Source organism: Collinsella aerofaciens, assembly GCF_028209625.1.
Taxonomy (GTDB): domain Bacteria; phylum Actinomycetota; class Coriobacteriia; order Coriobacteriales; family Coriobacteriaceae; genus Collinsella; species Collinsella aerofaciens_AM.
Map to the genome: position 1 here is coordinate 1 of NZ_JAQLDU010000011.1, position 57671 is coordinate 57671.

48 protein-coding genes (1 of these 48 running past the window's edge) are annotated in these 57671 nt (G+C 60.8%); 20 read left to right on the forward strand and 28 right to left on the reverse strand.

What is annotated here, in order from left to right:
* Positions 1–206: 206 nt before the first annotated feature.
* From PMW70_RS06340 to recJ, 3 genes are all read right to left on the reverse strand, one after another.
* Complete coding sequence (locus PMW70_RS06340) at positions 207–890, reverse strand: MBL fold metallo-hydrolase (RefSeq protein ID WP_271744248.1); 684 nt, start codon at positions 888–890, stop codon at positions 207–209.
* 84 nt (positions 891–974) lie between these two features.
* Positions 975–3335, reverse strand: coding sequence for a RelA/SpoT family protein (locus PMW70_RS06345; RefSeq protein ID WP_271744251.1), 2361 nt, complete (start codon positions 3333–3335; stop codon positions 975–977).
* A gap of 15 nt (positions 3336–3350) precedes the next feature.
* Entirely contained in the window at positions 3351–6638 is a 3288-nt protein-coding gene (gene recJ, locus PMW70_RS06350; protein ID WP_271744252.1) for a single-stranded-DNA-specific exonuclease RecJ, read from the reverse strand.
* 276 nt (positions 6639–6914) lie between these two features.
* Here recJ and PMW70_RS06355 point away from each other — a divergent pair, with 276 nt between their 5' ends.
* Complete coding sequence (locus tag PMW70_RS06355; protein WP_271744254.1) at positions 6915–7913, forward strand: bile acid:sodium symporter family protein; 999 nt, start codon at positions 6915–6917, stop codon at positions 7911–7913.
* 30 nt (positions 7914–7943) lie between these two features.
* Here PMW70_RS06355 and PMW70_RS06360 read toward each other — a convergent pair whose 3' ends face one another.
* Positions 7944–8741: a DUF4931 domain-containing protein gene (locus PMW70_RS06360; RefSeq protein ID WP_271744256.1), complete on the reverse strand. Its 798-nt coding sequence runs from the start codon at positions 8739–8741 to the stop codon at positions 7944–7946.
* 3 nt (positions 8742–8744) lie between these two features.
* A complete protein-coding gene (locus PMW70_RS06365; protein WP_271744258.1) occupies positions 8745–9422 on the reverse strand; it encodes a copper homeostasis protein CutC in 678 nt (225 codons plus the stop codon).
* Positions 9423–9682: 260 nt separating this feature from the next.
* Here PMW70_RS06365 and PMW70_RS06370 point away from each other — a divergent pair, with 260 nt between their 5' ends.
* Positions 9683–11263, forward strand: a complete 1581-nt coding sequence (locus PMW70_RS06370; RefSeq protein ID WP_271744260.1) for a zinc ribbon domain-containing protein — start codon at positions 9683–9685, stop codon at positions 11261–11263.
* 234 nt (positions 11264–11497) lie between these two features.
* Here PMW70_RS06370 and PMW70_RS06375 read toward each other — a convergent pair whose 3' ends face one another.
* The 7 genes from PMW70_RS06375 to PMW70_RS09715 all read right to left on the reverse strand — a co-directional run bounded on the left by PMW70_RS06375 (position 11498) and on the right by PMW70_RS09715 (position 17618).
* A complete protein-coding gene (locus tag PMW70_RS06375) occupies positions 11498–12211 on the reverse strand; it encodes an ABC transporter ATP-binding protein (protein WP_271744262.1) in 714 nt (237 codons plus the stop codon).
* A complete protein-coding gene (locus PMW70_RS06380; RefSeq protein WP_089573307.1) occupies positions 12212–13072 on the reverse strand; it encodes an ABC transporter ATP-binding protein in 861 nt (286 codons plus the stop codon). It abuts the gene before it with no gap.
* The gene (locus tag PMW70_RS06385; protein ID WP_271744320.1) at positions 13062–14141 is read right to left on the reverse strand and encodes a branched-chain amino acid ABC transporter permease; all 1080 of its coding nucleotides are present in this window, start codon (positions 14139–14141) and stop codon (positions 13062–13064) included. Before PMW70_RS06385 ends, PMW70_RS06380 begins: the two co-directional genes overlap by 11 nt.
* Before the next feature lie 9 nt (positions 14142–14150).
* Positions 14151–15032: a branched-chain amino acid ABC transporter permease gene (locus PMW70_RS06390; RefSeq protein ID WP_271744264.1), complete on the reverse strand. Its 882-nt coding sequence runs from the start codon at positions 15030–15032 to the stop codon at positions 14151–14153.
* Positions 15033–15171: 139 nt separating this feature from the next.
* A complete protein-coding gene (locus PMW70_RS06395; RefSeq protein WP_271744265.1) occupies positions 15172–16359 on the reverse strand; it encodes an ABC transporter substrate-binding protein in 1188 nt (395 codons plus the stop codon).
* A 271-nt stretch (positions 16360–16630) separates the two neighbouring features.
* Positions 16631–17407: an ABC transporter substrate-binding protein gene (locus PMW70_RS06400; protein WP_334203971.1), complete on the reverse strand. Its 777-nt coding sequence runs from the start codon at positions 17405–17407 to the stop codon at positions 16631–16633.
* Positions 17358–17618 (reverse strand): twin-arginine translocation signal domain-containing protein, encoded by a 261-nt coding sequence (locus tag PMW70_RS09715; protein WP_334203913.1) that lies wholly within the window; start codon positions 17616–17618, stop codon positions 17358–17360. The genes PMW70_RS06400 and PMW70_RS09715 overlap by 50 nt, the downstream gene beginning before the upstream one ends.
* A gap of 251 nt (positions 17619–17869) precedes the next feature.
* Here PMW70_RS09715 and PMW70_RS06405 point away from each other — a divergent pair, with 251 nt between their 5' ends.
* The gene (locus PMW70_RS06405; RefSeq protein ID WP_117806625.1) at positions 17870–19213 is read left to right on the forward strand and encodes a homoserine dehydrogenase; all 1344 of its coding nucleotides are present in this window, start codon (positions 17870–17872) and stop codon (positions 19211–19213) included.
* 214 nt (positions 19214–19427) lie between these two features.
* Positions 19428–20177: an SDR family NAD(P)-dependent oxidoreductase gene (locus tag PMW70_RS06410; RefSeq protein ID WP_089573313.1), complete on the forward strand. Its 750-nt coding sequence runs from the start codon at positions 19428–19430 to the stop codon at positions 20175–20177.
* A gap of 284 nt (positions 20178–20461) precedes the next feature.
* On the opposite strand, the gene PMW70_RS06415 is transcribed toward PMW70_RS06410, so the two are convergent.
* Entirely contained in the window at positions 20462–22024 is a 1563-nt protein-coding gene (locus PMW70_RS06415) for a cation:proton antiporter domain-containing protein (RefSeq protein ID WP_271744267.1), read from the reverse strand.
* 184 nt (positions 22025–22208) lie between these two features.
* On the opposite strand from PMW70_RS06415, the gene PMW70_RS06420 reads away from it, so the two are divergent.
* Positions 22209–25955, forward strand: a complete 3747-nt coding sequence (locus tag PMW70_RS06420) for a phosphoribosylformylglycinamidine synthase (RefSeq protein WP_271744268.1) — start codon at positions 22209–22211, stop codon at positions 25953–25955.
* A 99-nt stretch (positions 25956–26054) separates the two neighbouring features.
* The gene (locus PMW70_RS06425; RefSeq protein WP_271744270.1) at positions 26055–26990 is read left to right on the forward strand and encodes a DMT family transporter; all 936 of its coding nucleotides are present in this window, start codon (positions 26055–26057) and stop codon (positions 26988–26990) included.
* 61 nt (positions 26991–27051) lie between these two features.
* Here PMW70_RS06425 and PMW70_RS06430 read toward each other — a convergent pair whose 3' ends face one another.
* The 4 genes from PMW70_RS06430 to PMW70_RS06445 form a co-directional block, all read right to left on the reverse strand.
* Positions 27052–28194 carry a GGDEF domain-containing protein gene (locus PMW70_RS06430; protein ID WP_158566189.1) on the reverse strand — a complete coding sequence of 381 codons (1143 nt, stop codon included), beginning with the start codon at positions 28192–28194 and terminating at the stop codon, positions 27052–27054.
* 190 nt (positions 28195–28384) lie between these two features.
* Positions 28385–29407, reverse strand: a complete 1023-nt coding sequence (locus tag PMW70_RS06435) for a 2-keto-3-deoxygluconate permease (RefSeq protein ID WP_271744272.1) — start codon at positions 29405–29407, stop codon at positions 28385–28387.
* Between the two features lie 150 nt (positions 29408–29557).
* Entirely contained in the window at positions 29558–29881 is a 324-nt protein-coding gene (locus PMW70_RS06440; RefSeq protein WP_035137063.1) for an AzlD domain-containing protein, read from the reverse strand.
* Positions 29871–30563, reverse strand: coding sequence for an AzlC family ABC transporter permease (locus tag PMW70_RS06445; protein WP_334203972.1), 693 nt, complete (start codon positions 30561–30563; stop codon positions 29871–29873). The genes PMW70_RS06440 and PMW70_RS06445 overlap by 11 nt, the downstream gene beginning before the upstream one ends.
* A 126-nt stretch (positions 30564–30689) precedes the next feature.
* Here PMW70_RS06445 and PMW70_RS06450 point away from each other — a divergent pair, with 126 nt between their 5' ends.
* Positions 30690–31502 carry an HD domain-containing protein gene (locus tag PMW70_RS06450; protein ID WP_117842910.1) on the forward strand — a complete coding sequence of 271 codons (813 nt, stop codon included), beginning with the start codon at positions 30690–30692 and terminating at the stop codon, positions 31500–31502.
* Here PMW70_RS06450 and PMW70_RS06455 read toward each other — a convergent pair.
* The 3 genes from PMW70_RS06455 to PMW70_RS06465 are packed head-to-tail and all read right to left on the reverse strand — an operon-like array spanning position 31499 to position 35124.
* Positions 31499–32704, reverse strand: a complete 1206-nt coding sequence (locus tag PMW70_RS06455; protein ID WP_271744274.1) for an electron transfer flavoprotein subunit alpha — start codon at positions 32702–32704, stop codon at positions 31499–31501. The genes PMW70_RS06450 and PMW70_RS06455 overlap by 4 nt on opposite strands.
* Positions 32705–33520: an electron transfer flavoprotein subunit beta/FixA family protein gene (locus PMW70_RS06460; protein WP_117848252.1), complete on the reverse strand. Its 816-nt coding sequence runs from the start codon at positions 33518–33520 to the stop codon at positions 32705–32707.
* 2 nt (positions 33521–33522) lie between these two features.
* Positions 33523–35124 (reverse strand): FAD-binding oxidoreductase, encoded by a 1602-nt coding sequence (locus PMW70_RS06465; protein WP_271744276.1) that lies wholly within the window; start codon positions 35122–35124, stop codon positions 33523–33525.
* 346 nt (positions 35125–35470) lie between these two features.
* Between PMW70_RS06465 and PMW70_RS06470 the strand changes: the two genes are divergently transcribed.
* The 9 genes from PMW70_RS06470 (at position 35471) to PMW70_RS06510 (ending at position 45212) form a co-directional block, all read left to right on the forward strand.
* Positions 35471–35767, forward strand: coding sequence for a hypothetical protein (locus PMW70_RS06470; RefSeq protein WP_089573322.1), 297 nt, complete (start codon positions 35471–35473; stop codon positions 35765–35767).
* A complete protein-coding gene (locus PMW70_RS06475; protein ID WP_271744277.1) occupies positions 35764–36273 on the forward strand; it encodes a cell division protein FtsQ/DivIB in 510 nt (169 codons plus the stop codon). Before PMW70_RS06470 ends, PMW70_RS06475 begins: the two co-directional genes overlap by 4 nt.
* 90 nt (positions 36274–36363) lie before the next feature.
* Positions 36364–36963 carry a hypothetical protein gene (locus PMW70_RS06480; RefSeq protein ID WP_089573324.1) on the forward strand — a complete coding sequence of 200 codons (600 nt, stop codon included), beginning with the start codon at positions 36364–36366 and terminating at the stop codon, positions 36961–36963.
* Positions 36947–37228 (forward strand): hypothetical protein, encoded by a 282-nt coding sequence (locus PMW70_RS06485; RefSeq protein ID WP_117640550.1) that lies wholly within the window; start codon positions 36947–36949, stop codon positions 37226–37228. Before PMW70_RS06480 ends, PMW70_RS06485 begins: the two co-directional genes overlap by 17 nt.
* Positions 37229–37246: 18 nt before the next feature.
* Positions 37247–38677, forward strand: a complete 1431-nt coding sequence (locus tag PMW70_RS06490) for a hypothetical protein (RefSeq protein ID WP_271744278.1) — start codon at positions 37247–37249, stop codon at positions 38675–38677.
* Positions 38678–38795: 118 nt separating this feature from the next.
* Positions 38796–39512, forward strand: coding sequence for a DUF554 domain-containing protein (locus PMW70_RS06495; protein ID WP_172622415.1), 717 nt, complete (start codon positions 38796–38798; stop codon positions 39510–39512).
* Positions 39513–39599: 87 nt separating this feature from the next.
* Positions 39600–41354 carry a TerB N-terminal domain-containing protein gene (locus PMW70_RS06500; RefSeq protein WP_271744280.1) on the forward strand — a complete coding sequence of 585 codons (1755 nt, stop codon included), beginning with the start codon at positions 39600–39602 and terminating at the stop codon, positions 41352–41354.
* The gene (locus tag PMW70_RS06505; protein ID WP_271744281.1) at positions 41347–42651 is read left to right on the forward strand and encodes an ATP-binding protein; all 1305 of its coding nucleotides are present in this window, start codon (positions 41347–41349) and stop codon (positions 42649–42651) included. Before PMW70_RS06500 ends, PMW70_RS06505 begins: the two co-directional genes overlap by 8 nt.
* Positions 42652–42767: 116 nt before the next feature.
* Positions 42768–45212, forward strand: coding sequence for a DEAD/DEAH box helicase (locus PMW70_RS06510; RefSeq protein WP_271744282.1), 2445 nt, complete (start codon positions 42768–42770; stop codon positions 45210–45212).
* Positions 45213–45239: 27 nt separating this feature from the next.
* On the opposite strand, the gene PMW70_RS06515 is transcribed toward PMW70_RS06510, so the two are convergent.
* The 4 genes from PMW70_RS06515 to PMW70_RS06530 all read right to left on the reverse strand — a co-directional run bounded on the left by PMW70_RS06515 (position 45240) and on the right by PMW70_RS06530 (position 49734).
* Positions 45240–46118, reverse strand: a complete 879-nt coding sequence (locus PMW70_RS06515; protein ID WP_271744284.1) for a spermidine synthase — start codon at positions 46116–46118, stop codon at positions 45240–45242.
* A complete protein-coding gene (locus PMW70_RS06520) occupies positions 46119–48026 on the reverse strand; it encodes an elongator complex protein 3 (RefSeq protein WP_271744286.1) in 1908 nt (635 codons plus the stop codon).
* Positions 48027–48124: 98 nt separating this feature from the next.
* Positions 48125–49024 (reverse strand): DUF4097 family beta strand repeat-containing protein, encoded by a 900-nt coding sequence (locus PMW70_RS06525; protein WP_117647470.1) that lies wholly within the window; start codon positions 49022–49024, stop codon positions 48125–48127.
* Entirely contained in the window at positions 49021–49734 is a 714-nt protein-coding gene (locus PMW70_RS06530; protein WP_117640543.1) for a helix-turn-helix domain-containing protein, read from the reverse strand. The genes PMW70_RS06525 and PMW70_RS06530 overlap by 4 nt, the downstream gene beginning before the upstream one ends.
* A 267-nt stretch (positions 49735–50001) precedes the next feature.
* On the opposite strand from PMW70_RS06530, the gene PMW70_RS06535 reads away from it, so the two are divergent.
* The 4 genes from PMW70_RS06535 to PMW70_RS06545 all read left to right on the forward strand — a co-directional run bounded on the left by PMW70_RS06535 (position 50002) and on the right by PMW70_RS06545 (position 54806).
* Positions 50002–50874, forward strand: coding sequence for a methyltransferase domain-containing protein (locus PMW70_RS06535; RefSeq protein WP_117563514.1), 873 nt, complete (start codon positions 50002–50004; stop codon positions 50872–50874).
* A gap of 118 nt (positions 50875–50992) precedes the next feature.
* Positions 50993–51349, forward strand: coding sequence for a class I SAM-dependent methyltransferase (locus tag PMW70_RS09720; RefSeq protein ID WP_334203912.1), 357 nt, complete (start codon positions 50993–50995; stop codon positions 51347–51349).
* Positions 51252–51815, forward strand: a complete 564-nt coding sequence (locus tag PMW70_RS06540; protein ID WP_334203911.1) for a class I SAM-dependent methyltransferase — start codon at positions 51252–51254, stop codon at positions 51813–51815. The genes PMW70_RS09720 and PMW70_RS06540 overlap by 98 nt, the downstream gene beginning before the upstream one ends.
* A gap of 309 nt (positions 51816–52124) precedes the next feature.
* Positions 52125–54806, forward strand: coding sequence for a DEAD/DEAH box helicase (locus PMW70_RS06545; protein WP_271744288.1), 2682 nt, complete (start codon positions 52125–52127; stop codon positions 54804–54806).
* An 80-nt stretch (positions 54807–54886) separates the two neighbouring features.
* Here the strand turns inward: PMW70_RS06545 and PMW70_RS06550 are convergent, their stop codons facing one another.
* The 4 genes from PMW70_RS06550 to PMW70_RS06565 form a co-directional block, all read right to left on the reverse strand.
* Positions 54887–56644, reverse strand: coding sequence for a DUF2130 domain-containing protein (locus PMW70_RS06550; protein ID WP_117563516.1), 1758 nt, complete (start codon positions 56642–56644; stop codon positions 54887–54889).
* A gap of 140 nt (positions 56645–56784) precedes the next feature.
* Positions 56785–57330, reverse strand: a complete 546-nt coding sequence (locus tag PMW70_RS06555) for a metallophosphoesterase (RefSeq protein ID WP_271744289.1) — start codon at positions 57328–57330, stop codon at positions 56785–56787.
* Positions 57331–57396: 66 nt separating this feature from the next.
* Entirely contained in the window at positions 57397–57576 is a 180-nt protein-coding gene (locus PMW70_RS06560; RefSeq protein ID WP_118266819.1) for a hypothetical protein, read from the reverse strand.
* Positions 57577–57594: 18 nt separating this feature from the next.
* On the reverse strand, positions 57595–57671 hold the end of the coding sequence (locus tag PMW70_RS06565) for an HIRAN domain-containing protein (protein ID WP_117647459.1). The gene runs 250 nt beyond the window's last position; only the last 77 of its 327 coding nucleotides appear in the window; its start codon lies off the right edge, out of view; it ends in the stop codon at positions 57595–57597.

Below are 57671 nucleotides of genomic sequence, written 5' to 3' on the forward strand. Positions count from 1 at the left end.
GCGGAAACGAGGCGATAGCCAGGTGCCGGGGGCTATTTCCGCGTTGCGCTAGCTGCGGAAACGCGGGGTCCGTTCAGGCTGTTGCGTTGAGATTGAAAATCAACCCAAACAGACTTTTTTGACCGTTTGCCCTACGGAATCGACCCGTTGGGGAAAAATAGCTTGACGTTTGGACGCTTCTCGTGCTTCAAAAGCCGACTATTAAGCTACATCTGCATGAAAGGGTTCTGCATGAGCTCGCGTGCCATGGTGGTCGAATCGCCATGGCCGGTTAGGCAAACGGTATCGGGCGGGAGAAGCCGGGCGAGCTTGGAGAGCGAGCGCAGGATCGCTGCCTCGTCGCCACCGGCAAGATCGGTGCGGCCGTGGCTGCCTGGGAATAGCGTGTCGCCCACAAAGGCAATGTTCCCCTGCTCGGTGGCAGCAAACAAGGCGATCCCGCCCGGCGTATGCCCTGGCGTCTCGATCACCTGCAGGCAGGTATCGCCCACCTCGATAGCATCGCCCTCGGCGAGCAGGCGCGTCGGCTCCCCGGGATCGGGCGTCTCAATGCCCCACATAGCTCGCTGTTCCTCGATATTCGCATGCGGCACAGCTGCGTCCTTGCCGCACAACTCGTACTGGCAGCCCTCGCCAACGGTGGTTCGCACGCCGGCAACGCCGCCAACATGATCGGCATGGCCATGAGTGCATACGGCGCCAAGCACGCGTACGCCGGGATGCTCGGCTCGAATATGCTCCACCAAGCGCTCGCCTTCCCATGCGGGGTCGACAATCACGCACTCGTTGTCCGAAATAACAGCATAGCTATTGGTCTGAATGGGACCGTTTACGAGCGTCTCGATCTCGACCGTTCCCTTGGGAGTTACATCCAAGGACACAGCACTCATGTCCCTCTCCTCTCTATAGGACTCGAGGCATCAAACGATGCCTCGAGTGTAGCGAATATCAATAATGTGACACGTTCGTCGCGACTAAACGCGGCGCTTAAGCTGGGCTCCACCCTCGCCGGGCATCAGGCGGCGCGCGTCGTAGACCGAGTCGACGCTGCTGATAGAGGCCAGCAGCGGATCCAGACCACTCGCGTCCGAGATCTCGACCATAAAGCGCAGGGTTGCAATACCCTCGCGGTTGGTCGACGTGGCGGCAGAAAGGATATTGCCGCCCGCATCGCCAATGGCAATGGTGACATCCTTGAGCAGGCCCATGCGGTCCAGGCACTCGACCACGATCTCGACCTGGAAAAGCGTATCGGCGGCGCCATCCCACTCTACGTCAATCATGCGCTCGGGATGCTCCATAAGACCCTTGACGTTGGGGCAGTTGGCGCGATGCACCGAAACGCCACGACCGCGCGTGATGAAGCCGACGATGTCGTCGCCCGTCACGGGGTTGCAGCAATGGGCCAGACGGACCAGCAGACCGCTGTTGCTCTCGCCCTTGACGATAATGCCGTTGCTTGCACTCTTGCCACGCTTTTGCGGCTTGCGGTTGGAGCCGCGGGCAGGCTGCTTGACGACCTCGGCAATGGCTTCGGTCTTGGTGAGCTGCTCCGCGGGCTTGGGGTCCAAGATCTGCTCGACCTTGTTGCCCACAGCGCGCGGGGCAACCTTGCCGGCGCCGACGGCGGCAAACAGGTCCTCGAGCTGCTTGTAGTTAAACTGCTCCGCCACGGCGTTGAGCGCACGCGTGGATCGCGGCGTAGAGATGCCATACCCGCGCTTGCGCAGGTCCTTGGCCAGTATATCGCGGCCGGCAGCAGCGTCATCGTCTTTGGTCGCGGCGGCGAAGTAACGGCGGATCTTTGACTTGGCGGAAGGTGTCTTAACGATCTTGAGCCAATCGCGCGACGGCTTGGAGCTCTTGTTAGTCAGAATCTCGACACGGTCGCCCGTTTTGATTTCGTGCGTGAGCGGCGCCACCGCACCGTTGATCTTGGCACCAACGCAGTGGTTTCCCACCTCGGTATGGACTGCGTAGGCAAAGTCGAGCGGCGTAGAGCCGGCACGAAGCGCCATGACCTCGCCCTTGGGCGTAAAGACAAAAATCTCCTGATCGAACAGGTCAACCTTCAGTGAGTGCAGGTATTCCTTGGCGTCGGTGATTTCGTCGGAGGCCGCCCAATCGAGCGAATGCTTAAGCCAGTTAATCTGGTCGTCCAGACGCTGGGCGTCGTTGGTCTTGGAGGCAGACGATCCGCCCGATTTCTTGTACAGCCAGTGGGCGGCGATGCCGTACTCGGCCTGCTCGTGCATCTCGTAGGTTCGAATCTGAATCTCGAGCGGGCGGGCCGTGGGGCCGATAACCGTCGTGTGGAGCGACTGGTAGTTGTTGACCTTGGGCATCGCGATATAGTCTTTAAAGCGACCAGGCATGGGGTGCCACAGGGTATGCACGGCGCCAAGCGTGGAGTAGCAATCGCGCACCGAATGGGTGATGACGCGCAGCGCCACCAGGTCGTAAATCTCGGAGAATTCCTTGCCCTTGCGCTTCATCTTTTGGTAGATGGACCAATAGTGCTTGGAACGGCCGTTGATCTGGAAGTCCTCCAGGCCAATGCGGTTGAGCTCGTCGGTGAGCGTCTTGATGGTCTCGGCCAGATAGCGCTCGCGAACCTCGCGCGACTCAGCCACCATACGCGCGATGCGCTGGTAGGCATCGGGCTCCAGGTAGAAGAAGGACAGGTCCTCGAGCTCCCATTTAATGGAGCTCATGCCCAGACGGTCGGCCAGGGGCGCATACACGTCCATGGTCTCGCGGGCCTTAAACAGGCGACGGTCCTCACGCAGGGCCGCAAGGGTGCGCATGTTGTGCAGACGGTCGGCAAGCTTAACGATGATGACGCGGATGTCCTTGGACATGGCGAGGAACATCTTTCGCAGCGTGAGCGCCTGTTTCTCGTCCATGCTGTCGACCTCGATGTTGGTGAGCTTGGTTACGCCATCGACGAGCTCGGCCACCGTATCGCCAAACAGGCCGGAGACATCGGCAAGCGAGGTCTCGGTATCCTCGACGGTATCGTGCAGCAGCGCGGCGCATACCACGTCACAGTCCATCTTGAGGTCGGCCAAAATGATGGCCACCTCGACGGGATGGTTAATGTACATCTCGCCCGAGCGGCGCTTTTGGTTGCAGTGCTTCTCGGCGGCAAAGCAGTAGGCCTGTTCAACCTTAGAGAAGTCGTCCTCATTCATATATTTGAGGCACAGGCGCTCCAGCTTGTCGTAGCTGTCCGCCATAATCTCGGGCGGCAGCTCATCAGCATGCTTATAGTGCTCCATCTCCGAGAACGGCTGGAGGGTGGAATCATGGGCGGTACGGGCTGCGGCATCCATCGAGGTCCCCTTCCCCTAGGCCCGCGGTACGATCGGGCGGTTAACTTTGGCTAGCATATCAGAAGCGCACGAATCGAGCGCCCAACTCCGGAAAGCCGAGAACTCCATGCGCGAGCGCAAGCCCTCCAAATAGCGAATTGACCTGCTCAATTGCACGCGGCCGGGGTTTTCGGCCATCACGATGCGGCGCGTGTCGCCAAGCCCCGAAACGCGGCAGAAACCAAGCTCTTCGAAGATTCCCAGGCCGCTTGTCACCGAACGCTCGTCGACCGGGGTGCGGGCATCGATGGCAAGGCACATCTGCGCGATGTCGATATCGCTTGCACAGAATGAATCATCCCCGGTCTTACCGCGGTTGGAGCGCCACATGGTCTGCAGCGCACGATAGAGTGTGACAAGCTCGTCGCGCTCGGGCGCATAGCAGTCGAGCAGGCGCTCGTTGATGCGGGCGTCGCGCGACGAATAGAGCAGGTGGATCACGGCGGGCCGGCCATCGCGACCGGCGCGGCCGCTCATCTGGTTGAACTCAATGGCGCCAAACGGCATGTGGTACAGCACGACATGGCGGATATCGGGCAGATTGACACCCTCGCCAAAGGCGGAGGTCGAAACGATGCAGCTGAGGCTTCCGTCTCGGAATGCTTCCTCCACGCGGCGGCGATCGGAGCGCGCAAGCCCCGCGTTATAGAACGCGATATGGGTTGCGCAATCGGGCACACGCTTGCGCAACGTCTTGGCGAGCGCCACGGACTGGTCGCGCGAATTGACGTAAATGACGGTCTTCTCCCCCGTCGCCACGATCGACACCAAACGGTTCTCGCGGCTCGCAAGGTCGCGGTCGTCCTCGAGCTGCAGGTTCTCGCGCACCGTCTCGTCGACCACCGTGCGAGTAATCGGCAGCATGCGGGCAAGCTCGGCCACGACCGGAGCCGTCGCGGTGGCCGTCGCAGCCATAACAACCGGGTCGCCCAGGGCTTTGAGGATATCGGGCATGTCGAGATAGGCGCTGCGATCGCCGCCCTTGGCAAGGCCGGCGTGGTGCGCCTCATCGATAACGACAAAGCCGATGCGGCCCGAACGCGCAAAGCGGTCGCGGTGAATGGACAGGAATTCGGGCGTCGTGAGCACGATGCCGGTGCGGCCCGAAGCCAAGCCGGCGAACACGTCATCGCGCGCCGCCTCCACGGTCTCGCCGGTCAGCACGCCAACGCCAATGCCGAGCGCAGCCATCGTCGACGAGAGGTGATAGGCCTGGTCGGCAACAAGCGCGCGCAGCGGATAGACAAAGATGCTCGCACGTCCGCGAAGGACAGCCTCGCGCGCAGCATGTACATGGAAGATGAGAGACTTGCCGCGGCCCGTTCCCATAACGGCCAAGACGCTCTGGTGCTCGGCCAAGGCATCGAGCGCCTCAACCTGCGCGCGGTGCGGCTGGTTCGATCCGATAAAGCTATGGATAAGCGAGCGCGTGAGCTCGGTATAGGAAAGCTGGGCGAGCGTCTCGCGCTTACGCGACTCCAGGCGCAGGCCGGAATCCGCCGGCTGCACGCCACGACGAAGCTCGCATGCCGGATCGTCGACGCTGGGCAGCGTGGTATCGCGGACCAGAACATCCTTGATCATGAGCTTGGGCTTCACACGCCCCTGCCAATGCTCGGCAACGGCCTCGAACACCAAGTCGACAGCGCTATCGCAGTTGATGAGCTTATCGATTTGCGGCACGCGGAACATAATGGCCGGCACACTCGCGGCGCCATCGGTCGCCACAAAGCGCATGTGCTCGCCGGTTTTGCCCACCACGGCGCGGTCGCACATCGTCACGCCCTCGGCAGCCAGCAGCGGCACCTTGTTGCCCTGGCCAAACGGCTCAAGACGGGAGATCTGCTCGATGGTCTCGATATTTAGCTCGGAAAGGTCGACGGTGGCGGCGACCTCGTCGGTGTCTTCAAAGTCCTCGGCGGGAAGCTCCGATAGCACGGCGGAAAGGCGGCGGCGGAACTCATCGAGCTTGGATGCCTCGATGGTCACACCCACCGCACCGGCATGTCCGCCGCGACGGATCAGCAGGTCGGAACAACGCTCGACGGCGTCAAACAGGTTAACTTTGCCCACCGAGCGACCAGAGCCGCGCGCGATACCGTCCTCGATCGAGAACAGCAGCGCCGGCACGTGATAGCGATTGGTCAAGCGGCTCGCCACGATGCCTTTGACGCCCTCGTGCCAGCCCTCGCCGCCCACGACGATTGCGCGCCCGCCGTCATAAGTCTCCTCGACCTTCGCCATGGCATCGCGCGTAAGCTCGGCCTCGATCTCACGGCGTTGGCGATTGATTTCCTCGAGCTCGGCTGCCAGTGCACTTGCTTCGATAGGATCACGGGCAAGCAGCAGGTCGAGCGCCAGCTTGGGATCAGCCATGCGGCCGGCGGCGTTCAAGCGGGGAATAAGCGAAAACGACAGGCCATCGGCCGTAATGCTAGAGAGGTCGGCCTTGGCAAGTGCGGCAAGCGCGATATAGCCGGGGCGGGCCGTCACGCGCATCTGCTGGATGCCCTCGGCGACCAGCGCGCGATTCTCGGGCGTGAGCGGCATCATGTCGGACACGGTGCCCAGCGCTGCGACCTCTATCAGCGAACGCCAATACGACGGCTTGCCCAAACGTTCGCCCAGGACCTGCACCAGCTTGAGCGCCACGCCGGCACCGGCAAGCTCACGCGAGGGGCCCTCGTCCTCGAGCTTAGGGTCGGTCAGGGGCACGCCCTGCGGCACCTGATCGGAGGGCTCGTGATGGTCCGTGACCACCAAATCGATCCCCAGGCTCTCCAGATAGGAGACCTCCTCCTTGGCGGCAATGCCGTTATCGACGGTCACGATCAGGTTGGGTTGGGCGAGCTCGTTAACGCGGTCGAGCGCCGCGCGCGAAAGACCGTAGCCCTCGTCAAAGCGATGCGGGATAAACGGCGTGACATCGGCACCAAACGCGCGCAGTGCCTCGGTCAACAGGCAGGTCGACGTAATACCGTCAACGTCAAAATCGCCAAAGACCGCGATGTGCTCGTGGTTGCGAATGGCACGCTCGACGCGGTCGGCAACGACCGACATGCCCGGAATAACGAGCGGGTCCGCCCAGTCGCGATCGAGCGAAGGCGTCAAAAACAGCTGGCCTTCTTCGATGGATGTAATGCCGTGCGCAACCATAATGCGCGCCACCAACCCGGGTATGCCCAGGCCAGCCGAAAGCTCCTTTTCGAGCTCGGGGTTTTGCCGAGCGACCGCCCAGCGATGCGTCGTCTTAAGCGATGACATAGGCGCCCACCCCCGATAGGGGCAGGTCGCCGCGATACCTCTCACGGTTCATAGCGATGAGTCCTCTGTGTATGCCCGCTTCGGCAGGCAGATCTGTTGAACGGATTTATTATACCGTGCGGCACGGACGCAGAACCTCGCGGCACGCCGCGGTTTCGGTAAACGATGCCGGTAATAGCCTCGAAATATTCAAGCGTTTCGGCCGCACGGACGCATGCGAGCGTCTAGCATATCCATTCAAAACGGATTCACGAGCAAAGGGAGTCACAAGGGCACATGAAACAATGGGTTGGGCTGGGAAAGTTCCTCGCGGGGCACATGCAGGTCATCGTTCCGATTTGTGTGACGCTCGGCGTGCTCTTTCCCCAGCAGATCGGCGTACTCAAGCCCATCGTTCCCGCTCTGTTTGCCTTTATGACGTTCCAAGGTGCGCTCAGCAACACCTTTCACCAGGTGGCTGAGGTGTTTCGCCGTCCCTTGCATTTGATTTTGGCGTTATTTGTCTCGGCCGTGCTCATCCCCATCGCGGCGTATGCCATGAGCTCACTGTTCTTTGGTTCCAACCCAAACCTTGTCTGCGGCATCGTGCTCGAGTACAGCGTACCCGTGGCAGTCACTGCCTTTATGTGGATTAGCATGTTCGGCGGCAACGGCCCGCTCGCGCTCACCATTATCCTGACGTCCTCGGTTATCTCGCCTGTGACGATTCCGCTCACGCTCAAGCTCCTGCTGGGTGCCACCGTCTCGATTGACGTGCCGAGCATGATGCGGAACATGGCCTTTATGATCGCCATCCCCGCCGTGCTCGGCATCGTGATCAACGAACTCACACGCGGATGGGGACACGAGAAACTCTCCCCCGCGCTCTCGCCCGCCTGCAAGTTCATGATGATGGGCATTATCGCCTCCAACTCCACCGCCATGAGCGAGTACGTGCTGCACATGAACGCGGTGCGCCTGGAAGTCGCCCTCTTTATTTTGATCTTCGCCATCAGCGGCTTTGTCGTCGGTTTTCTGGTTGCCCGTGCGCTGCATCTGCCGTATAGCGAGACGACTACCATGTGCTTTACCTGCGGCATGCGCAATATCTCTTCGGGCGCCGTCATCGCCACGCAATACTTTCCGGGCGAAGTCGTGTTTCCCGTCATGTGCGGCACGCTGTTTCAGCAGGTGCTCGCCTCGGTTATCGGACATCTCTTTGAGCGACTGACCGGCGAGGAGCGCGCCAAACAGCGCAAGCGAGTCAAGGCCGGGCGCGACGCGATGGCACGCTAGACTGTCCGCATTGCGCGAGCGTTAGCCTTGCTATACGAGCGTTTCCAGATGCGCGCGTAGACACTCAGCATCGACATCGAGCGTTGTCTCGGCATTGACCTGAGCCAAACGATAGCCCACAAAGTAGGGCGAAACCACCCAACGTGGCAGCGCCTTGGCAATGGTCCGGCCGTCCATGTGGTAGAAGAACAAGTTGTACGACTCTGCGCGACCACCGTGATGCTCGTTCAGGATATAGCGCAGGGCCACCTGAATCGCATCGGCAAACAGGTCCGCTTCGGCTTGGTCTCTCGTGTCATCACTGGCGGCGATTCCCTGCGGGGCTGAAACATTGACCTCAAAGAACCCCATGATCGGTTCGGTTGAGATGTTGACCGAGATTCTCCCCTGCCGCCAGACATTGATGCCTTCAAAGTTAGCTGAGGTCAGCGCCGCATAGCCGTCCTCCTGTTCCAAGCCCACAATCTGCATGTGCGGATGGACGAGGCTGCCGCCCGAAAGCGGGCCTTTGTTCTTGTACATGAGCACACTGCGGTACTGTTGGGAATCGATCATCCGCTGCCAACAGCCCAGGGCAAACCGCATCACATGATGCAGCTCATCCGGTTCATAGGTCACCAGGTCGGCGTCGTGATTGGCCGATTCGATCAATACGGTCTGACGGGTGGCCCGCAAGGTCTTGAACTTATTTTCGAGCCAGATGCAGTCACCATCGCGCTGGATGATGTTGGCGAGCCCCTCCGTGTCGCAAAAGGGGCACGCGGTGCCAGGGCGACGGTTGTCGTCGGGCTTACCGCTCGCCTGCTGAACGTCAAATACCAGCGCCACGGGTTATACCTCCAGCGGCACGATCTTGGTGCCATGGAGCTCGGAGACGCCTAGCGCCGCCGCGACCGCGTCGCGATTTGCCGTAGTGATGCCGCCGCCAGGAAGGATGGTCAGGCGGTCGCCCGCATACTCGATTAAACGAGCCAGGTGATCGAAATTATCCTCGATGGACGTACCGGCCGCGCCGCCATGCGTGAGGATGCGCGTAACACCGCAGTCGGCAAGTGTATCAATCGCATCGAGCTGAGCCTCGGGCGAGAGCTGGTCAAATGCCATGTGGAAGGTGATGTCAAGGGACTCGCGCTTGCACTCCTCGGTCGCGCAGCCCGTAGCCATAACGAGGGCGCCGAGGGTGAGCTCGTCGAGCGCCCAGCCGCCGGCACAGGGCTTGCAGCAGCCAAAGACCAGGCCGTCAACGCCGGCGCTCACAGCAAGGCCCAGGTCCATCTCCATCATGCGCAGCTCGTCCTGGTTGTAATGAAAGTCGCCACCACGCGGACGAATCATGCACATCACTCGTGCGCCATGCTCGTGAGCGTAACTGACTGAAGCGCTAATAACGCCGGCGGAAGGCGTAGTGCCACCGACGGCGAGGTTGTCACACAGCTCAATGCGCCTCGCACCGGCCTCGATGGCCGCCGGCACTCGCTCAAAGTTCTCGGCACAAAACTCGTACAGCATAGATAGGCCCCCAAAGACAGCAGATGTTTTCCGACGGGCATTGTCACACATCCCCATGAAGTTGCGGTGGAATAGGGGCTGTTGTTTTGGCGTCTAGAGCCCCCATTTAGTCCCTATTTCACCGCAACTTAAAAGAACCCTAGGGAGATCAGTGCGACTGGCCGAAAAATGTTGCCGATGGTGAATGTTGCGCAACATGATTCGCGAATCTTAGGCAACCATGGCAGTATCGACATTCGTATCCAGAGGAAAGGATTGCCATGTTTAAGAGCATCCAAAAGAGCGGAAGGATCGCAGCAGTCGCCATCGGCCTCCTCGCGGCACTGTCCCCGCTCGCAGCCCCTCCCGCAGCATTAGCCGGCGGCAGCGTACCGACGCCTGAGCTCGAGAAGTCGTACAGCTTTAAGACCAGCAGCGACCACTCGTATGTCAGCCACTTAGATTTAGACTCAGGGTATTGTTACCTGTTTGACCGTGAAGACAAAAACAGCGTGAAAAAAGTATCCCTCATCAATTTGGACGACGGCAGCACAACCCCCGTTGACGTCCCAAAGAAAAGCCTCGATTCGATGAACGTGTCGTGGGATGGTCAGCTGCTTTGGATAGAAGGCTCCAACCTGGTCGTCTTCTCTCCTGAAAAGAAAAGACAGTCGGTCCATTCGCTCGAACCAGGAAAATACACTCAGGACTATGCTTTTATTAGTGAAAACGGAGAAACGGCATGTGTTATTCAGCACGATTCCGATGATAACCATTCGTATGCACTTTATGATCTTAAGACTGATAACAAGATGCAGGTGGACCACACAGAAAGCGATTGGTCGTGGGTAGCACTTTCGAAAGATGGAAACTACTTTTACATCGTGTCGACCAATGCGGATAAATCCACCGTCACTCTGAAAGTGTTCGACATTAAAACAGGCTCGACCAAATCAAACACCACTAAAGTAAATAAAATAACAGACAGCGTCGAAATATACTCAATATTGCAACTCCCGGACTCAGAAGACCTTATTCTTCAAGGTGACTCCTTTTTGATTAAAGCCGACCGCGACGCCAACCTGAGTACCATATTCAATGACGAGGATCACGCTTTTGCCAATGGATATTCATCTTCCGGATCATGCAATTACTACCCCGTTTATCTTAGCAATGGCTCCGGCGACCTTTTCGACGACAGCTATTACCTGAATTTACAGAAGGCAAACCTCGGCGTCATCGATTTGCAAAATGGGAACACTATCAGCTCGATTGCCTTCCCCTTTGGCGATGGTGACCTCTGCGACATTTCGCATAATGGCGGTGTCTTACTTGGAAGATACACAGACGATGACAGGTCCTCAGCATGCCTAGTCGATGCTCAAACCGGAGCAAAGAGCGAGTTTGATTCTCATTGGTGCAGCCCTTATTTCATGAACGGCGATCGCGAGATTTGGACTGATTATTACGACGACGATGACCCCACCACGCTTCACGTGAACATCTACAAGTCGAACATTCCCCATTCACTACCCGATGATGTTCTCTACTTTGTCCAGACTCACCTGCCGTTTGTCATTGGCGGTGGCGTGGCGATCATCCTCATCATCGGTGGCACGATTGTTGTCCTTTGCATCCGCAAGAAGCGTGCGAAGGCCGCGAACGGCGCGGTAGCTGCAGCGCCTAAACCCCAGCGCAAGCAGCGTCGCCGCCAGAAGCGCGCCCAGCTCAACGTCGCAGTGCCCACAGCACCGGGAATGCCAGTAAACCCGACCGAGCCCGCCCGCTTCTGCCGTCACTGCGGAACCCAGCTTGTGCCCGAAGCTCAGTTCTGCCCCACATGCGGACAAAAGGTAGACTAGCGAACAAAACCCGATAGACCTCAACCGCCAAGGCCCCGTTCCGAAACGCTCCAGAACGGGGCATTGGCTTGATGCAAGGGTAGCTAATCTGGGACGGGCATTGTCACACACCCCCATGAAGTTGCGGTGGAATAGGGGCTGTTTTGGCGTCTAGAGCCCCCATTTAGTCCCTATTTCACCGCAACTTAAAAAGGGGCGCTGACCGGGATAGTCAGCGCCCCTTTGTTGAATGGATTAACCACCAAGATAGGCTTTGCGGACGTTATCGTCGTGCAGGAGCTCTTGGCCGGTGCCGGTCATGGTGATCTTGCCGGTCTCGAGCACGTAGCCGCGCGTGGCGATCGAGAGCGCCATCTGGGCGTTTTGCTCGACCAGAAGCACCGTGGTGCCGGCCTTGTGCAGGTCCTCGACAATCTGGAAGATCTGCTCAATCAGAATCGGCGCCAGGCCCATGGAAGGCTCGTCGAGCATGAGCAGCTTGGGGTTGCTCATAAGGGCGCGGCCCATGACGAGCATCTGCTGCTCGCCGCCCGAAAGGGTGCCGGCGACCTGGCGACGGCGCTCCTTAAGGCGCGGGAACTGCTCGTAGACGCGCTCAAGACCCGGAGCAACCGTGGACTTGGGCTGTGTATAGGCACCCATCTCCAGGTTCTCCTCGACCGTCATCTGCAAAAAGGCGCGACGGCCCTCGGGAACCTGGGCCAGGCCCTTGCCCACCAACTTGTCGGCAGGCGAATGGGTAATGTCCTCGCCCATAAACTTGATGGAGCCGGTCTTGGAACGCAACAGGCCCGAGACGGTTTTAAGCGTTGTAGACTTGCCGGCACCGTTCGCGCCAATCAAGGCCACGATCTCGCCCTCGTTGACGTTAAAGGAGATGTCCTTGATGGCGTGGATGGCGCCGTACCAGACGTTGATGTTGTAGACGGAAAGCATCGGCTCTGCCATTTAGTTCTCCCCCTTATCCTGCTTGCCCAGATACGCCTCGATAACGGCGTCGTTGTTCTGGATTTCCTCGGCCGTGCCCTTGGCGATGACCTTACCAAAGTTGAGCACGCAGATGCCCTCGCAGATGTTCATGACGAGCGACATATCATGTTCGATAAGCATGATGGCGATGCCAAAGGTGTCGCGGATCTTGACGATGTTCTCCATGAGCTCGGCAGTCTCGGACGGGTTCATGCCGGCGGCAGGCTCGTCGAGCAGCAGCAGCTTGGGGTTGGTAGCAAGCGCGCGGACGATCTCCAGACGACGCTGGGCGCCGTAAGGCAGCGAGCCGGCCTGCTCGTTTGCCAGATGCTCCATATCAAAGATGGACAGCAGCTCCATGGCGCGCTCGTGAGCAGCCTTCTCGTGCTTCCAATACGTCGGCAGGCGCAGCACGCCCTCAAAACCGGAATAGCGCTCCTGGTTGTGCAGACCGACCTTGACGTTGTCCTCCACCGTCATGGTGTTGAACAGGCGGATGTTCTGGAAGGTACGAGCAATACCCATGCGGTTGACCTGATAGACCGACTTGCCCGAGGTGTCCTCACCGTCGAGCAGGATGGTACCGTGCGTGGGCTGGTACACCTTGGTGAGCAGGTTGAAGACCGTGGTCTTACCGGCGCCGTTGGGGCCAATCAGACCGGCAATCTCGGTCTTGCCGATGGTCAGGCTAAAGTCGTCGACCGCCTTGAGGCCGCCGAATTCAATGCCCAGGTGGATGCACTCGAGTGCCGGGCGCTGGCCCAGGTCGCGATCGGGAACGATGGCGCCAGAAGGATACGGGACCATCTTGCCCTTGTTGAACTCAAACTTACTGGGCATCGGCTGCCACCTCCTTCTTGGAAGCAAAGCGGTCCTTAATGCGTGCGAAGAACGCCTTGAGCTGCGGGTTGTTGGTAAAGATCATGACCAGAATCAGCACAATGGCATAGATGAGCATGCGGTAGTCCGAGAACTGACGGAGCAGCTCGGGAAGCACCGTGAGCAACGCCGCCGCGATGACGGAGCCGCGCATATTGCCCAGACCGCCCAGGACCACGAACACCAGGATGAGGATGGACGTGTTGAAGTCGAACTTGGTGGCGGAGAGCTGCGAGAAGTTACCGCCGAAGAGAGCTCCGGCAGCACCGGCGAGGGCAGCGGAAACCACGAAGGCGATCATGCGGTACTCGGTGACGGAGATGCCTACGGACTCGGCCGCAATCTTGTTATCGCGCACGGCCATAATGGCACGGCCGGTACGGCTGCGAACCAGGTTGAGCACGATCACGAGCGCGACCATGACCAGGATGGCGCCGGCAAGGAAGGTCGAATAGGTCGACACGCCCGATGCGCCCTGCGCGCCCTTGATGATGGCGGTGCCGTCCTCGAGCAGGTGCAGGTCGTCGATCGTGGAGTTACCCGTGATGTTAAAGATCACATGCAGGCCGCGGGAGTCGACGCCCACGATAAGGCAGGTGACGATCTCTTTGATGATCTCGCCAAAAGCTAGGGTCACAATGGCCAGATAGTCGCCGCTCAGGCGCAGGACCGGGATGCCGATCAGGAAGCCCAGAATGGCGGCAGCGATGGCGCCGACCACGATACTGACGATCAGGCGCACCGGATCGGAAGGAACGGCGCTCTCGAGGGCGACCGCGGTGACGATGCCCGTGTAGGCACCGACGCTCATAAAGCCCGCATGGCCCAGCGACAAGTCGCCCGCGATGCCGACGACGAGGTTGAGCGAGATGGCCATGACGATGTAGGCCGTGATGGGGACCAGCTGACCGGCGATCATGCGCGGAATCATGTGGTTGGACTGCATAAAGAACACGATGGCGAACGCCACAAGGCACATGGCGTACGTAACAAAGTCGTGACGCGTCTGCTTATCTTTAAGAAACTTCATAACGCTCACCTACACCTTCTCGGGGACGTACTTGCCCAAGAGGCCGGCAGGCTTGACGAGCAGGACGATGATCAAAACACCAAAGACGATGGAGTTGGCAAGGCTCGTGGAAATGTATGCCTGCGCCATCGCCTCGATGATGCCGATGAGAATGCCGCCGACAAAGGCACCGGGGATGGAGCCGATGCCGCCGAAAACGGCGGCGTCGAAGGCCTTGATGCCAGGCATGGCGCCCGTGGTGGGCTGCAGGACCGGCGAGTAGGAGCACAGGAGCACACCGGCGATGGCGGCAAGGGCGGAGCCGATGGCAAAGGTCATCGAAATAGTGCGATTGACGTTGATGCCCATGAGCTGAGCGGCGGCCTTGTCCTCGGACACGGCGCGCATGGCCTTGCCCATCTTGGTCTTACCTGTAAAGAACATCAGACCGGCCATGATAACCAGACAGGCGACGATGGTGACGAGCGAAACGGCGCTTACGTTGAACTTGGCCAAGAACTCCGGCACCGGGAAGGTGACGAGCGAAGTGAAATTCTTGGGCGTGGCGCCCCACAGAAGCTGCGCGGCGTTCTGCAGGAAGTAGGACACGCCGATGGCCGTGATCAGAACGGCCAGCGGGCCTGCTTGGCGCAGCGGCTTATAGGCCAGACCCTCAATGAGAACACCGAGAACCGTGCAGACCACGCAAGAGAGAATTACAGATGTCCAGCCCGGGAGGCCGAGATACGACGTGGCGCAGAACGAGACATAGGCACCGACCATGATGACGTCGCCGTGAGCGAAGTTCAGCATCTTGGCGATACCGTAGACCATGGTGTAGCCCAACGCGATGATGGCGTAGACGCTGCCCATGGACAGGCCGTTGACCAGGTATTGGATAAAGACCGTCATGTTCCACATCCCCCTTTCGAATAGGTTTCCAGTTGATGTATGAAACAGGGACGTTACATCGTCCCTAGATACCAAGCAAGCAGGGAAGGCCAAAACCTCCCCTGCTTGGGATCAAAACCGCTCTATGTAAGGCGGTCTATTAGGCCTGTACGTACTTACCGTCGGTGATAACGTACGCCGTGGGGTCCTTCTGGACCTGGCCCTTATCGTTCCAGGTGAGCTTGCCGGTCAGACCGTCAACGGTAATGTTGCGCATGGCCTCGGGCAGTTTCTCGGCGACTTCGGTCGGATCGGCGTCGACGCCAAGGCCGGCCTCCTTGAGGGCCTCGGCCACCGCGTGCACGCCGTCGTAGGCGTCGGCGGCAAACTGGTCGGGGGTATCGCCGTACTTATCCTTGTAAGCGTTGACAAAGTCGGCGTTCTTCTCGTCGTCGGCGGAGAACGGGGTCATGAGCAGCAGACCCTCGGCAAGAGAGGTGTCGAAGCCCTCAACGCCCAGGATGCCGTCCATGCCGTCGCAGCCCATCATCTTGACGTCGTAGCCCATGTCCTTGGCGTTCTTGAGCAGGACCGAGGCCGGGGTGTAGTAGATCGGCGCGAAGATCATCGTCGCGCCGGCCTGCTTGGCCTTGGTCAGCTGGTTGGTAAAGCTCGTGGCGGAGTCGTCCTTAAAGGTCTCCTCGTCGACGATCTCGAGCTTGGACTCAGCGGCCTGAGCCTTAAAGGCGTCTGCGACACCCGAAGAATAGGCATCGCCGGAGTTGTAGAACAGCACGAACTTCTCGTCTGCATACTTCTGCGCCAGGAACTTGGCAGCGTTGACGCCCTGGTTGGGGTCGGTAAAGCAAACCTGGAAGACACAGTCCTTGCCGTCGGTGACGTCCTCGGAGGACGCAGACGGGGTAATCATGAACGTCTTGGGGTCGTTACCGCACTCGGCGGCAACGGCAACCGAAGAGCCCGTGGTGGTCGGGCCGACGAGGGCCTGCATGCCCCAGTCGAGCAGGGTGTTGAAGGCGTTGACGGCCTTCTCGCCGTCGGCCTGGTCGTCCTCGGCCTTGCTGGCAAGCGGCAGGTCCTTGGTCGAGAAGTCCTTGCAGCCAAGCTCGACGGCCTGGGTAACGGACTTACCGTAGGACGCATTGGCACCGGTCAGCGGGCCGATGGTGCCGATCTTAAACGAAGCATCGCTCGCAGCGGAACCGCTGTCGCCGCCGTTGGAGGAGCAGCCAGCTAGAATGGACATCGCCCCCAGACCTGCTGCGCTCGCGATAACGCTCCTGCGATTCATAACAGGGTTCAATGACTTACCGGTGAGGCTCGACATGCGGCTCTCCTCTCAAATCTCGTCGGGTTTCGGTTGCCCGACAGGCCATCCTTCGCCGTGTTCGGCGTTCGCAAAATAGTAGACGCTTTAGTTGAGAAAAGTGGCGATTATTTCAACTTTTCTTTTGTTTTGTCCGTTTATCCATAATTATGCGTATTTCTATTGGTTTATGCAGTTTAGCCACTTTATTGTGTGAAAGTAATGTTTCCATTCCGTTACAAGCGCCCTTGCCCTGATTAAAACAGCCTCACCGGTCGCGTTTTGTACGCACCTAGGCGGCGATGTACTTGCCGTCCTGAATCACATAGGCCGTAGCGGGCTTTTCAACCTGCCCTTTGTCGTTCCACGTCAGCTCGCCCGTCAGGCCCTCGATTTTGATCTTGCGCATGGCCTTGGCAAGGTCGCCGGCAATGTCGGCGCCGTCGGCCGTAATGTCGATGTCTGCCTTATCGATAGCCTCGACAATCGCATGGACGCAGTCATAGGCATCGGCGGCGAACTGGTTGGGCGTCTCGTCGTAGGCGTCCTTATAGGCCTTGACGAAGTCGGCGTTCTTCTCATCGTCGGCAGAGAACGGGGTCATGAGCAGCACGCCCTCGGCAAGAGAGGTATCGAAGCCCTCAACGGAGAGCAGACCGTCCATGCCGTCGGTGCCCATGAGGGTCATGTCGCAGCCCATGTCCTTGGCGTTCTTGAGCAGGACGGACGCCGGCGTGTAGTAGATCGGCGCAAAGATAAGCGTGGCGCCGGCCTCCTTGGCCTTGGTGAGCTGGTTGGTAAAGCTCGTGGAAGAGTCGTCCTTAAAGGTCTCGGTATCGACGATGTCGAGCTTGGATGCCTTGGCCTGCTCGGCAAAAGCGTCGGCAACGCCCGAGCTATACGTATCGCCGGAGTTGTAGAACAGGGCGATCTTGGCGTCTGCATACTTCTCGGCCAAGAACTTCGCGGCGCTGGCACCCATGGTGGGATCGGTGAAGCAAACCTGAAAGACCGTTGTCTTATCCTTGGTCACGTCGAGCGACGAGGCCGAAGGCGTGACCATGAGCATATCGTCGGCAATCTCGCCCGAGACGGCGACGGCAGCACCGGTGGTGACGGGTCAGAGGGCCGATAACGCCAATCTTGAAGGTCTTGCCGTCATCGGCGGAGCCGCCGTCCGAGCCACCCGACGAACAACCAGCGAGTGCCGCGGTGCTGCCGAGCGCCGCGGCGCCGGCGAGAAAGTTCCTTCGGCTGAGCGTGCTGTTGATGTTGAACATGGTGTCCCCCTTTTTCGCTGGCCGCAGTGCGGCCGTCTTGCGGTACGGGGCAAACCTTATGGCGCAAACGTTGACAGTTTGTTACGGAGTTCCGTTTGTAGCGAGCATGTTTCCAATGTTTCCGCAGCGTTTCGGGGGTGCCGTTTTGTGCGACTCCTGTTGCCTGGCGAGCACGCGCCCTCGGTTCACGCTAGAATGCACTCAACCTTTAAGCGGTTAATCCATCCATAAGATGCACGAAGGAGCTATCTATGAGCGAATCCCTGCGCACCGTGAACGTCGGTCTGATCGGTCTGGGAACCGTCGGCGGCGGCGTGGCCCGTCTGATCAAGAGCCACCACGATGAGTACCTGGCAGCCTACGGCATCGACCTTAAGCTGACCCGCGCCTGCGCGCTTGCCTGGGAGCAGGCCGAGGCAGCCGGTATTGAGCACGAGGCCTTTACGAGTGACTGGCATGACGTCGTCACCGACCCCGCCGTCGACATCGTCGTCGAGCTGATTGGCGGCGAGCACCCCGCGACCGAGATCTTCACCACCGCCTTTGAGCACGGCAAGCACGTCGTCTCTGCCAACAAGGCCCTGCTGGGCCGTCATGTCGAGACGCTCGCCGAGAAGGCGCGCGCGTGCGGCGTGCAGATTAAGTGCGAGGCCAGCTGCGGCGGCGGCATCCCCATCGTGAGCACGCTCGAGCACGACCTGGTGGGCAACAAGATCCTGACCATCGCCGGCATTCTCAACGGTACCACCAACTATATCCTGTCCCGCATGGACGCCGAGGGCGCCGATTACGCCGACGTACTTGCCGACGCGCAGGCCAAGGGCTATGCCGAGGCCGACCCGTCCGCCGACGTCGACGGCTTCGATGCCGCCAGCAAGACGGCCATCCTCGCCTCCATCGGCTTTGGCACCCGCGTTACCACCGATGATGTGTACCAGCAGGGTATCCGCACCATCGGCGCCGAGGACATCGCCCAGGCCCGCGAGCTCGGCTACACCATCAAGCTGCTCGGCATCGCCCGCAACACCGACGCCGGCGTCGACGTTCGCGTGCATCCCACGCTCATCCCGGCAGACCATATGCTTGCCAAGGTCAACGGCGCCATGAACGCCGTCTACGTGGTAGGCGACGCCGTGGGCGAGACCATGTTCTACGGCGCGGGCGCAGGCTCCTTCCCCACCGCGAGCGCCGTCGTGGGCGATATCCTGTCGCTCTCCGAGCAGATCAGCCGCGGCGTGGCTCCGCTGCCCGAGATTGAGCCCTATGGCCACAACCTCACCTTTAAGCCCATGGACGAGCTCCAGACCAAGTACTATGTGCGTCTGAAAGTCGCCGACCGCGTGGGCGCCCTGTCCGAGACGGTCGACATCTTTGCCAAGCACAACATCTCGATCTCGCTCATCAACCAGGTCGAGGACGGCAAATCGGGCGTCAGCGATGCCTGCTCGGTCATCTTCCTGACGCACCGCGCGCTCGAGAAGGACGTCCAGGCTGCCGCCGCCGAGCTTGCCAGCGTCGGCTGCGTGGCCGAGGTCGCCAACGTCCTGCGCATCGAGGACGTTGAGGCTTGGACCGAAGGCGTCATGGCGAACTAGCCCAACGCTCGCCTAGCAATACGCGCCTTGAGGGCTCCCGTCCGATGTGGGATGGGAGCCCTTTTGTCACCTGCCCTAAGCACAACGGCAAAGCACATTTGCGCGAGCCGCTCATCGGTAACGCGGGCTACCGTTCACCGATATGCAAACGCGGCCGATTCCGACTACCGCTACGCTGTGCTGCGAATGTCCGCCCGCGATGAGAGGAAGCACCATGTTGCTCGAGGGCAAGAAAGCAATCATCACCGGAGGCACACGCGGTATCGGCTATGCCATCGCCTGCCGTTTTATCGAGGAAGGCGCTGCCGTCACCGTCTTTGGCTCGCGCCAGGAGACTGCCGACACGGCCGTTGAGAAGCTGACAGCCGCCTATCCCGACGCCAAGGTCTGGGGTCGCTCCTGCGATCTCACCTCGCTCGAAGCCGTGACCGAGGCCTTTACCCAGGCTGCCGCTGACATGGGCGGCTTGGACACGGTCGTCAACAATGCCGGCATCTCCCAGCGCTCGCCGCTCCTTAACTACACGGCCGAGGAGTTCGCAAAGGTCATGGACCTTAACGTCGTCGCCGTCTTTAATGGCCACCAGGCTGCCGCCAAGATCATGACCGAGGCCGGCCACGGCGGCACCATCACTACCACAAGCTCGATGGTCGCCAAGTACGGCCAGCCCTCCGGCGTCGGTTACCCCACGTCCAAGTTTGCCGTCAACGGTATGGTCCAGTCGCTCTCGCGCGAGCTCGCCCCCATGGGCATCCGCGTCAACGCCGTCGCCCCCGGCGTGACTAAGACCGACATGGTCGCCAACCTGCCCGAAGAGGTCATCAAGCCCATCATCGCCACCATTCCGCTGGGTCGCATGGGCGAGCCCGAGGATGTCGCCAACGCCTTTGTTTTCCTGGCGAGCGACATGTCCTCCTATGTCACGGGCGCCGTGCTCCCCGTCGACGGAGCCGCCCGCTCCTAAGGAGCCACAAGCTTTGGCTTCAAGCTTCAACATAGCTCAACCAAAAAGGCGCGCCGTCTGAATCAACTGCAGACAGCGCGCCTTCTCCTGTTATGAAAGGGAAACTATGTCCCAGTATTTCGGATCAGAACGGGGCACGGTTTCCCCCAGGACTTCCTTGCGGAAACCGCATCCCACTCTGAGCGCCCATTCCGGGACACAGTTTCCCAACGGCCCCCGTTTCGGAAACCACATCCCGTTCCGAGCCTTCAAAGCGGGACGCGGCTTCCCCGAGAAAGTATCGACTACTTACCGTCGTCGTCTTCGGCTTCTTCGCGCGCATAGAGCTCCAGCATGCGGCGGCGGTATTCGCGCACAGCGAGCTTGGCGCGCTCCAGGCGGCGGCGCTCACGCGGAGTCAGCTCGGACGGGTCGACCTCGTCTCCATAGGTCTTATCGGCAAGCAGGTGCGCCGCGTCCACGATGCGGGCATCGATGTGGCCGCTCGCTGCCTCGGCGGAAAGACGCTCGGCAATCGTATCGAGCGTAGGCAGGCCCTCGAATACGCGACCATGGCCATGCGAGGTCAGCAGCTCGTGCTCGCGCGCGAGCAAGCTCGCTAGGTCGTGGTGGGCGCGCAAGATGTCGAGCGCATCGGATGGATGCTCGGCAACCTCTGCCACGGCGGCGACCGGTGCGGCATCCACCACGCGGTAGAAGAGCTGCGCGAGCAATGGCATCAAGAACACCGTGATGGCACCGGCGGCAACCATGACCGACGCAATATCTTGCGACAGCGCGCCCGCGTTGACGGCAACGCTCGTAACGGCAACGATGATCGGCAGCGCCGTGGTGCAGTACAGGGCCACGGTAATGCGACCATACGCCGACACATCGCGCGTCGCAGGACAAATGCTCATGGAAATAAGAATGGGCACGGCACGAATAATCAACAACGCCACGATAAAGCCCACGAGCAGACCCGGGCGCGACGCCACGGCCGTCAGTTCGATCTTTGCGCCCGATACGGTAAAGAACACCGGAATCAAAAAACCGTAGGCCAGACCGTCGAGCTTGGTCTCGAGCGTATGGTTGCCCTCGGGGATGATATAGCGCAGGACAAAGCCAGCGGCAAAAGAACCCAACACGATGTCGAGATCAAAGACAGCCGAGAATGCCACGAGCGTGACCAGGATGAGCACCGTCAGGCGCACGAAGGTCTGCGACGTGGTATCGGCGCGCTCCTCAACAAATGCAAAGAAGCGGCTGCCGACGCGCTTGGAGCGGCTCGGGACCACGGCCAGCAACACGCAAACCACCGCAAACAAGCCAAGGATAACGAGCGTTTGGATACCAGTGCGGGCAGACAACAGCACCGACATGGCGAGCACGGGACCGAGCTCGCCCCAAGTGCCATACGCGAGAATCGAGTCGCCCACGCGCGTGCCGGTGAGCGAGCGCTCACGCATGATGGGCACAAGCGTACCGAGCGCCGTCGAAGTGAGGGCAAGCGTCACGGCGATACCGTCGAAATGACTGACTGAGAACCACGGGGTAAAGCGCACGGCAAGCCAGGCGATACCAAACGTGACGACCCACGTCGCCAAGCCGTAGCGCCCCTCGACGCCTGTGATGCTCTTGGGGTCGATCTCAAAGCCAGCAAGCAGGAACAAAAAGGCCAGGCCCAGCTCGGACACAAGCGAGACCTCAGCATCTACATGGATGACGCCGAGCATATGGGGTCCCAGTACCGCGCCGAGCACGAGCAAAAAGACCGTCTCGGGAACGGGTTTTCCGGGAATCGCCGAGGCGATAAAAGGACTCGCAAAGGCCACGAGTGCGATGATGGCGAGCGAAACGAATGCCATGTGATGCCTTTCTCTTGTTTGCGCTTCACTGTAGCACCCTCGCCGTCCTCAACGCGCCGCGAGCTGTCGTATCATAGTGAGGTTTACAAACATGTGGCTCAAGGCGACCGCAGGGCAGACCCCGCAAACCGACCGCTGCCGCATACCGTACCGTACGCCCAACCGATCAGGAAGGCAGGAACCAATGGTCTCTCGTATCTACGTGGAGAAGAAACCCGGGTTCGACGTCGAGGCTCAGCAGCTCAAGGGCGAGCTGACCGAAATTCTCGGCATCAAGGGCATCGAGGCCCTGAGGATTATCAACCGCTACGACGTCGAGGGCATCGACAAGGAGCTTTTCCGGTCCTGCGTGCCGACCGTCTTTAGCGAGCCCCAGGTCGATGTGACCTACGACGAGCTCCCCGCAAGCGATGGCGCCGTCTTTGCCGTCGAATTCCTGCCTGGCCAGTTTGACCAGCGCGCCGACTCCGCCAGCGAGTGCGTGCAGCTCATCAGCCAGGGCGAGCGCCCCGCCGTGCGCTCCGCCAAGGTCTATATGATCTCGGGCGCCCTGGACGAAGCCGCCATCGAGGCCATCAAGCACTACGTGGTGAACCCCGTCGAGGCGCGCATCGCCTCGCTCGACCTGCCCGAGACGCTGTACATGGAGACCCCCGAGCCTCAGCCCGTCGAAGTGCTCGACGGCTTCCGCGAGCTCGATGAGGCCGGCCTTGCCGCCTTTATTTCCGAGCGCGGTCTTGCCATGGACGAGGCGGACATCGCCTTCTGCCAGCAGTACTTCCGCGATGAGAATCGCGACCCCACCATCACCGAGATCCGCGTGATCGACACCTACTGGTCCGATCACTGCCGCCACACCACCTTCGGCACCGTCCTGGATGACGTGACGATCGACGACGCCGTGGTTCAGCAGGCCTTCGACCGCTACATGGAGATGCGCCACGAGCTCGGTCGCGACGCCAAGCCCGTCTGTCTCATGGACATGGGCACCATCGGTGCCAAGTACCTTAAGAAGACCGGCGTCATGACCGATGTCGACGAATCCGAGGAGATCAACGCCTGCACCGTCAAGGTGAAGGTCGATGTCGATGGCGAGGACCAGGACTGGCTGTTCCTGTTTAAAAACGAGACCCACAACCACCCGACCGAGATTGAGCCCTTCGGCGGTGCCGCCACCTGCGTGGGCGGCGCTATCCGTGACCCGCTCTCGGGCCGCAGCTATGTGTATCAGGCCATGCGCGTCACCGGTGCCGGCGACCCCACCGTCCCGGTTTCCGAGACGCTCGAGGGCAAGCTGCCGCAGCGCAAGCTCGTGACCACTGCCGCCGCCGGCTACTCCAGCTACGGCAATCAGATCGGCCTTGCCACCGGCCAGGTCAACGAGCTCTATCACCCCGGCTACGTGGCCAAGCGCATGGAGGTCGGCGCCGTGGTGGGCGCTACCCCGGCAAACCACGTGCGCCGCGAGTGCCCCGCCCCCACCGACAAGATCATCCTGCTGGGCGGCCGCACCGGCCGTGACGGCATCGGTGGTGCCACCGGCTCCTCCAAGACCCAGAACACCGAGTCCATCGAGACCTCGGGCGCCGAGGTCCAGAAGGGCAACGCCCCGGTCGAGCGCAAGCTGCAGCGCCTCTTCCGCCGCGGCGACGCCTGCCGTCTGATCAAGCGCTGCAACGACTTTGGCGCTGGCGGCGTCTCGGTCGCCGTGGGCGAGCTTGCCGACGGCCTGTACGTGGACCTGGACACCGTGACCAAGAAGTACGACGGTCTTGACGGCACCGAGCTCGCCATCTCCGAGTCCCAGGAGCGCATGGCCTGCGCCGTCGCCGACGGCGACGTCGAGGAGTTCATGGGCTACGCCGCCGAGGAGAACCTCGAGGCGACCGTTATCGCCGAGGTTACCGCCGAGCCGCGCATGCGCATGGCCTGGAACGGTGTCGCCATCGTCGACCTGTCCCGTGAGTTCCTCAACTCCAACGGTGCGCCCAAGCACCAGGTCGCCCACGTGTGCGCCCGCAGCGTGTGGCAGCCCAGCTGGGCCGGCACCACGCTTGCCGAGCGCATGACCTCGCTTGTCACCGACCTCAACGTTGCCTCCAACAAGGGCCTTTCCGAGCGCTTCGACTCCACCATCGGCGCCGCAACCGTGCTTATGCCTTTTGGCGGCAAGGCGCAGCTCACCCCGAGCTCGGCCATGGTCGCCAAGTTCCCCGTGGACGGCGAGACCACCACGGCAAGCGCCATGGCATGGGGCTTCAACCCCTACCTGATGGAGGCCGACCAGTTTGCGGGCGCCTACCTGTCCGTGGTCGAGTCCATCGCCAAGCTCGTGGCCGCCGGCTTTGAGCACAAGCGCGCCTACCTCTCCTTCCAGGAGTACTTCGAGCGCCTGCGCACCGAGGCCGAGCGCTGGGGCAAGCCCATGGCAGCCGTCCTGGGCGCCCTTATGGCCCAGGTCGATCTGGGTGCCGGCGCCATCGGCGGCAAGGACTCCATGAGTGGTTCGTTTGAGGACGAGGCCGGCGAGCTCAACGTTCCGCCGACTCTGATCAGCTTCGCTGTTGCCGTGGGTAAGGCCGCCCGTGCCGTCTCGCCCGAGTTCAAGGGCCTGACGCATCGCGTCGTCCGCATCGCCCCCGCCGCCTACGGCGAGGATTACCGCCCCGATGCCCAGCAGCTGCTCGCCGCCTTTGACGCCGTCGAGGCGCTCACCGCCACTGGCGACGCCCTGGCCGTCTCCACGCCCGGTTACGGCTGCGGCGCCGAGAGCCTCTTTAAGATGTGCGTCGGCAACCAGATCGGCATCGAGCTTGCCGAGGATGTGGACGTGGAGAGCCTCTTCACCCCGCTCTACGGCAGCTTTATCGTCGAGCTCGCCGAGGACGCCGAGCTGCCCGAGGTTGCCGACGGCGTTGTCGTCGAGCCCCTGGGCACCACCGTCGAGGGCTATGTCATCGACACCGGCTCCGAGGTCATCGAGCTCTCCGAGCTTCAGGAGGCCTGGGAGAGCGGTATCGAGGGCGTCTTTGCCTACCGCAGCACCGGCGAGCAGCCCGAGGTAGAGACCATCGACTTCCGCGCCAAGGATATCCACGTGTACGGCGGCGCCAAGATCGCCCGTCCGCGCGTGATCATCCCCGTGTTCCCCGGCAACAACTGCGAGTACGACAGCGCCCGCGCTTTCCGCGCCGCCGGCGCTGAGGCCGACACCTTCGTGATCAACAACCTCACGCCCGAGGCCGTCGCCGAGAGCACCCACGAGCTTGCCCGTCGCATCCGCGAGAGCCAGATCGTCATGATCCCCGGCGGCTTCTCGGGCGGCGACGAGCCCGATGGCTCCGCCAAGTTCATCACGGCGTTCTTCCGCGCTCCCGAGGTCACCGAGGCAGTCCGCGACCTGCTCCAAGCCCGCGACGGCCTGATGCTGGGCATCTGCAACGGCTTCCAGGCTCTGGTCAAGCTCGGTCTGGTGCCCTACGGCGACATCGTCGACGCCACGCCCGACGCGCCCACGCTGACGTTCAACACCATCGGTCGCCACCAGAGCCGTCTGGTGCGCACCCGCATCTCGTCCAACCTGTCCCCGTGGCTGTCACAGTGCAGCCTGGACGACCCCTATACCGTCGCCATCAGCCACGGCGAGGGCCGCTTTGTCGCCAATGACGAGGTGCTCGCCCAGCTGATCGCCAACGGCCAGGTCGCCACGCAGTACGTGGGCGAGAACGGCAAGCCCAGCATGGACCTTTCCGTCAACCCCAACGGCTCCGCACTCGCCATCGAGGGCATCACGAGCCCCGACGGCCGCGTCCTGGGCAAGATGGGCCATGCCGAGCGTCGCGGCGACAACCTGTACCGCAACGTGCCCGAGCATGTCCCCGGCGATAAGTTCATGCCGATCTTTGAGGGCGGCGTAGCCTACTTCGCCTAAATACTTCCCATCGGGTACAATCCCCTCGGGTAACAACACCCGCCACCGGCACGCCCGGTGGCGGGTTCTTTTTTGCTTCGCGCATATAGGAAGGACATCATGGAAAGCCGCAAGCCGTATCTCGCCACCCTGCCCGGGCTCATCCTGGGCTGCCTCGTCTGCTGTGCGCTTTGGGGCTCGGCTTTCCCCTGCATCAAGATCGGCTACGCGCTCTTTGGCATCCCCGCGCACGACAGCGCCTCGCAGCTGCTCTTTGCGGGTCTGCGCTTCACGCTTGCCGGCATGCTGGTCATTGTTGGCATGAGCGTGGCCCAGAGCCGTCCGCTCGTTCCGCAAGTGCGCGATATCAAGCCCATCTGCATCTTGTCGCTCTTCCAGACGATCGGGCAGTACTTCTTTTTCTACCTGGGACTCTCGCGCGCCAGCGCCATGTCGAGTTCCATCATCGAGGCCAGCGCCAACTTCCTCGCAATCCTCTTTGCCGCCCTGGCGTTTCGCACCGAAAAGCTCGATGCGGCCAAGGTACTCGGCTGTGTGCTGGGCTTTGCCGGTGTCGCGCTCGTCAACCTTTCGGGCGCGGACGGCACCTTTGGCTTTACGCTCGACGGCGAAGGCTTTATCCTGGCCTCCACCGTCGCAGGCGCCCTGTCGACCTGCCTGATCGGCATCTTCTCGCGCGAGCACGACGGCGTCTTGCTTGCCGGGTGGCAGTTCTTGGTCGGCGGCCTGGTCCTCACCGCCATCGGCTTTTTGATGGGTGGCGCGCTCTCCCCCACGGCGATTGCCCCCGCCATCGCGCTCATCATCTACATGGCGCTTATCTCCGCAGTGGCCTACTCGCTGTGGTCGCGCCTGCTTGCCGTCAACCCCGTCAGCCGCGTCTCGGTCTTTGGCTTTATGAACCCGGTCTTTGGCGTAGCTCTGAGCGCGCTGCTGCTCGGCGAGGGCGCTGGCACGAGCCCCGTTACCGTCATCGTTGCCCTGCTGTTGGTCTGCGGCGGCATCGTCATCGTCAACAGACCTCAAAGGGCCTAACAAACCAGGCCTTTGCGTATGTCGCGCTTGCAACGGGCGTCCGCGTGGTCGCGGTTATTATCTAGCGAATTTGGACGCCGGCTTTCTTCTTCTCGCGCTTTACGCGGTAGAGCTCCGCGTCGGCAGCACGAAGCAAGTCTTGCCAGGTATCGACGCCATCACCAACCCGTGCGTAGCCGATGGACATCCGCAACAGATACGGAACCTCGGCGCGCGCGAGCTCATCGTTGATTGTCGCGCACAGATGCATGATATCCTGTTCCGCCACTGCCTTTTGGAGCACCACGAACTCATCGCCACCATAACGTGCGATAAAGCCGCCAGACGCCGAGCAGACTTCTTTGAGCGCAGCGGATATGACCTGAAGAGCGTGGTCGCCCTCCACATGCCCATAGCGATCGTTAATCTGCTTAAAGCCGTCGGCGTCCATCATAAGCAGATATACATCTTCGGCCTGATCCACATTTGAGAAGAGCGACAGCATATAGGTCTCAAAACGGTTGCGATTGTTAAGTCCAGTCAACGGGTCGGTCGAGATGAGCTGCTCCTGGTAGATGATGTAGAGCAGCAACATGCTAATCATTATGCCGACACAAAGGCCGGGCACCGAGTATACGACCTGAAAGGTACCGCCCACCAGGGCCGGAATGGCGAAAAATGCCAAGGTTCGATAGATGGCCTTCGTCTGCAGGCTCTCGACCCTGCGAGATTGCACAAATGCATGCAGGGACGTATGTATAACGTAACAGTAGCTGACGATGGGCTGGATCATATAGGCAAAGCCGCGACGATACACGCCCTGCGAATCGATATAGAACAGGGCGTGCGTCCAGTAACTGGTAAACGCCAGCACGACCACCAGAGCCGTAGGCAACGCAACAAGCACCACCCTATAGCGCGAGGTCAAAAGGCGAGAACCCTGCACCGTCTCGGAATAGATAAACCAAATGAGACACGCGATAGCAAAGAGCGAAAACGAAACCGCGTTGGAAATCCAGTTGGCAGCAATGCCCAACGTGCCGTCCACACCGTCCGAAAGCGTCCAGATCATATCGAATAATATGTACGCGGCAGAGGTGTAGCCCAGCATGCTAAACAATAGCTGCTGGGTGCTCGAGAACAAGGAGCGACGACTTCGCACGGCAAGCCCGATAAGAACAATCATGCATAGCACGAATATCTCAATCTTGAGTGCCTTAACCACTAGCGCCATCCCTTCAATACCCAAGTGGTCAGAATCGCCCAATTCGAATCAGGGCAATAAACACCCCTTTACTCCGCAGGGGTAAAGGGGATAATAGCAGAGCGCCCGAACATCACTGCAAAACAGTTTCTGTTCGGGCGCCCATACGGCGCGAATTGCACACGCCGGCATCATTGATGGGTATCGATTGCTACTCGCCATCGATGTCAGCCGCGACGGCCTCCTCGATGGCCTCGACACCGACAGGCGACAGATCCTCCTTGCCTTGGCAGAACTTCTTGTCGACCCAGCCAGTCAGAATCGGAGCCATGATCGCCGTGATGATAACGGCGGTGGCGATCTGAGCGTACGCGGTGGGCGCAAGCTCGGCGTAGCGCGGTGCGACCTCGGCGAGGGCAACCGGTGTGGTCATAGCCGTGCCGGCAATGGTGGAGCAAGCCACAGCGGCCTTGCCATTGCCGCCGCACAGACGCTCGAACGCAAAGGTGATGGGACCGACGACAAACAGCGTGACAAGGCCCAGCAAGATGCCGGAAATACCGCCGGTGATAAAGCTCGACAGGCTCATGGACGCACCGAGCTGAAATCCGATGACGGCAATCGCGGGATTGGCACCGGGAACCAGCAGGTTCTTGATAAACGGGAACAGGTTGCCCAGAACCATGCCAATAACGAGTGGCAAGATGGAGCCGATAATGGTGCCAATGGGAATGTTGGCGAGGCCGGAAACACCGAGGATGATCATCGTGACGACGGGGCCGGCCGTAAAGAACAGGATACCGACGGCGCCCTGCTCAGACTCATCACCGAACTCGCCCATGATGCCCGTATAGAGCGCCATGTTGCAAAACGTGATGCCGCCGATGATAGACACGGAGCTCAGACCCAGGAAGTTGTCGTTAAAGAAATATGCCACGCCCAGGCCGAGAGCCGCTGCGACGACCAGCTTGGGAATCAGCACGACGATGCCGGTCTTGATAGCGCCCGGCGTGGACTTAAAGCTGATGCCGGCGCCCACAAACAGCAGGATCGCGGCGACGATGGTATTGGAGCCACCGCGGCAGGCAGCCGTAAAGAATCCGCCGATCTCAAAAACCTGCGGGCAGAAGGTGTTGAGCAAAAGACCGACGATCATCGGATAAATCATGATGTCGCCCGGGATGCGCGGGACCTTGAATTTCTTTTGCTCGTTGGCGGTTGCTTCCTGTGCCATGAAACCCCCATTTCCGCTGACGGGGTACAAAAGCCCACGTCACGCTTTGCTACAGTAAAGTTTGACCATGGTACCAGAAGAAATAGACCAGCTCGGTGAAAAACTCGACAAGTTGGGATGGAACGAGATTCGGCGCCCGCGACGCCACCCCTATATAAGGCTCAAGACGATATAGAGTACGATGCCCGAGACGCAGCACCACAGCATCGATTTTGTCTTGACCGCCACGACCACGACGCCGGCGGCCGCAATCCAGGGAACCAAGGCAGGCCAGAGCCCCGCGTCGAACGCGCCGGGACTCACCAAGTCGTTGGCGACCAGCGCGGCAAAGGCAGCGGGCGGGATATAGCCCAGGGCCTCGGTAATACGGGGCGACAGGGTCCGCCCGCGCAAGGCGAACGCCGGCGCGATGCGAAAGAACGCGATAGCAGCCCACGACGACAGCCACAGAACCAAGAACTCGTTAACGGGCATCGCGGGCACCTCTTCCGTCAAATACAGCATCGCACGCCAGCGCAATGGTAATGCCGACCACGACGCTTGCCGGCACGGCAATATTCACGAGGCCCAAGAACTTGCATACGGCGACGGACACCGCGCCCGAAACCGCCGCGACAACGTTGCCGCGCGACAGCCGCTGCGAAAAGAGCAGGCAGATAAAGAGCGAGGTGCAGACAAAGGCTGCAATGGCGGTGGGAACATCGACAACGGCGCCGACGATGGCGCCCGTCGTACACGATACGCCCCATGTTGCGATAAGGATCACGTTGAGCACAAAGGACTCGCGCGGGCCCCAATCCTCTCCTTCAACCAACTTGGCAAGCGAGATGCCATATGCCTCCTCGGTAAGTGTCGCGGCAACAGCCAGCGTCTGACGCTTCGAGGCACCCGTCAGATGCGACGTGATCGATGCCGAGTAAAGCGCAAAGCGCGAGGAGATGGCAGCAACGCTCGCGACGATCGACGCCGCAGGCACACCTGCCAGCCACAGATTGCAGATCATAAACTGCCCGCTGCCCGTCACGAACGTGCTGCTCAGAGCAAAGACCATCCAGGGTTCCATTCCCGTCTGCCCCATGATCATTCCGCACGGCGCGCCTATTGCAACATAGGTAAGCATCACTGGCCAGACGGTTCTAACGATTTTGAGCACCATACGCTTCTCATCCTGACAAGGTCTCCGAGCCGCATGTAGCGACACGGCAGAATCATCATCCGACAGCAACCGAGTTCACCTACAATTGCCACCGGATCGAAAGACACAACTTTTTAGGAAGTCATTATGACAGCTATCGATCGAGACCGGGCGCGCGCGGCCTTCAAAAGCTACACCGATGCCTACGACGCCACTAACCCACGCATCGCGCTCAAATTCGAGCATACGTACCACGTGGCCGAGGCATGCGATGCCGTAGCACGCGAGCAGGGCTGGTCGTCAGAAGATATTGACCTGGCATGGCTTTGCGGCCTGCTACACGATATGGGCCGCTTTGAGCAGTTGCGGCGCTGGGACACCTTTAAGGACGCCGAGAGCATGAGCCATGCAGCGCTGGGCATCGAGGTCCTCTTTGGCGAGAATCCCGCCGATGCACCCGCCGTAACGAGCATCCGCGACTTTATCGATGACCCGGCAGAAGATGAGCTCATCCGAGCGAGCATTGCCTATCACAGCGATTTTCGTCTACCCGCGCAGCTCGACGAGCGTACGCGGAGCTTCTGCGATATCGTGCGCGATGGTGACAAGATCGACATTATGCGCACCATCGCCGACAGCACCGTCGAGACCATCCTCAAGGTGGATGAGGACGCATTTCTCGCCAGCCACTTCTCGGCACCGGCGCTTACCGCCTTTGACGAGCACCGCTGCGTCGCACGCGATGAGCGCGATGAGCCCGCAGACTACCTGGTGGGACTCATCTGCTTTATGTTTGAGCTCGTCTATCCAGCGAGCCGCGCGCTGGCGCGCGAACAGGGCGATATCCACCGCCTGCTCGATGCGCCCTTTGGCATTACGCGGCCCTTTACCAACCCCGCCACGCAGGCAACCTGGAGCCGCCTAAAGGACGAGATGCGCGACTGGCTGACGCGCGCTTAGCGCTCAAGCTGAGCCAGCAGCTCCTCAACGATCTCAACGGCATCGCCGACGACCTTATACTGGGCAGCACCGAAGATGGGGGCATCCGGGTCCTCATTGATGGCGACAATGCACTCCGCCCCACCGATGCCGGCGAGATGCTGGATAGCGCCCGAGACACCGATGCTCACGAGGAGCTTGGGCGAGACCGATGCACCCGTCTGGCCAATTTGGTGGCGATACTCCAACCAGCCTGCCTCCACAATGGGACGCGTGCAACCAAGCTCGGCACCCAGGGCATCGGCGAGCTTTCGCATCAGGGGCAGATTCTTCTTGGAGCCGATGCCGCGGCCCACCACGACCAGACGCTCGGCATCGGCAATTGAGGCCTGCTGTCCCCACTCCTCGGCGGGAATCGAGATCTCGACGCGGGCCTTAACGTCATCCGCAAGCACTACCTGGGTAATCGTGCCGGAGCGGCTATAGTCAAACTCGGGCGCCTTAAAGATGCCGGGGCGCACCGTTGCCATCTGAGGACGGTGGTTGGGGCAGATAATGGTGGCCATCAGGTTGCCGCCAAACGCCGGGCGCGTCTGCTGCAGCAGACCCGTCTCCGTATCCATAGAAAGCACCGTGCAATCGGCCGTAAGACCCGTCTGCAAGCGCACGGCCACACCGGGCGCCAGCTCGCGACCAAAGGCGGTCGCGCCGTACAGGATGGCCTCGGGCTTGCGCTCGGCTACCAAATCGCAGATCAAGCGAGCGTAGACCTCCGCGTCGTTCTGACGCAGGCGCTCGTCGCGACAGGCCAGGACTTCGTCGGCGCCCGCGCAAACCAGGTGTTCGAGGTCCTCGAGCGAGCCCTCGGAACCTATGCCGATCAGCGCCACCAGGCGACAGCCGCGTGCATCGGCAAGCTCGCGCCCCTTGCCCATGAGCTCGAAGGCCACGGATGCCACGGCATCGTGCTTGTCAGTTTGCACGAAGACCCAAATGTCTCGATATGCGTCAAGGTCTACCGCGCCGGCGGCCTCGTCGCGCTCAATCGAGATGGCGTTGACGGGGCAGGCGTCGACGCACCCACCGCACAGGATACAGCCGTCGGTTACGCGGGCACAGCGATTGGGGCGCTCACCCTCCACCACAATGCCGCCCGAGGCGCAGGCGCGAACGCAGCGACCGCAGCCGATACAGGCTTCGCTATCGATAATCAGCCCGCTCATCTATGCCATCCCCTCAATAATCTTGGCAAGTTTTACCGCCTGCTCGGACGCCGTTCCCTCAACGGCCTCGCACGTTTGGTCACGGTCGGGCACAAACGAGCGCACGACCTGCGTCGGTGATCCGGCAAGACCGCAACGCGCGGGGTCGGCGTTCACGTCGGCGGCACTGACCACGCGCACGTCCGCCTCCTCCGCCGCGCGAATACCGGCAATACTCGGCATACGCAACTGGCCAATCTCCTTGGCAGTCGTCATCGCGCACGGCATCTCAAGACACACCGTCTCCTCGCCGGCATCGCATCCGTGAACGAGCGCCAGCGAGCCACACGTCGTAAAGCCCGCGCTTTGCACGCAGCTCACGTCGGTCACGCAGGGAATCTCAAAGGCACCGGCAAGCTCGGGACCAATCTGGGCCGTATCGCCATCCACCGCCATCTTGCCGCAGATGAGCAGGTCGAAGTCCTCGTCGAGTGCCTCGATGCCGCATTTGAGAGCATAGGTGGTCGCCAGGGTATCGGCACCTGCAAAGGCGCGATCGGTCAGCAGCAGCGCGTCGTCGGCGCCTCGAGCGATGCAGTCGCGCAGCAGCGACTCGGTCGCGGGGATGCCCATCGACACCACCGTCACGCGCACATCCATGCCAAAGCCGATAAAGTCGTCCTTCAGCGCCAGCGCGCATTCCAAAGCGCTCGCATCAAAGGGATTAATGACCGCCTGCTTGCCATCGCGCACGATGGTATTGGTCTTGGGGTCCATCTTGACCTCGGTGCTGCCCGGCACGGCCTTGACGCACACCACCATATGGAAATCGCTCATCTTCACGCGCCCCCTTTCTGGACGAGCTCATCCAAGAGCTTCTCCGAAAACAGGTTGCCGCGACCCAGCTGCCCGTCGGGATCGAGCTGGAGCTTGAGCCGCGCCGACTCGACCATGGCCTCGTGACCGTACATCGTCTCCAAGAAGCCCGCCTTGATCTTGCCGACGCCGTGCTCGGCAGAAACGGCACCGCCCATAGCCGTTACCTCCGCAGCCCACTGGGCAAACAGCTCGCCACCTCGACGGTAGTCCTGCGCGTCGCGCGGCAGGATGTTCACATGCAGATGGTTGTTACCGATGTGCCCCCAGGCAGCAGATTCAAGCCCACTTTCGGCTAACGTGCGGCGATAAAGGCCGATGACATCGCCCAAGCGTGCGTTGGGCACCGACATGTCCGAGCCCAGCTTGGTGATGGTGGGATCCATGCGGCGGCGCTCATCGATAAGCATGTTGACGCTCTCGGGCACCGCGTGGCGGAAGAACCGCTGGCACTCGCGATCGACCTCGGTGCGCGCGACCCATGTCGCATCGTCGCTGCCGCCCGCAAGCTCTAGTACCCACCCCAAGTGATACAGCTCCTCAGTCGCCTGAACTTCGTCGTCGCAGTCGAGCTCCACGTAGACACAGACCTTGGCCTCTTTGTCGAGCGCCGGCAGCGAGGCGAACGCGGTCGACTGCTCACGCTGACGACGCAGGATATCCAGGGCGCCCGCATCGAAATATTCGATGGCAGCCGCGTGGGACAGGACGGGACGCACAGAATCGGTGAAGGACACGGCCTTGTCTTCGCTGTCAAAGAAACAGCTCACGCCCCAAACGACCGCAGGCGCCGCCTGCAGGGCAATCTCGAGCTCGGTTATGACGCCGATTGTGCCACACGCGCCGATAAACAGATCGATGGCATCCATATCTTCAGCAACGAAATAGCCCGAAGCATTTTTGGTCTTGGGCATGGTGTAGTCGGGAAGATCGAGCTCGAGTGCACGGCCTGCTGCCGTCACGAGCGACAGGTGGCGGCCCTGGGCAAAAGCCTCGCCGCGCTGGAGCTCAAGCAAATCGCCATCAGCCAGCGCGACGTGGAGTCCCGTGATATGTGGGCGCATGGGGCCGTAGGCGTAGCTGCGGGCACCGGAGGCGTTACATGCCGCCATGCCGCCCAGACAGGCAGACGCCTCGGTGGGATCGGTGGGAAAGAACTGCTCGGGGGCCTCTTGAAACTCATCGTAGGCCTTAAGCGATGCCTGGTCCCAACCAGCGGTCGGCAGCATCTTCTTGCTCAGCTGCTTGCGCAGCTCCGAGAGCACAACGCCCGGCTCCACGCGCAGCAAAAATTGGCCTTGTTCATCGCGGCGAAGGCCCAAGTAGCGATTCATACGGGAAGTATTGAGGATATGCCCGCCGTGGGGCACGGCACCGGCGGCAAGGCCGGTTCGGGCGCCCTGAACCGTTACCGGGACACGCTCGGCATGGAGCTTTTCCAAAATGGCACGGACCTCGTTTTCCGTTGTCGGAAACGAGATGCTCGATGCTTCGCCCGATGCGCGAGATTCATCGCGGCCATACTCTTCGAACTCGTCGGTGAAGGGTTTGATGGTTGCAGACACGCGAACTCCCCCTTTAGCTAACTACAGTGTTTGCAGGGAGATGTTACCGCATCGTTTCGTCGACGTGTTCGAGACCGTCTCCATAATTGGCGATTTTTACGTTCGTGCAATTCGGCGAGCGGCTGGATTTCCTCGGCAGACGATGCTTTTGACAAATATCGCCCCGCCGTCGCCGACCGCTCGATTGTCGCTCGAAAAAAGTTGAAGTAATTTTTTCCACCTTTTACCTGCGGAGATGTCAATCCGTCAAGCATTTGGTCAGTAATTGGTCAAGTAGCGGCTGATACGGTCGGCGTCGACAGCCAAAACCGATAGAAGTTTTGGCCCCAGAAGCAGGGAGGTTCCCATGGCATATTACTGGCCCCAGTACGGCGTCGCCATCGAGGTCGACGACGATCCCTATCTCCTGCCTTTCGACGAAGAGGCGTTCCCCGATACGGCGGTCTACCACGTCACCACCGATGTTATCTGCGACCCCGAGTCGTTCTCGGCGCTCGCCCACCACATCGCGCGTATCCACGACATCGAGCTCCCTCACGACTTTGACGAGCTCATCTACTCGCGCCGCCTGATGCTTCACATGCTCTTTGGAGCGGACCCGTCCACGTTCGCACGTGTCTACACCACCAAGGACGCCGCATGAGTGCGAAGAAGCCGCCCCGCCTCGCAGGACTGGGGCGTCGCAAGAAACTCGTCGTTGTCTGCCTGGCTATCGTCTGCGCCCTCATCGCCGTAGGGCTATACGCCTGGCAGTCGCAGCCCGTGCCCGAAGCGGGCGCCTCAGTCACGACGGCAGAGGGCAAATCGCGACAAGAAATCCAAGATGAGCTCGATGCCATCGTCCGCGACAACATGATGACGATTTCGGTCGCGCCGGTCGCTCAGCTACAGGAGGACGGCAAGCTGCGCGTCAACGTGCAAAACGTCCAAGAAAATAAATTTCCCCAGCGATTCCGCGTCATCCAAAACGACGAGACCATGTACGAATCCGGTGTGGTCGAGACCGGCAAGACAATCGAGACGTGCCCCGCCGGCGACATCAAAGAAGGCGAGGCATACATCGAGATCCAGGCACTCGATGCCAAGACCCTCGACAGCCACGGCAATCCGACACGTGTCAAGGTACGGGTTGAGCAAGCCGAGAACTAGCTTTTTCGGCCGACGCGGCACCGCACGCAATTCACCAGCATTCGTCCAATCATCGCGGGGACGGCCCGCGGCGAATAGAAAGGAACGACCATGGACATCACCAGGAACATGAACGGAGCCAGAGCGCTCGTCGTGGGCGCAGGGCTCGCGCTCGCGCTCGCAATGGGCGCCGCCCCGACGCCAGCTCTGGCAGCCGGGCGCGTTGGAACCACGAAAGTAATGGTCAGGACCGAGATCGACAACGTAGAGTTCAAAGTTCCGACGGTTATTCCCTTCGTCGCCAAGGCCGACGGCACGCTTCAGGGCCCCTCAGAAGACGCGACCACCATCGACAATCATTCGGCCTACGGCATCCATGTCACCAACATGAAGATCGACGCCATGAACACCTGGACCATTGCCGCCGACGCCAAGGCCGGAACCGCGCAGAATTCCATCGACTTTAAGGTCGGCCCCGACGGTGCACTCCAGAACGCCAGCGCCGCAATGCAGGAGACGGGCCTCGATCTTTCCAAGAATGCAGCCTTCGACATGGGCTACCAGGGCATTGCCGGCGGCACGGACAAAATTAAGCTCAAGACAAGCGGAAACGTCGCCCGCGTCACGCGCGACATCTTCCGCGTAACCGGCGAAGGCGATCAGGTTGCAACGATCACCTGGACGGTCGAGCCCGGTGCGCACACGGCATAAGGCCGTCGCCCTGGCCGCCGCCGTCAGTATCCTTGCGTTTGGGCCAGCCATGGCCTTTGCCCAGCAAGAACAGGCGCAGGCCGCCACGCAAGTGACGGTCGACCTCTCGGAGCTCGACCGCGGCAACTGCAAGGAACCGTTGGCACAGACAGACGACAGACGATGGCTCTTGGCAGCAGGCGCCACGGCAGCAGGCGCGGGAACCGCCGGCCTCGGTCTGCACATCAAACGCAGCCAGAAACGAAACACGGACAGGCCGCACTAAATTAGCTAAGGAGACCCCATGGCATCGAAGAACCTTTTGCCCGTCGTCGCACTCTGCGGCGCGCTCGCAACCGGAACGCCTGTCGCCGCTTGGGCGACTCCCGTCATGGCAGACTCCTTACCAGCAGCCCTAAGCTCCGCACCAAATCCGTCGAGCGCCATTGCGTGCAAGCGTTTTTCGATCGCACAGGCCGCAATCTCAACCTCGGGATGCCTTCGTCGTAATACGGACGGCTCGATAGTCGTGGATATCAATCGTTCGAACAAGGCAAACGGCTCCCAGGCGGGGTGCGCCGTCTGCACGTGGCGCTCGATTGTGCTCGATGCAGATGGCGATCCGTGCGATTTGGGGTTGCGCATCGATATCGCTTCGGTCGATGACTCGGCGAACGGAGCGAAGGTCGCCTTCGACGGTGCGTTTTTCGAGAAAGGAGGCGGTATATGTCTGGGCTGCGCCGCCGCGAATGCAGACGATGTGCAGCCCACCCTCTCATTCACGGCATCGCTGCGGCTGACCAAGGCGGGCACCGATGCCATCGCGGCGGGAGAAGCATCCCTGCTGTTCTACGCCGCCAGTACCGAAGACACAGACATTCATTTCGAGAAGCCGGCCGGATCGCTCGGCCTTACGCGCGGGACGGAGGCAGGCCCTATTGCGATCGATACCCACACGCTAGGCAGGCAACGCATTCTTGCCGACCCGGCGCTTCTCGAGATGGAGTGGAACGGATCCGGAGCCGTCGGGATTGTCCCCTCCGCGCTTGACGCCAAGACGCTCCCCTCAAACGACGAACCCATCAACGCAACCATACAAGAAGAGAGCACGGACAAAGAAGCAGGTGCGGGCGACACGCCGTCGCCGACAAACAGCGTCCCAGCTTCTTTCGAAGCACCGAATGAGCCCGCTGCCGATCCAAACGATCCCGAGCTCGCGGACAGTCTGGGGCTTGCTGATCCTCAAGAGATCGATGAAGGTAACTGCTGCGTGCTTGCCGCCCTCGACCACACAGAGGTCATCGACGCCGCGAACATCGAAGTTGCCGCCGCCAATCAGCCCGTCCGCAAGTCGGCTATCATCGCATTTCCCGAATCCATCAAAGTCGTCTTTTTGCCATCGGGCGAGGTCGTGGCCCCAACACTGCTCACCTTGTTGGGCGCCAAGAATACTCGAAACGAAATTAAAAAGGTCACGGTTGTCGACCCTGCAACCACCGCTAAACTGCGTCTATACGCCGTTGCCCCAGACGGAAGCAAGACCTTGGAATTCGATGGCGACACACTTCTAGCCTGGCGACGTCTGGACATTATGCAAGACGTCTCGTATCAGATCGAACTCGAAGGGTTTGATCGTGCCCGCGATGCCAATATCATCGCCGCGGCTATTGAATCCCCACAGCGGCTTATGACACTGCGCTTTGACTACTATCCCTATGTCCCGACAACCACCTGAGGCTTAAATGCTGCGCATCATTCCTAATACCACTTATATAACGTATTAGATGAGTCGCGATGTGCCTCGCATTTCGTTCTGCTACGATTGCCACGTTGGCATCAATACAGGAGGGCTCATGCCGGGCTTGGGAACAATCATCAACGTTGCGCTTTTAGTTGCGGGCGGTCTTTTGGGATTAGCGGGCGGCCGCTTCATTACACCGCGCATCCAAGACACGCTCATGAAAGCATCGGGGCTGTGCGTCCTGTTTATCGGCCTGGGCGGCACCATGCAAAAGATGCTCATCATCGATGGAAAGGCGCTAGCGACCACCGGTACCACCATGCTCATCGTCTCATTTGCGCTCGGTTCGCTCATCGGCGAGGCCATCAACTTGGAGGCCGCCATCGAGAACCTTGGCGAATGGCTCAAGCGCAAGACTGGCAGTGAGGGCGATAACGAGTTCACCAACGCTTTTGTCTCGACTTCACTCACCGTGTGCATCGGCGCCATGGCCATTGTGGGATCGATCCAGGACGGCCTGCTCGGCGACTGGTCAACGCTTGCCCTCAAGGGCGCACTGGACTGCATCATCGTCTGCACCATGACGGCCTCGCTTGGCCGCGGCTGCATCTTCTCCGCCCTGCCCGTCGCCGTGTTCCAGGGGACGATCACGTTGTTTGCCGGCGCGCTCTCCCCCATCATGACCACAGCAGCCCTCAACAGCCTTTCGCTCGTAGGCTCCATGCTCATCTTCTGCGTCGGCGTCAACCTCATCCGTCCTCAGACCTTCCGCACGGCCAATATGCTTCCCTCCGTCGTCATCGCCGTCATATACGCCCTCCTGTTCTAAATCTATCAACGCAGCGGTATCTCGAACATCTGTTTGATGCTGTGCTATGATATGAGGTCACCGTAGCTGCGTTCGAGAGGAGGAGCGGTGGCCGACCAGGACATCAAGATGCTCATCGAGCGCATTATGGCCGAGGCCCGGACCCATCAGTCCGCCCGCTTCTCAAACGAAACCTACGCAGACGAGCCGATTCTCAAAACCGGCCGACAGATGCAGAATTTCCTCCCCAACCAGTACCGTAAAATGCGCGAGATATCGCGCTGGCAGGATGACCCCAAGGGCGGTGCGGGCCGCTGGCTTTCGGAAGCCGAGCTTTTTTACCGCCAGGGCCTGCTGATGGCCGACTTTGAGGACGACTGTCCCTACAACGGCACCTTTAAGTCGTACTTTCCCACCTACAACGCCATGAGCGACCGGCAACTGCGCGGCTACTTTACCTGGCGTGCCCAAGTGCGCCGCGGAACCGTCGAGGAAACGTCTACGTCCTTTGCCTTTCTGTATCTCTATGAGCTGATCTGCGGCATTGGCGTAAATAATCCACTCGATGGTTTTAACAAGATCAAGGCTTTTTGGGATGTCTATCGCGCCTTCGAGCCCAGCATCGACCGGTTTGCGCGCGTGTGGCTGCAAGATTACGCCGTGTTCCACGGGCTCGACCCCAAGCTGCTTCGCGACTCTAAAACCGTCATGTTCGATAACGCCCTTATCGAACTGCGGCGCGCGGCACGAGACCTTGTACCGGCACCGTCCGGCCAGACCCCTAAGCGTCGCAAAACCTCCGAGCCCACGCCCCCCCTTCCGCCCGATGAGGTGCGCGAGGAGCGACTCATGGCCGCCATCAACGCCCTCTCCACGTACAACCTAAGTAGCTCGCGGCTCGACCGCAGCCACCACCGCGATCTGCGCCACGTGGCGTGCGCCGTGTATGTCCGCATGGCGCGCTACTATGACACGCACCGAAAGACCGGCATCGTGGCAAGTTTATTTGGGGAGGAGACGGCCATGCCCTACACCATGTTTGCCTCGGCCGTATTCTTTGCGCCCGAGCGCCACGAGGACTGCGAATACCGTCTGGACCCCATCCATATCTACCGTTGCCAAAACGGTTTTTGGGAATGCATGCGGATTCACGGCAGCAGACAAAAGAGCAGCAAACTTGGCGAGATGATGCGCGCCTGCGACCAACGCCTGCGCCTGGCCCTGGACCCTGCCCATCCCCTTAAGGAAGAAAAGGTCCCCAAATATCTGGCCAAGATTATCGATGACGAGATTGTGGCATGGCTTTCGTGGGACGCCGCACACCAGCCCGTCAAGATCGATATCGATTTGAGCCAGCTGGGGCACATTCGGAGCGCTGCCGCACAAACGCGCGAAGCGCTTTTGATTGACGAGGAACGCGAGGACGGCGCGTCCGCAGAAGCCGAGGCAGCGGACTCAGGGCAACCGGAAGCCGAGCCCGTAGCCGACGCGACGGTCGAGGCGGTCGCGGCGGCCGCAGGGCAGGACGAGTCCGACGAGCCGACCATATCCACCGAACAGTTTGGTGTCGTGGCACCGCTTCTCGCGCCGACGCCCGCGTTCGCAGCTGCTGCGCCCGCTGACGCCACGAACGAACTCGCGCTCGCCGCAGACGCCTATCTCCGCGCGCTGCTCGAGCACAACGCAGTACAGGCGGAATCGGCGGTAGCGCAATCGGGGCAGAGCGAGGACATGCTCGTCGATACCATCAACGAGGCGCTCTTTGACCTGGTGGGCGACACCGTAATTGAATTTAGCGCGGCAGGGCCGCAGATTATTGAGGACTACGAAGCAGACGTGAGAGGATACCTAGACCATGAGTGATACCGCATCCGCAGCACCCCGCGTGCCCAAGCGCGTCGCTGCCGTCATTCTCAACTCGCTCAAGGGCGGCGTGGTCCCGCGCATCGGCCTTCCCTACATTACCGTAGGGCGCGAGGTCGAGATCCGCGCCCTGCTCACCGATCTGAGTCTCATCGCCGACGGTGGGGCGAGCTTCCGCTTCCTGGTCGGTCGCTACGGCGCCGGCAAGAGCTTTTTGCTCCAAACCATCCGAACGCATGCCATGGGCGAGGGATTCGTCGTCGCTGATGCCGACCTGTCGCCCGATCGCCGCCTGCAGGGCGGTCAGGGACAGGGCCTTGCCACCTACCGCGAGCTCATCCGCAATATATCGACCAAAACGCGCCCCGAGGGCGGTGCGCTCAACCTTATTCTGGATCGCTGGGTCGCCTCGTGTGCCGACGTCGACGAGTCGGTCGTCAATGCCCAACTGGCCCCGCTCGAGGAGATGGTCCACGGCTTCGACTTCACCCGCATGCTCCGCCGCTATCGCATGGCCGCATCCGGGGGCGACGAAGAGGCCATGAGCCGCGTGACCAAATGGATTCGCGGCGAATACCGCACCAAGAGCGAGGCACGCGCCGAGCTGGGCTCCTCGACCATCATCAGCGATGACGACTGGTACGACTACGTTAAGCTCATTGCGCGCTTTTTGGTCTGCAGCGGCTACAAGGGCATGCTGGTGCTCATCGACGAACTCGTGAATCTGTATAAGATTCCCAACGCCATCACGCGCCAATACAACTACGAGAAGATCCTGACCATGTACAACGACACGCTCCAAGGCAAGGCGCAGTACCTGGGCATGATCATGGGCGGCACGCCAACCTCCATCGAAGACCGCCACCGCGGCGTGTTCTCCTACGAGGCCCTGCGCAGCCGACTCGCTCAGGGCCGCTTTGCGCGCGAAGACCTTAAGGACATGCTCGCGCCCATCATCCGCCTGCAGCCACTCACCTACGAGGAGCTGCTGGTGCTGATCGAAAAACTCATGCAAATTCACGCCGGCTACTTTGGCTGGACGCCCACGCTTACCGAGAACGACTTAGTGGACTTCCTCAAGATCGAGTTCGGTCGCGTGGGGGCCGACACGCACTTGACGCCGCGTGAGGTTATCCGTGACTTTATCGAGCTGCTCGATATCCTGTGTCAGAACCCCGATGCAAATGTGGCCGAGCTGCTGCAAAGCGTCGGCGGCGACGCGCTGGCGCCGGCAGCCGCAACAGGCGACACCGGCACCGCAGGCGGCAACCGCAACTTCGCCGAGTTCACCATCTAACCTACCAAAAAGGGACAGGTTTATTTTGGCAGGTTTTATCTGGGCAAACGTTGAAGCAGTAATGCAGCAAGCCGTTGCCAGCCGCGTTGAGAGATTCGTTGTTGAAAGGAGGCCCCGTGAACGCCTTTGACCGCTACGCCCCGTTTATCCAAGACTTCATCTACTCCCACGATTGGGAGAGCCTACGCTCTATCCAGGTTGCAGCAGCTGATGCCATCTTTAACACGCAAGATAATGTGCTCCTGACGGCATCCACGGCTTCCGGCAAAACCGAGGCAGCCTTCTTTCCCATCCTGACCGAGTTTTGGGAGAACCCGCCCGCAAGCGTGGGCGCCCTCTACATTGGCCCCCTCAAGGCGCTCATCAACGACCAATTCGTCCGCCTCAACGACCTGTGCGAAGAAGCCGATATCCCCGTCTGGCACTGGCATGGCGATGTCTCGCAATCACACAAGGCCAAACTCATCAAAAAACCGAGCGGCATCCTACAGATTACGCCCGAGTCGCTCGAGGCGCTCCTGATCCATAAGCACATGGCGATCCCTCGTATGTTTTGCGACCTGCGCTATGTGGTTATCGACGAAGTCCATTCGCTCATGCGCGGCGACCGCGGCGGTCAGACGCTCTGCCTTATCGAGCGCCTCTCGCGCATGGCAGGCGTGCAGCCCCGCCGCATCGGCCTTTCTGCCACCATCGGCGACCCCGAGCGCACGGGCGCCTTTCTCTCGCAGGGAACGGGGCGCGACTGCGTTATCCCCCGTTTTGAGGAACCGCGCCGCGTGTGGCGCATCTCCATGGAGCACTTCTACAACTCGGGCCCCCAGGCGCAGCAGCGAGGATTCGTAGGCACAGGTCCACAAGAAGCCGAGGTGCTTGCTTGCGAGCGTATTGAGACGGCGGCGCCCGCGGCGCTGCCCGCATCCGGACAAGACATGTGCCACAGCGGACAGCTTACACAGGAAGAACGCCGTCAACGTCGCGAGCAGGCGCGGGGCAAGGCCGCTCCCAAAGACCGTCGCACTTCCTCGGCCCCCGAGGGCGAAGTCGACATCCCACGAGCGACCGAGCAGGCGCTTCTCAACCCCACCGACACGGCGCCCGACAACGCCGACCCCGGTATGGGCTATATCTTTGAGCATACGCGCGGCCGCAAGTGCCTGGTCTTTGCCAACTCGCGCGAGGAGGCAGAGGCCGTGTGCTCCATGCTGCGCAGCTACTGCGAGAGCCGGCACGAGCCCGACCGCTTTCTCATCCACCACGGCAATCTTTCGGCATCACTGCGCGAGACGGCAGAAGAGCTCATGCGCGACGAGGAACAGGCACAAACGACCGTCACCACCTCTACGCTGGAGCTCGGTATCGATATCGGCCGCCTGGAACGTGCCTTCCAGATCGACGCGCCGTTTACCGTCAGCTCCTTTTTGCAGCGCATGGGGCGCACGGGACGCCGCGATCTTCCGCCCGAGATGTGGTTTGTCATGCGCGAGGAAGAGCCCGAGCCGCGCACGATGATGCCCGAGACCATTCCGTGGAAGCTCCTGCAGGGCATAGCACTCGTACAACTCTATCGCGAGGAAAAGTGGGTCGAGCCGCCCGAGCTCGATCGACTCCCCTACAGCCTGCTCTATCACCAGACTATGTCGACCCTCGCCAGCACCGGCGAGCTCACGCCGGCCGAACTTGCCCAACGCGTGCTCACGCTCAGCTATTTCCACCGTGTCTCGGCAGACGATTACCGTGTGCTGCTACGTCACCTCATTAAGATCGACCATATCCAGGTCACCGAAGGTGGCGGGCTCATCGTGGGTCTCGCGGGCGAGCGCATCATCAACAACTTTAAGTTCTACGCCGTGTTTCAAGAAAACGAGGAGTTTACCGTCCGGAGCGAATCGGCCGAGCTGGGCACGATCGTTAATCCGCCCCCGCCCGGTGAGCGCATCGCCATCGCCGGACACTGCTGGATTGTCGAGGAAGTGGACTGGAAGCGCCACACTGTCTTTGCCACGCAGGTCAAGGGCCGGGTGCCGGCCTACTTTGGCGACTGCCCCGGCGACATTAACACGCATGTGCTCGAGCGCATGCGCAAGGCGCTCAACGAGCACGCGACATATCCGTACCTTATGGGTAACGCACGAGCCCGCTTGGCGCAGGCTCGTCATACGGCCGAGATTTCGGGGGCGGGAACCAAGCCGCTCATTAACCTGGGCGGCGATACCTGGGTGCTCTTCCCCTGGTTGGGCAGCTTCGCCTTCCTAGCACTCGAGCGCATGCTTAAAATCAAATGCGCCGCTGAGCTGGGCCTTCGCGGACTCGACCCGTCACGCCCGTACTTTATGCAGTTTAAGATGAAGGCCGACGAGGAGACGTTCTTTGAAGTGCTCGCCGCCGAGACCGAGAAGGACTTCGATCCCATCGAGCTCGTCTATCCTGGCGAGGTGCCTTACTTTGACCGCTACGACGAGTTTGTTCCCGAAGAGCTCGTGCGCAAGGGGTTTGCCGAAGGCGTGCTCGACATAGAGGGCATGAAGCAGCGCGTTCACGACTGGCGCGACCACGCCTAAGACCAGTCTTTTTTGGGACGGGGAGACTTACTTGTCGTGAAGGACGGCGCCGAGGAAGTCGGTGTCGAAGGGCACGGCTTCGGCAAAGGCGTAGTCGCCGTCGCTGGCGATGAGCAGGTAGTTTTCCTCGCCGCCGAACTTCGCATCGCCGCATGGGACCACCCAGGCGTGAACGAATACCTCGAGTGCCGTGGCAGCGCAGTCGCGAAGGAACGTCACATCGCTCCCCTCGTTTGCGCTCACGATATTGGCCACGTAGATACCCCCGGGGTTCAGGCTGCCCCGCACCAGGCGCAGCGCCTCAACGGTCGCCAGCTCGCGAACGGGCTCGGCACCGCCAAAGCAATCGCTCACGACTACGTCGTAGCGACGATGGCCCACGCTCGTCACACCCAGATACGAGCGAGCCTCAGCGGTAATCACCCGCAGGCGATCGCCCACCGCGTGCTCCAGTTCATCCAGATAGAACCAACGGCGCGCCAAGCGCGTTATCTCTCCGTCATACTCGATGACGTCCATGCGCAGGCCCTCGTGCGACATCAGCGCAAATTTGGGATAGGCAAACCCGCCGCCACCTAGCATAAGCATACGGTTGATACCGTGACCATAAGCGTCGCGCATCGCATCCTCGGCCTCAAACACGTCGTCAAACGCGCGATAGTACGCAAAGACGGGCTCCGCCCAGCGCTCGCCAACGTAACTCGCGCTTTGGTAGACGCCGCCTTGCACCAATACGCGGACTTCGTCGCCGCCCTCATCGTGCACGCGCTTCACACGTGCCAGCCCATTGCGGGTCCTCGCGACCTGCAGACAGGCAGCACGAACAGCGACAGCGGCCGCACCAAGCGCCGCGGCTCCCAGAGCAACGCCGGCAACGACGCCGGCAGAAACACTCGGCTTGTTCATCTAGAGCTCCTTTTGCAGATAAAGGCCATGGTCATAAAATCCAAGATGGCGATAGTACTCGCGCGTACCGATCGCGCTGATCACGTTGATGTACGTATAGCCAGCGTCCCGAGCTATCTGGCACGCACGCTCCACGAGCAAACGCCCCAACCCATGGTGCTGCGCCGCCTGACCCTGATCGCCCACGCGCGCCGCCATGCCGTACACGTGCACCTCGCGAATCATCGCCTCGTCCGGCGGCGTCGGCAACTCGTCCGTATGCGCGGCAACAAAAGCGCGATCGGGCAGCGACAACCGCAAAAAGCCCGCGATCTTGCCCCGCGGCGTCACCCACTGCAAAAAGCGCTCGTGCGTCACCGGCGTCTCGTACGCCACGCCCTCGTCAAGGGTCAACTCGTCCAGGTCGGCACCCGCCGTGCTGATCTCGCGATAGCGAATCTCACGCACCGTCGCACCGTCACCCCGAGCAGCCAGGCGGTTCTCGACGAGCTGACGCAGGTTGGGCTTCTTGTTGCCCACCATGATGTCATCGGAACTAAAGTCGCGAATCATGCGGCTGATGCGGCAGAACGCCGGCGTCACCACGATGTCATCGGCCAACACGTCGAGCAGCTCTTCCTCGGTATAGGGGCGCCACTCGCCACGCTCGTAACAGCCCACCAGACGCGAGCCCTCGATGAGCGCGCACGGGTAGACCTTGACCTCGTCGGGCATAAAGGCGCCCTCGGTCATAAAGCGCTCGTAGTCACGCTTGTCCCCCTCAGGCGTAGCACCCAACAAGTTGAGCATAAAGTGCGCGTGGATCTTAAAGCCAAACAGGCGCGCGAGCGAAAACGCCCGCTCGATCTGCGCCACCGAAATGCGGCGCTCGTTGATATCGAGCAGGTGCTGGTCAAGGCTTTGGATGCCCATCTGTATCTTGGTGCAACCCAGGCGGCGGATGAGCGTGAGGGCCTGCGGCGTTACAGCATCGGGGCGCGTCTCGATAACGAGCCCCACCACGCGATGCTTCGCCGTCTCGTTAATGCGCTGCTGACGCTCGAGCTCCTCCATCGTTGCCGTCTGCCACTCGGTGACCTCGCCCCACGGCGTACCGGGGCCGTACAGACGACGCACCGCACGGTTATAGCCGCCCACGGCAGCATCCACACGTCCCTGCTCGCCGGCAACGCCGGCAGCAAGCTCGACCTCGTCTGTCGCAATGCCGGCGGCCCGATAGCGCTCGCGACGCTCTGCTACCACCGGCGGCAGGGCATCGGCGGGAGCGTCATCGAGCAGACGCCCCGCCTCGGCACGGCTGATGCCCGGACGCGCCAACATGGGGTTGGCCGCCACGCCGGCGACGGCGTCGTCATTGAGCGCACGGAAAAGCTCCGATATAAACCATGCCTGATACCCTTGCGGATAGTCGCTCCAGGTACCGCCAAGAACGATAAGCTCGATCTTGTCGGTTGCATGCCCCATTTGCGAAAGCGCGGTCAAACGAGCACTCACCTGCAGATACGGGTCAAAGCAGTTTTGCTCCGCACGGGCGCACGCCGGCTCGGCATGCAGATAGCTCTTGGGCATGCGCAGGTCGTTGGGGCAAAACAGGCAATCGCCCGAACAGGGCCAGGGCTTGGTGATGACGGTAATGGTCGCCACGCCCGAGGCCGTTCGGCGCGGCTTCATCCTCAGCACTTGCAGCAGCTGACGCTCCAGATCGGCGTCGACATTCCACCCAGCCCAACGAGCCGGTTCCTCACGTTTAACCCGCTGGTAAAACGGCAGCAGTCGGCGCTTGGCCAGGTCCCGTTTGTCGGCACCCTCGCGGCGCGCCTCGGCATGTATCAGTTTGACGAGGGTCTTGTCGTCCACGGCCTCGCCACGACGCAGGACCTCGAGTATGTTCAAGATAATCTGTTCCATGTCCCCCATTGTAAAGGCAAAGGCGCCGGAGCCAGTCACGGCCCCGGCGCCTCCATCAAAGAGCATGCCTATATGCACCGATCTCCGAAAACCGCATGTCACACCGATTCGAACGACATGTCGCCCGAACCGACCTTAAAACGATACGTTGCAGACTTGTCACCGTTGTCGAATTCAGCATTCAATATGGTCTCGCCATCGTAGCCAAGCGGAAGGAAATCGCTCTCAAAGTCACCGCTGCCCACGGTGAGGCTCGCCTTAAAGCCCGTAGAGTTCGGAACCGATATCTCCACATCGCCCGAGCCCACGCTTACGTCCATCGACTTCGCGGGGGCCTGGTAGAGCTCGAACGCCACATCGCCCGAACCGACCTCGGCATCCAAGGTGTCGGTTACGGTGCCCGCAAACTCGATGTCTCCCGAGTCCAAAGTCAAGTTGAGGTCATGACACGCAATGTCCGTGACCGTCAGATCGCCCGATCCTACATTCGCTGTAATGCCCACCATGTTATCGGCAACTTCGCGCGGCAGTTCGACGGTAACCGTGCGGTCAATGGCGCGCTCGTCATCGCAATCGAACTGGCGAATCTTGAGCGCAGAACCCTTAACCTCGGCCAGATTCTGAGTGGCAGCATCGTAGGTAGCTACCCCCTTTGCAACACGACCGCTCTCGATGACACGCACCTGCCCGCCGGAAACGCACTTGATCTCAACCTCACCCGATGTCACATCCAGGTCAAGGGACTGGAATGAGTCGGCATCAAACGTTTCGCTCGAAAGCTGCCGAGACTGAGCGGAATAGTTACCGCCATCCAAAGAATCGTCCCCGTCAACCACATCGTCCATACCGGACAAACCGGATGCAATATCGCCGAGATCCCACGGGCCATCAAAATGAAACAATATCCGCGAAGTGCCAAAGATAAGCCCGATGATGAGCACGAACGCTCCGATACCGACGCCCAGGCGGACCTTGGACTCATGCGAGAGCTTCATCATTCATCACCTTCTTTGGCGCTCGGCTCAGCGGCGGTCGAGGAAGCCACGTCAGTATCAACCGCAGCGGAAACATCCTGAGCCTTAGCCGCCTCCGGCGCCGGACCAACCTGAATATCCCCGCGTGCCCAATCGCCATCGAGCGCACGCGCCACCCAGTGATAGATGGGGATTGTAAAGAAGATCAGCGCGGCAAAGGAGCCACCAAACAGGAACATCAGCAAAAAGAACAGCAGCCAGCACACGGCCCAATACGGAAACGACTGGAACGGACCTTTCACCGGAGTCGAGCCAGCTGCGCCGCCACTCGTCACCTGCGCCGTAGCGGCATTGGCGGCCTGCGCGCTCCAGCTTGCCGCTTGCGCCGCCTTGGCGGCGGCATCACTCGCCTGTGTTGCCGCCTCGGTAGCACGTGCCGCTGCCTCATGGGTACGGGCGCGCTCCGCTGCCTCGGCCTCGCGCTGACGGGCGCGGTCCTCGTTCTCAAACTCGATATCGTCCTCGATCTCATCGCTCGGATTAAGGAGCTCATCCAAACTCACGCCATAGAGTTTTGCGAGCGAGATCAGGTTCTCGGTATCGGGCGAGCTCTCCGCACGCTCCCATTTACTGACCGCCTGGCGCGACAGCCCCAGCTTTCGCGCCAGCCCTTCTTGGCTAAAACCCTTGCTGCGACGAAGGTCGGCGAGCCGCTGCGCAGTTTCTACATTCATGGTTCCTCCTATGCGATGCCAGCCGTGCCGCCGGACCGTTTTTGTTCTTAAGGCGCCTTGCACAGTTAAAAATCTATCCGCCACCGCCAAAAGCATGCCACCTATTCTAGTGAGATTTTTGACAACCGGCGGTTGCGGGCATATATGAGCTGCGGAAATGTGTCCAAACAAAGCAATGACCCGCAGCTCGGTTGTCCCCGTTGCGGCGTTAACGGTAGTATGGTCGTACTGTTTATTCCGCACCGCCAACGGAGGGAGTTCCGCGCCGTGAACCGCGATTTCGCCTCATCGCTCATTCAGCTCAACAATACGTTCTATCGCGAGCACTCCGCCTCCTTCTCCGATACGCGCCAGGCACCGTGGCCCGGCTGGGTACGCACCATGGACATAGCGCTCGAGCAGCTCGACGTCGCCACGATCGAGCATCCCGTCCGCGTCTTCGATCTTGCCTGCGGCAACATGCGATTCGAGAACTTTGCCGCCGGCGGCGCACTTTCCGCCAAGGGCGTCGACGGCGCAAACCCCTCGGCAGACGCCAGTTGCCCGTTTGAGTTCTATGGTGTTGACTCGTGTCAGGATTTGGCTATCGATGCGCACGGTCACGCCCTGCGCATTCCCAACCTGCACTTCCAGGAACTCGACGTACTCGATGCCCTCATGAAGCTCAACCCCGCCGAGACACCCGACGTGCTTTTCGACGCCCCGCTCGCCGACATCTCGGTCTGCTTTGGCTTTATGCACCACGTGCCGTCGTGCGAGTACCGCGTACGCGTGCTCGACGCCCTGGTGCGCCAGACGCGCCCAGGCGGCATCATCGCCATCAGCTTTTGGGAGTTTATGAACGACGAGCGCATGGCGCGCAAGGCCGTTCGCGCCGAAGCCCGCGCCGAGCTCACCCCGCCGTTTGAAAGTTACGATTCCGCGCAGTTTGAAGCCGGCGACCACCTCATTGGCTGGCAAAACGACCGCCACGCCTACCGCTATTGCCATCACTTTGACGATCAGCAGATCACCGACCTGGTGCGCGGCGTGCGCACATTCTACAAGAGCGGCGAGGTCCCCGTGCGCGAGCTTGAGCGCTTCCATGCCGACGGTCGCAGCGGCGAGCTCAACCGTTACGTGATTCTCAAGCGCCTGTAGGCATCGGCGACTTGCCGCCGAGCCGCACCGCAACTTTCGGGCAAGCTATGCCCCACCCTTTTCAACCCATTGATGGAACGTGCTGCCATGCGTTCCATACTCATGATCAAGGAGCCTCATGGGAGCCGTCCACGTTCGCACGCCTAAGAACTTTGTGCTCGAGGAGCGCCTGGAGCGCTACGCCGATGCGATTGAGACGAACCCCGAGGCCTATGCCGGAGATTGGCGCGAGGCTTGCGCGCCAGTTGGCAGCAAGCCCTTCGAACACCTTCACCTGGATCTTGGCTGTGGCAAGGGAACGTACCTTGTAGAGCGCGCGGCCCACGAGCCAAACACCCTCTTTATCGGTATGGACCAGGAGCCCATCTGCATCGCCTATGCCGCACAGAAAATCTGCGGCACTCGTCCTGCCCCGAGGCGCCGCATCGCTGCCGCAGCTGTTTGCCGCAGGCGAGCTCGATGCCATTACCATTAACTTTCCCACGCCGCAGCCCAAGGCCAAGTACGCCAAAAAACGACTCGTCCATGTCGACCATCTGATGCTCTACCGCCCGCTCTTTTCAGCCGGCGCCACCGTCACACTGCGAACCGACAGTAAGCCATTGCGCGACTACGCCCTGGGGCAGTTTGCCGCGGCCGGCTACGACACGCTTTGGGTAAGCGACGACGTCCGCCGCGACCATCCCGAGCATCCCGAGACCGAGTACGAATGCCGCACGCGCGAGATGGGTGCCGTCGTCTATGGCATTTGCGCCACACCCGGCGCGCAGCCCAGCAATGAACAGCTCGCGGCGGGCCGCGCGCAGGAGCAAAGCCTTGCCTACTACCTGCCCGAAAACCTCGATGAGCTCACCTATGTACCTCTGGGCATGGAAGAGGCCGTCGAGAACTTTAGAAACCGCGCCCGCAAAGGCAAGAAGCGCCTGCCGCAAGAGTCCTAGGGGCTTCTGATGGTCGCGGCGTCGGCAAACAAGCGCAAATTGGCGCCAGCGAACGGCCCTCAAACCTAAGTGAGTAGACTTTTTTGCAATAGCCAGGCACAGCCCGCATAGCGAAACATAAAACCGCAGGTAGAACCCTTGCGCAAAAGTCATGTGCTCGCAATATCGCAAAAAGTCTACTCACTTGGCTAGCGACTACACTAAACGGCTGGGCAGAACGCCCATTTCCTGCATTTTCTTGCCTGCGAACGCATCGATGCGACGCTACGCCATAATAGTTGGCGGACAATCGCGAGAGAAAGCAAACACATGGCACAGACCACGACAGATATCGCCGCCAGCACCGTCCCCGGTGCCGGAGCCGCCAGTTCATTCTCGGGCGGCACGGGAACCGAAGCCGAATTCGGCTCACTCGGTGCGCTCTCCCCCACCTGGTGGAAGCCCGAGGACGGCAGCGAGCCCGAACCGTGGCTCACGCCCGACCAGGCCTTCGAGCGCTTCTTTGAATGGACGAGCGATCGCGGTATTGAGCTGTGGGACCACCAGGAAGAGGCCCTCATGGATCTAGCCGCCGGCGATCACGTCATTCTGGGCACGCCGACCGGATCGGGCAAGTCGCTTGTCGCGCTGGGCATGCTCTTTATGGGCATGGCACAGGGCAAACGCTGCTATTACACGGCCCCCATCAAGGCTCTGGTCAGCGAGAAGTTTTTCGACCTTGTGCAGGTGCTCGGCCGCGATAACGTCGGTATGATCACCGGCGACACGCATATCAACACCAAGGCGCCCGTCATCTGCTGTACGGCAGAAATCCTCGCCAACGACGCACTACGCGAGGGCGAAGATGCCGATGTTGGCTGCGTCGCCATGGACGAGTTCCACTACTTTGCCGACCCCGATCGCGGTTGGGCCTGGCAGGTGCCGCTGCTCACCCTGCCTCACACGCAATTCATGCTCATGAGCGCCACGCTCGGCGATGTCACTGCCATCGCCGCCTCACTCGAGGAGCACACCGGCGCTGCTTGCGACTTGGTCGTCGACGCCCCGCGTCCTGTTCCGCTGAGTTACGACTATGTGACGACCTCCCTCGAGGGCACGGTCGAGCTCGCCATGCGCCGCGACGAGGCCCCACTCTATATCGTGCACTTTAGCCAGGATGCCGCACTTGCGACGGCACAGTCGCTCGCCAATTTTGGCATTGCCAACAAGGAGCAGCGCGAGGCCATCAAGGAGGCGGCCAAGGGCACGAGCTTCTCGACGGCCTTCGGCAAAATCCTCAAGCGCTTGCTCGGATGCGGCGTCGGCGTGCACCATGCTGGCATGTTGCCGCGCTACCGCCTGCTGGTCGAGCGCTTGGCGCAGCAGGGCCTGCTACCCGTCATCTGCGGCACCGATACGCTCGGCGTCGGTATCAACGTGCCCATCCACACCGTGGTGCTCACCGCGCTCACCAAGTTCGATGGCTATAAGATGCGTCGTCTGCGCGCCCGCGAGTTCCATCAGATTGCCGGTCGTGCCGGCCGCTCGGGCTTCGATACCGAGGGCATGGTCATCGCCGAGGCACCCGAGCACGAGATCGAGAATGCCAAGCTTATGGCCAAGGCGGGCGACGACCCCAAAAAGCTCCGCAAGATTAAAAAGAAGAAGGCCCCCGAGGGCTTTGTCACCTGGAACAAGCAGACGTTCGAGCGCCTGATCGAGACGCAGCCCGAGACACTCAAGCCGCGCCTGCGCATCACGCACTCCATGGTGATTAGCGTGGTCGAGCAGGGTGGCGATGCCCGAGCCCGCGTACACGACCTCATCGAGACGAGCCTGCAGACCCCCGAGGAAAAGGCTAAGCTCGAGGTTCGTGCCGACGAGATCTTCGCCACGCTCATCGATTCCGGCGTCGTCGTTCGCACCGAGGTGCCACTCACGCCCGACGCCCCGACTGACGCCGCACCAGACATCGACTATGCACTGACGGTCGACCTGCCCGAGGACTTTGCGCTCGACCAGCCGCTCTCGCCGTTTTTGCTTGCCGCGCTGGAGCTACTCGACCCCGAGAGTGAGACCTATACCATGGATCTCATCTCGATGGTCGAGGCTACGCTCGAGGATCCCAAGCAGGTATTGCGCGCACAGGAGCGCGCCGCGCGCGACCGCGCGATGGCCGAAATGAAGGCCGACGGCATCGAGTATGAGGAGCGCCTGGAGCGTATTCAGGACGTCACGTACGAAAAGCCGCTTGAGGATTTGCTCGACGCCGCCTTTGACAAGTACTGCCAGGAAGTACCTTGGGCCAACGACTACCAGCTCTCGCCCAAGAGCGTCCTGCGCGACATGCTGGAGAGCGCGAGCGACTTTAAGGGCTATATCCAAAAGCTCGGCATCGCCCGCTCCGAGGGCATTCTGCTGCGCTACCTAGCCGAGGCCTACCGTTCGCTCGACCGCACCGTGCCCATCGAGAAGCGCGACGAGCGTCTGCGCGACATTATCTCGTGGCTCGGCTTTGTGGTGCGCTCGGTGGACTCGAGCCTGGTGGACGAGTGGGAGAACGCCGGCAACCCGGCAGCCCTCGATGCTGCGCCGCCGCAGGGCATCGACGAGGTCGTGGCGGACCGCCGCGGCTGCACGCTGTTGGTGCGCAACGCGCTCTTCCGCCGCGTGACCCTTGCCGCCCGCGAGCACGTTCGCGACCTGGGCGAGCTCGACGACGACTGGGGCATGAGCGAGATCCGCTGGCAAAAAGCACTCGACGCTTACCACGAGCAGCACGAGGAAATCCTCACCGACGGAGATGCCCGCAGCGCCGCGATGTTTTCCATCGACGAGTCCGACGAGAAGACCGCGCACGTATGGCACGTGCACCAGATCTTTGCTGACGAGGATGGCGACCACGATTTTGGCATCATGGGCGATGTCGATCTGGACGCCACGCAAGACGGCGGCGAGGTAATCTTCAAGAACTACCGTGTCGGCTTTATCGAGGACCTGCTCGAGGACTAGCCGGGCGCAATGGGACGAAACAAAGCGGGGTCGCTGGCAACATCGCCAGCGGCCCCGCTTTTTGCGCGATACGCTATCCCCTACTCGGCATCCTCGACCTCATACGAATCCGCCTCGGCTGGCTCATCGTTCGTCTCTGTCGCGGCCCCGCGCGCCTCGTCAAACGCTGCTTTCATGGTCTTGTTGCCCCACGTGAGCTTGCGAATGGTAAGATCGTCGGCTTTCTTGTTGGCAAGGCGCAGATTGTTCTCGGAGGACAGCAACGCCTCCTTGGTTTTCTGCAGATGGCTAATCGTCTTGTCGATCTCATCGATTGCCGTTTGGAACTTGCGGCTCGCGATCTCGTAGTTGCGGCCGAAATCGTTCTTGAACTTCTCCATCTTGGCTTCGAAGTTCGTGACATCGATATTCTGCTGCTTGTACTCCGCCAGCTCCTGCTTATAGCGAAGCGAACCCATGGCGGCATTGCGTAGCAGCGTAATGATGGGAATGAAGAACTGCGGGCGGATCACATACATCTTCTCGTAGCGATAGCTCACGTCCACGATTCCCGCGTTGTAAAGCTCGCTCTCGGGCTCGAGCAGCGTGCAGAGCACCGCGTACTCACAGCCTTTCTGGCGACGATCGTGATCGAGTTTCTTAAAGAAGTCCTCGTTTTTATGCTTGGTCGCGGTCTCGTCGTTCTCGTTTTTCATCTCGAACATAATCGAAATGACCTCGTTGCCGCTCGCGTCGCGCTCACGGAAAATGAAGTCTCCCTTGGTGCCCTCGGATGCATCGTTATCTTTCTCGAAGTACGCATTGGGAAACGCCGTCATGCGCAGACGGTTAAACTCGGTCTCGCAGTGCTGCTCGAGCGACTCGCCCACCATCTTGGTGGACAGGCGAACCTTCATGTCCTTAAGGCGCTCAATCTCTTCATCCTTGTAGCGAATCAGGTCATCGCTCGCGCGCTTGGCCTGCGCAAGCTCGAGCTCGTGTGCCGCCTTGGCTTGCTCCTCGCGAGAATCGCGCACCGCCAGCTCGCTCGTCAGTTTGGCACGTGCCTCATCGCGCTCTCGCTCCGCCGCGGCGACCGCCTCTGACAGGTTCATTTTTGCCATCAGTTCCTGCTCGCGCAGCTGGGCACGCAGGCCCTCGGCCTCTTGCTCGGACTGAGCCTTTGCGGCGGAAAACTTCTCTTGCACCTTCGCGCGATAGTCAGTAAGCGCGCGCTCGGCCTCGCTGCGAGCGGCATCGAGCTCACGCTGCGACTCTGCCGCGGCAGCGGCAAGCGCCATCTCCTGGGCCTTGTCCGCCGCGGCGATCCTGGCCTGCAGCTCGGCAATCTGAGCGTCGCGCGCGGACAGGTCGTTTTGAGCAGCATTGCGTGCCGCCGCCTCGGCAAGCCTGGCTTCATCATCTTTGCGCTCCAACTGCGCACGTAAATTGTCGATCTCGCGCTGAAGCTCGGCATTCTCCTTTTGAGCATCGGAACGAGCCTCAACCGCCGCGCGCTGACTTGCACTCTCGCGCTCTGCGGCAGCGCCTTCGAGCTTGGCGCGCAGCTCGGCAAGCTCAGCGTCGCGCTTGGCAACCTCTTGTGCCAGCTGCTGAGCTGCAGCGTTCTTCTGCTCGACAAGCTGAGCGTCGCGCTGAGACTCTGCCTTTTGCAAAGCAGCCGTCGAGCGCGAGCGCTCAAGCTCCAGTGCCTGCTCGCCCTCGCGCTGGACCGCCTTCACGCGCTCATCCAGGTCGCGCGAGAACTCGGCATCGCGCACCTGCTTGACGATATCCGCATAGCCGGACGCATCGACCTTAAAAACTTCGCCACAATGCGGGCACTTGATCTCGTTCATAGCAGCTCCTCGATGGACGCAAATTTCAACCGCCTACACTCTACCGCGCCGCACGGACAAAAAAGACGCCGCCGCCATAATGGCAACGGCGCCAGAGCCACCACAAAGGTGCCTGTCCCCTTTGTGGTGGCTCTGGCGCCCTATAACCCAAAGAAGCTAAGAATCTGATCGCGGCTTACGGGCTTGTACTCGTTGGCATCGAGACCGACATCGTAGCGAAAGATAGGGCGTTCGCGATCGCGGTTGCGCACGTTGGTGCGGTCTCCCCTGCTGTGGATATGCCCGTGCAGCATGATGGCGCCACGCGCCTTGCCATTCCAGCTGAGCATGGGGTAATGGCTCAACACCAGGCGATGGCCCTTGGCATAGCCGGGAGCAATCTCCAGGTAATCGCGCACGTCTTCCCAAATCTGCGGTACGTCGGGATCTTCCCAGTCGCCGTCATGGTTACCACGGATGAGCGTCACGTTCTGGCATTCGATACGCTCGCGCAGGCGCACCGCCTCCGCCAGGGGCAAACGATAGGTAAAGTCACCCAAAATATAGAGACGGTCGTCCGTCGCCACGCACTCATTGATGGCATCGATGACCTTGCGGTTCATCTCCTCGACCGAATCAAACGGCCGATCCATATCGTGCAAGATATTCGTATCGCCCAGGTGCAGGTCGGCGGTAAACCACATCATCGTCTGTATCCTCATTTCGCAACGTGTCTAACACGTGCCTAGTATACAGACGCTTTGGCGCGTCGGTTAGCCAAAGAGCCCGACGAACGGACCTCGGCGGCGTTTGTCTTTCTTTTTCGACGCATCACCCTGGGCGTTCTTGTCCTGCCGCTTCTTCCGGTCCTGCTCCAACTCATCGTCATCGAGCAGCATATCCCACTCAAACGGATCGTCTGTCAGATCGAACAGGTCGTCGTCATCAACCATGACCGCCTCCATTGCCGACTAGCGGGCATCCACCACATAGAGTCCAACGCGCACCTGATGCCACGGGCTGCGCTCGGGAGCAACCTGCTGCACAC

Bases quoted from the DNA above. Each gene is read 5' to 3' on its own strand.
- PMW70_RS06340 (WP_271744248.1), bottom strand. From the start codon at position 890: ATGAGTGCTGTGTCCTTGGATGTAACTCCCAAGGGAACGGTCGAGATC.
- PMW70_RS06345 (WP_271744251.1), bottom strand. From the start codon at position 3,335: ATGGATGCCGCAGCCCGTACCGCCCATGATTCCACCCTCCAGCCGTTC.
- recJ (WP_271744252.1), bottom strand. From the start codon at position 6,638: ATGTCATCGCTTAAGACGACGCATCGCTGGGCGGTCGCTCGGCAAAAC.
- PMW70_RS06355 (WP_271744254.1), top strand. From the start codon at position 6,915: ATGAAACAATGGGTTGGGCTGGGAAAGTTCCTCGCGGGGCACATGCAG.
- PMW70_RS06365 (WP_271744258.1), bottom strand. From the start codon at position 9,422: ATGCTGTACGAGTTTTGTGCCGAGAACTTTGAGCGAGTGCCGGCGGCC.
- PMW70_RS06370 (WP_271744260.1), top strand. From the start codon at position 9,683: ATGTTTAAGAGCATCCAAAAGAGCGGAAGGATCGCAGCAGTCGCCATC.
- PMW70_RS06375 (WP_271744262.1), bottom strand. From the start codon at position 12,211: ATGGCAGAGCCGATGCTTTCCGTCTACAACATCAACGTCTGGTACGGC.
- PMW70_RS06380 (WP_089573307.1), bottom strand. From the start codon at position 13,072: ATGCCCAGTAAGTTTGAGTTCAACAAGGGCAAGATGGTCCCGTATCCT.
- PMW70_RS06385 (WP_271744320.1), bottom strand. From the start codon at position 14,141: ATGAAGTTTCTTAAAGATAAGCAGACGCGTCACGACTTTGTTACGTAC.
- PMW70_RS06390 (WP_271744264.1), bottom strand. From the start codon at position 15,032: ATGACGGTCTTTATCCAATACCTGGTCAACGGCCTGTCCATGGGCAGC.
- PMW70_RS06395 (WP_271744265.1), bottom strand. From the start codon at position 16,359: ATGTCGAGCCTCACCGGTAAGTCATTGAACCCTGTTATGAATCGCAGG.
- PMW70_RS06400 (WP_334203971.1), bottom strand. From the start codon at position 17,407: ATGCTCATGGTCACGCCTTCGGCCTCGTCGCTCGACGTGACCAAGGAT.
- PMW70_RS09715 (WP_334203913.1), bottom strand. From the start codon at position 17,618: ATGTTCAACATCAACAGCACGCTCAGCCGAAGGAACTTTCTCGCCGGC.
- PMW70_RS06405 (WP_117806625.1), top strand. From the start codon at position 17,870: ATGAGCGAATCCCTGCGCACCGTGAACGTCGGTCTGATCGGTCTGGGA.
- PMW70_RS06410 (WP_089573313.1), top strand. From the start codon at position 19,428: ATGTTGCTCGAGGGCAAGAAAGCAATCATCACCGGAGGCACACGCGGT.
- PMW70_RS06415 (WP_271744267.1), bottom strand. From the start codon at position 22,024: ATGGCATTCGTTTCGCTCGCCATCATCGCACTCGTGGCCTTTGCGAGT.
- PMW70_RS06420 (WP_271744268.1), top strand. From the start codon at position 22,209: ATGGTCTCTCGTATCTACGTGGAGAAGAAACCCGGGTTCGACGTCGAG.
- PMW70_RS06425 (WP_271744270.1), top strand. From the start codon at position 26,055: ATGGAAAGCCGCAAGCCGTATCTCGCCACCCTGCCCGGGCTCATCCTG.
- PMW70_RS06435 (WP_271744272.1), bottom strand. From the start codon at position 29,407: ATGGCACAGGAAGCAACCGCCAACGAGCAAAAGAAATTCAAGGTCCCG.
- PMW70_RS06440 (WP_035137063.1), bottom strand. From the start codon at position 29,881: ATGCCCGTTAACGAGTTCTTGGTTCTGTGGCTGTCGTCGTGGGCTGCT.
- PMW70_RS06445 (WP_334203972.1), bottom strand. From the start codon at position 30,563: ATGGTGCTCAAAATCGTTAGAACCGTCTGGCCAGTGATGCTTACCTAT.
- PMW70_RS06450 (WP_117842910.1), top strand. From the start codon at position 30,690: ATGACAGCTATCGATCGAGACCGGGCGCGCGCGGCCTTCAAAAGCTAC.
- PMW70_RS06455 (WP_271744274.1), bottom strand. From the start codon at position 32,704: ATGAGCGGGCTGATTATCGATAGCGAAGCCTGTATCGGCTGCGGTCGC.
- PMW70_RS06460 (WP_117848252.1), bottom strand. From the start codon at position 33,520: ATGAGCGATTTCCATATGGTGGTGTGCGTCAAGGCCGTGCCGGGCAGC.
- PMW70_RS06470 (WP_089573322.1), top strand. From the start codon at position 35,471: ATGGCATATTACTGGCCCCAGTACGGCGTCGCCATCGAGGTCGACGAC.
- PMW70_RS06475 (WP_271744277.1), top strand. From the start codon at position 35,764: ATGAGTGCGAAGAAGCCGCCCCGCCTCGCAGGACTGGGGCGTCGCAAG.
- PMW70_RS06480 (WP_089573324.1), top strand. From the start codon at position 36,364: ATGGACATCACCAGGAACATGAACGGAGCCAGAGCGCTCGTCGTGGGC.
- PMW70_RS06490 (WP_271744278.1), top strand. From the start codon at position 37,247: ATGGCATCGAAGAACCTTTTGCCCGTCGTCGCACTCTGCGGCGCGCTC.
- PMW70_RS06495 (WP_172622415.1), top strand. From the start codon at position 38,796: ATGCCGGGCTTGGGAACAATCATCAACGTTGCGCTTTTAGTTGCGGGC.
- PMW70_RS06505 (WP_271744281.1), top strand. From the start codon at position 41,347: ATGAGTGATACCGCATCCGCAGCACCCCGCGTGCCCAAGCGCGTCGCT.
- PMW70_RS06515 (WP_271744284.1), bottom strand. From the start codon at position 46,118: ATGAACAAGCCGAGTGTTTCTGCCGGCGTCGTTGCCGGCGTTGCTCTG.
- PMW70_RS06520 (WP_271744286.1), bottom strand. From the start codon at position 48,026: ATGGAACAGATTATCTTGAACATACTCGAGGTCCTGCGTCGTGGCGAG.
- PMW70_RS06525 (WP_117647470.1), bottom strand. From the start codon at position 49,024: ATGATGAAGCTCTCGCATGAGTCCAAGGTCCGCCTGGGCGTCGGTATC.
- PMW70_RS06530 (WP_117640543.1), bottom strand. From the start codon at position 49,734: ATGAATGTAGAAACTGCGCAGCGGCTCGCCGACCTTCGTCGCAGCAAG.
- PMW70_RS09720 (WP_334203912.1), top strand. From the start codon at position 50,993: ATGGGAGCCGTCCACGTTCGCACGCCTAAGAACTTTGTGCTCGAGGAG.
- PMW70_RS06540 (WP_334203911.1), top strand. From the start codon at position 51,252: ATGCCGCACAGAAAATCTGCGGCACTCGTCCTGCCCCGAGGCGCCGCA.
- PMW70_RS06545 (WP_271744288.1), top strand. From the start codon at position 52,125: ATGGCACAGACCACGACAGATATCGCCGCCAGCACCGTCCCCGGTGCC.
- PMW70_RS06550 (WP_117563516.1), bottom strand. From the start codon at position 56,644: ATGAACGAGATCAAGTGCCCGCATTGTGGCGAAGTTTTTAAGGTCGAT.
- PMW70_RS06555 (WP_271744289.1), bottom strand. From the start codon at position 57,330: ATGATGTGGTTTACCGCCGACCTGCACCTGGGCGATACGAATATCTTG.
- PMW70_RS06560 (WP_118266819.1), bottom strand. From the start codon at position 57,576: ATGGTTGATGACGACGACCTGTTCGATCTGACAGACGATCCGTTTGAG.